The sequence below is a fragment of the Lysinibacillus sp. FN11 genome (genome assembly GCF_024628845.1).
Taxonomy (GTDB): domain Bacteria; phylum Bacillota; class Bacilli; order Bacillales_A; family Planococcaceae; genus Lysinibacillus; species Lysinibacillus capsici.
This window is the reverse complement of sequence record NZ_CP102383.1, coordinates 57,672-115,342: the sequence shown is the minus strand read 5'-3', so window position 1 is coordinate 115,342 and position 57,671 is coordinate 57,672. Positions and strand designations below refer to the sequence as shown.

The window sequence follows — 57,671 nt, the reverse complement described above, 5'->3', positions numbered from 1 at the left end:
TAAAAACCCCTTTCTAATAAATATTTATAATCCTACACGGCCCATGCCATTAATAATCTTATCTAATGTTTCATCTACGACTGTGATCATCCGTGCATTTGCGTTATAAGCCTGTTGGAACGTAATCATATTTGTCATCTCTTCATCTAATGACACCGAACTTACCGCATCACGATTATTAGAAAGTGTTAACAATAAGCTTTCAGACGTTTTGTTTAATCGATAAGCCTCTTCACCGTCAGTTCCCAACTTTCCTATCATGCCTTGATAGAAAGTGTTAAATGTCGCACCATCTAGGTGTTCTGTTGAGGGTGGAACTACTATAGTGTTTGCACCAACTGTAATCGTTAGCCCACCTGCGCCAATTGATTTGGATTGGAGATTTGCAAGTTCAATAGCCCATTTACCATTTCCTTCTTCACCTTTTACAGATGATGCTGCTAATAAGGACGAATTTTTTTTCAAAACTTCATTTACTTTAATATTCCCAGCTGTAAACTTTTCTGGCGTCCCGCCATCACCAGTGAAAAATGCAACTCCAGCATCTCCATTTAAATCAAAGCCACCTTTATGTACTTCATTAAATGTATTAGCAAAGGTGCTAGCTAGTTTATTTAGGTCGGCTAATGTTTCTAGATAGTATCCTTTTTCACTAATCAAAACACCACTTGCATCATATTCACCATAACCATATGAATTAATTAAAGATAGTAACTTTCCTTTTCCTGGTTCAAGGTCATTATGCTTAATCGTTTTAACTCCTGCACCAGCTACTGGTTTTGTTGGTGGATCATCTAAGTTGGAAATTTCAATTTGCTTAAATACGTTAGTCAAATCATTGCTATCAATAGGGCTAGATTTTTCACCAGTTGTATTCATTGCAACGTAGTTTTTGCCGTTAACAAGTACAATCGGGTCGCCTGTTGAATATGATTTAAAAGAGATTGTTATACTTCCTTCCGCTACATTACTAGCATTACCACCTGAAGGAACACGTTCAATCGAAATAGGGATGTAACTATTTAGTTCATCAATTAATACATCTCGTGCATCGTATAAATCATTTGGTACAAGTCCATTTGGTTCTACTTCTTGCACTTGTTTATTAATTGCAGCAATCTGTCGTAAAAGAGAATTAATTCGGTCTGTAGCAACATTGATTTCATTCCCTAAATTACCTTGAATCGTTTTTAACTGTGTATCCATATAATTAAAGGATTCTGCAAGGTGGGTAGCACGTTCGATAGCTACTCTTCGTGACGATGCATTCTCTGGATTCGTACTAACATCCTCTAGCCCTTTCCAGAATTGCTCTAACGCTGCATTCAAACCAAATTGGGATGGTTCATCAAGGATATCTTCCATTTGTGAAATAGCGTTTGAACGAGATTCCCAATACCCCAGCTTGTTTGTTTCTTGACGATACTGGCGATCAATAAACTCATCACGAATACGTTGGATAGATGTTGCTTCGACACCAGTCCCTAGATGGCCAGGATAGTAAGGTGAATTTAAACCAGCAGTTGGGAAACCTGGTGTAGCTTGCATATTAACTCGTTGACGAGAGTACCCTAGTGTGTTGGCGTTGGAAATATTGTGACCTGTTGTATATAAAGCAGTTTGCTGTGTGAAGAGGCCACGTTTACTTGCTTCTAAGCCCATAAATGTTGAGCGCATGTTTTTTCCTCCTTTGTTATGCTTGTGAATCGAAATATGATTTTTTAGCTATATTGTTTGTGCCACGGACCTCATTGCTGGAATAGTTCATTTGCTCTGCACGTGGTCTTACTGCATCTAATGTTAGGTTGACGATTTGTAAGGATTGGAAAACGAGTTTTTGATTTAAATCATTTTGTTTTCGTAGGTCATTGATAATTTGCATTAAACGTTCGCGAACTGCTGATAGTGTTGCTTTTTCAGCTTGTTGTTCAGCAGCCTCGATGACATCCGCGACAGTTGTTTTGTCAGATGAAGCAAGTCCCTTTGCTTCAAGGTAGTCCGTTACCTGTTTCTGACGCTGTTGCTCGAGCTTATCGATGGCTGCTACGTGCGCTTGCTCATCCTTGAGCAATTGGTCTAGCGCTTCGATATCGCCAGCTTTAATAATTTCTGTTTTTTTAAAGGCTAGTTCGAGTAAGCTTTTATGCATTCTCTCTAGCATTGTTAGTGTAGAACTAATTGCTTCTACAGACATATCGTTATACACCCTTTCTGCTATTCCCTAGAAACGATAATATTTCAGCATATCCTCTGCCACTTTACGCGCATCTACTTTGTATTCTCCAGAAGCAATATCCTTTTTCAACTGTTGAACATGATCTGCTCGCTCCGAACTGTATGTTGAAACACCTCGCATTTCTTGTGCAGCCTTTGAAATTTCAATTTTATCGGCGAAAGATGCCTTGTTTGTATTTGATTTCACATTACGTACTTGGTTTTTATAGGCGTTTACTGCATTAACTCCATAAGATGTAATTTTCATTTCAATACCCCCCATCTCTAAATCCTATCTTACTATTATTTCGGATTGTCTCACATAATGTTAAGTTTTCACATAGAAAAAAGTGTGCTAATTTTGTTTAAAATTAACACACTTGGAGTAATTAACGTTTACGCTCTGAGTGATAGGTTACTCTCTCACGTTCTTCGACACTTTGACGAAACTCTTTGGCAGCTTCAAATGTCCGTAAGTCTGCTTTTAATTCATCTTGACATTTCGAGCAGAGCTTTCCTGTCGTCGTGAGATGACCGCAGTTATCACATGGGTAGCCAAGGTTAGGGAACATTGCTGGCTGTAAACGGCCTTTACGGACCCATTTAAATAGTAAGTCTTTATCTGCTCCCGTGGCTTCTACAATACGTTCTACAGTTGCCGCACGGTTTTCACGTTTACGTAAGAAACGATAAACGATTTGATAAAGCTCCTCCTCTGATTGTGCACACTTATGACACACTTCTCGGACTCCTGTATAATTAAAAAACTCATTACATTTCGGACAATTACGAACCTCTGCCATTGGCCTTTCCTCCTCTTTCTAGCAAATTTATCTACGAATGCTGTCTCATTAACTATTATACATAATGTATTGGTATTTTCATCCTTCAATTAATGTGAAGTATTGGACATTTTTAGCACCCGCCTGCATTAAAACAGTTGTAGCATGCTCTAGAGTCGTCCCTGTGGTTTTTATATCGTCAAAAAGAAGATAATTTTTATGTTCGACTTGTGCATCCTCCTTTAAGCGAAAAAGTGGAGCTACATGTAGACGCTGCTCTCTATTTTTGGAGCTTTGTGTTTCTGTCGTTGTCTTTTCTAATAATTGCATAAAAGGAATATGCGCTGCCTTTAATAGTTCATCAGTATGCGAGAAAGTACGCTCCTGCTGCTTGAAAGGATGCATTGGAATGGGGAGAATAATCGCTTTTTCTCTATTGAGACGATCATAGAGCTCCTGACGAAATACCTTGGCAAGAGCCACATCTTGAAGAAACTTTAACTGGTGTAAGTAATCCTTCATCGCCTCATTATATTGATAAAGAGATGTAGCAGATTGAGAAGGTTCAAAACGAGCGGCACAACTTTCACATATAGTCGGCGAGAATTGCTTGGTTACAATCATTTTCCAGGAAATGGTTATTTTTAACGGCTGGGTACATATTAAACAATGAGATTCTATTTTATTCATTCAGAAAATCCCTTCTTATTATAAAATTGAATTTTTGCGCATGCCTCATCTATCTCTGCCGTGATGCCGTGATGAAAAAATAGGACGTCCCCATCAGGAAATTGAACATCTCGTCCAACTCGGCCTGCAATCTGAATGAGGGCATTGGCGGTAAAAATCAATGATTCTGCTCCAATAACAGCCACCTGTACATTGCTGATTGTAATGCCTCTTTCTAATATCGTAGTGGTTAATAAGCCGGGAACTTCTTTATTTCGTAGCTTTAACACCTTCTCCTTCCGCTCAGGGTCAGCTGCATGTACAGCTAATATGCCTTCATTTAACTCTTGAACAAGAGGTATTGCACGTTTCATTAAGTCAATTGTCGGGAAAAATAGTAAAAAGGGTTCCTTTTGGCATAAGCGCTCCTCCACCCACTTTTTTAACCTTTTAGGGACTTTACCTCGCATAAAGCATTTATTATAGCTCCATAAAGAACGAACTTGTGGAACTGGTAATGGATGATTATGATAGCGTTTTGGAATAAAAGAGTGGCTTTCTTGCTGGAAAGTATGGAGTAATGATGCTGATGGGGTTGCTGTCACAAATACCAGAGGAGCATTTTCCTTTTTAGCCTTTTCTACTGCTCTTTGTAGAGTTTCATCAAATGTATAAGGAAAAGCATCTGCCTCATCTACAATAATGACATCAAATGCCTTATCAAATCGGTAGAGCTGATGGGTTGTTGCTATAACAAGCTGTGCATAGCCATTTTGGTAAGGTACTCCACCGTATAAAGCATGAATAACTGTTTCAGGAAAAGCCCGTTGAAAGCGTGGATACAGTTCTAACACTACATCTGTCCGTGGTGTAGCAATACAAATACGAAGCCCTCTCTTTAATGCATCATACACAGATGGGAAAAGTAGCTCTGTTTTGCCTGCACCGCAAACTGCATGTATTAAATGCGAGCGTTTTGCTTTCACACTTGCCAAGGTTTCATTAGCAGCCCGTTGCTGGAGTTCGGTGTATTGCCCGGTCCATTTTAATGAATGCTTGTTAATTTTTATCGCCTTGGGACCTGTCCAAATCATCAATTGTGTACAGCTACTGACTCTCCCCATCTTAATACAGTGTCGGCAGTAGACACATTGTTGCTGACATTTTGAGCAATCGAATTTTGTGAATAAGTGTGGGTCTGTATTGTGACAACGATTGCATTTCATAACTGGCTTTATTTGAATTCCTTCTATTATATTGACGTATTTTCGCTGTATTGCTTTCTCAATATCTTCAGATGAAAATGGCGAATGTTCTTTTAACCAAATGCGACCTTCATGAAAATCACGTAATGCTGGGGGCAACAGCCAACCCCTATATCTCATTAAAACCTCCCCTTTCATAGAAAAAAGCCTCTACTTTTGCTGTAGAGACTTCTCCCAATTCGTTATTTTTTTGTCCATCCTAATCCCATCGATCCTTCACCTAAATGGGTACCAATAACAGGACCGAAATAGCTTAGTTTAAAGTTTACGTTCGGGTACGTTGCGGCTAATTGCTCTAGCCATTCTTGCGCTTCGGCAGGGCAATTCCCGTGAATGACAACAGCGTCCATCGCTGCATACTTTTTGGCATCCTCTGCTAGCAATTCTTCCGCACGCTTTAATGCCTTTTTACGTGTTCGGATTTTTTCGAAAGGTACAATTACCTTATCCACAAAATGTAAAACAGGTTTTACTTGCAATAAACCACCGATTAATGCTGCCGCAGAAGATAAACGCCCACCACGCTGTAAATGTGCTAAGTCGTCTACAATGAAGTAAGCACGAATAGACTGCTGCATGTCCGCTAATGCTGCAAGTATGTCTTTTGCTGAATGGCCCTCTTTCGCCATTTCCGCTGCCCTTAATACGTAAAAGCCTTGAACAGCACAGGATATTTCACTGTCAAAGGCATAAACATCAATGCCTTCCACCATTTCACCGGCCTGTACTGCACCTTGGTATGTTCCACTAATACCACTCGATAAATGGATGGAAATAATCTCATCGTAATCTTTTGCTAGCTCATCAAAAAGAGCGACAAATTCTCCGATTGGAGGCTGTGTTGTTTTGGGAAATTCTTTAGCTCCGCGCACCTTATCATAAAATTCAGATGCTGTGATATCTACTTCTTCTGCAAATAATTGACCTGAGATATTAACACTTAAAGGTATCATGTGAATGTTTAAGCGTGCACGTTCCTCAGCTGTAATATATGCAGTACTATCTGTTACGATTGCCGTCCTCATCCATGTCCACTCTCCTATAATTCTTAGTTTACAATCTATTTCTACTTGGTGCAATTGTTGTTCGTTGTTGTTACTGTCGCTTTTGCATATATTACGAAAACAAAAAGAAATGAATGTGAAATGAATGACGAACTTCGGATTCCCGTTCTCGCCCTTCTAGAGTTATGCTAGTAAGCTAGCTTCCATTTCACATTCATTGTCTATGTATAATAGGCATATCTTCACTCAATTGTTATGTTGAATGAAGATAGCTTCTGTTAATTTCCTGTACTTGACTGTGAGTCATCGCCAATATAAAAGACACTCGTCACTTTCCAATCATTGTCCTCTTTCACAAAGACTGTTACCTGACGTCCTGCACTTTCATGTTCGACATTTGTCTCAAGCTGAAGTGAGTGCATTTTCATGTTGGCAAATACTTGCGCCTCTTCTGATTCATACTTTGCAATTGTTACATTTTCTACTTCACGCTTAATATCAAATTGATCAAATACTTCTGATGCATATGTTTTTTCTTCATCGTATTTAAAACCCTTTGGATTTTTCGAGATTGTATTCATATAACGATCAATTTCTTCAGCATTTAATGCAGCAATATACTCATCAAAAGATGCTAAAATCGCCTTTTCATCTTCCGCTGGTACATTATCAGCCTTTTCTACGTTTCCACCCATCATTTCAAAGCCAACTGTACCATCCTCTATTACTTTATCTCGTTCTTCATCACTCATCTTTTCATCTTTATTACCACAGGCAGTTAACACTAATAAGATTAGAACTGCTAGAAAACTTTTCTTTAACATCAAAAAACCTCCCGCGCATATTGTAGCATATAAATGCTTTCGTAGGAATTTTGTTGTGCATTTTCAACATTTAAGTGCTACATCTTCCTTATGACGCATTAGGCTGTAAAATGTTGCATGAATTGCTAGTTACCATATTAATACTAATGAAAAGTAATGTTACAAAATTGTGAATGACCTATTCTTCATCAAGTAAGTTCAATACAAATTATTACCAAAAAACAATAAAAAACTGTTTTAAAAACTACTTCAAAAAAGTAGCTTTTAAAAACAGTTTTAGCAATTAGCGTACTTCAACCCAACCATTTTTAATGGCTGTTACAACTGCTTGTGTACGGTCATTCACATTCATTTTTTGTAGAATACTTGATACGTGGTTTTTAACTGTTTTTTCAGAGATAAACAGTGTCTCACCGATTGTACGGTTTGATTGACCATCTGTTAATAATTGTAATACTTCACATTCACGCTTAGTTAGCAAATGGAATGGACGACGAATTTCAGTTTGATGGAAGTTTCCTTTATTTTCATGTTCTGAAAGTCGTTTAAATTCTGCTACTAGGTTTTTCGTTACTTTTGGATGTAAATAAGAACCGCCGTTGGCAACAACTTTAATCGCCTCAACGATTTCATCTGCATCCATCTCTTTTAACATATAGCCAAGAGCACCTGATTTTAATGCATGTGTAACATATGTTTCATCATCATGTATAGACAGCATAATCACTTTTGCATCTGGAAATTCAGTAATTAACTCTGCCGTTGCTTCTACTCCGTTTTTGCCTGGCATGTTAATATCCATAAGTACTACGTCTGGTTCGTTTTCAGCGTATAACGTAACCACATCTGTACCATCATCACCTTCAGCTACTACATCAAACGTATCTTCAAAATCTAAAATGCGTTTTACTCCTTCGCGGAATAGCTGGTGATCGTCTACAATAATAATCTTTGTCATTTGTCCTTTACCCCCTAAATTTCTGCAACAATTACATCATTCAGTTTTTAACGGTATTTTAAATAACACCGTCGTACCTCGATTGATTTCACTACTAATGGTGATAGTACCATTTAATATTTCAATCCGTTCTTTCATTCCTAATATTCCAAAGGAATGATCTTTCACTACTTGTGGGTCAAAGCCTATGCCATCATCTTTTACAACAATGTTGACGGCATCTTTTAACCATTCAAGCTTTACCCAAATGTCTTTACACTTACCATGCTTCATGGCATTTGTTACACATTCTTGTACTAATCGGAAAATGGATACTTCATAATTTGAAGGTATACGTTTTTCTGTACTTCTCGATTGGAAATGAATTTCAACACCTGGATTATATTCAGTCACTGTCGATAAATACTTCTTTAATGTCGGAATAATTCCCAAATCATCAAGTGCCATTGGTCGTAGATCATAAATAATACGTCGCACCTCAGATAAAGCATTACGTACCGTTTTCTTTAAATCGGCAATTTCAGCCAAAGCCTTTTCAATACCTTTTTCACGATACGTTCTATCTATTAAATCCGTGCGCATAAGGACATTTGCAAGCATCTGAGCAGGTCCATCGTGAATTTCTCTTGATAAACGCTTACGTTCTTCCTCTTGAGCTGCAATAATACGTATCCCAAAATCCTGTTTCATTTTTGCTTGTTCAAGGGCTAAACCAACATTTCTTAAATCTGAAGTTAAGTAATTCAAAACGACATTTACCTGATTAACAATATGATCAGCACGTTCAATCGTATCGAGTAATCCTCTTAATCTTCTCTCTAGATCATCTCTTTTATCCCGTAGCTGTTTTTCTTGTGTTCTAATAACGGAGAGCTTTACTTGAAAATCATGTGCAGTTTCATATGCTTCTCTAACTTGTTCTTCGGTATAATTATCAAAAGCTTTACTCACTAGCACAAGTCGTTGCTTAGCAAGCTGCGTACTTTTTTCCAATGCATCGCCATCATCAATTACGATTGATATTTGTTTTCGAACAATTTCCAACTCTTTTTGCATATCTTCAAAGCTTCTGCGGCTTTGTTCACTTATAATAAAGATATCATCCTTTGAGCTCATGATTGTATCTAACATCCGATTAAAAATGTCATCAAGCGACTTTAAATCGAAGGTATCATTTGAAAACATAGTATACTCCCCAGTCTAATGTCTTATGATTACTTACTAATTTAATAGACTAAAATCACATATTCCATAGTCTACACCTATTATAGCATTACCATGCTAAAATTTAATGCTTTTTCTTCATGAAAATTATAGAATAGAACTCTAGTTAAAAGGAGATTGATACGAATGAGAGAAAACTATTTAACAGTAAAAGGATATGGTGAAAGCGAAATTGTCATTTCCAAATCTCGCTTTCTCACTTATATAGAACGTGCAGAAACGGAAGAGGATGCAATTTCTTTTATAGATGGTATAAAAAAATTGCATCATAATGCAACACATAACTGCTCCGCATATATTATTGGAGAGCATGATCATATTCAAAAGGCAAATGATGATGGGGAACCTAGTGGTACTGCAGGCGTCCCTATGTTAGAGGTCTTAAAAAAACAAGGATTAAAAGATACGGTCGTTGTTGTGACCCGCTATTTTGGAGGCATTAAGCTCGGTGGTGGTGGTCTTATTCGTGCTTATGGAAAAGCAACTACAGAGGGATTAATTGCTGCACAGATAGTTGAACGTAAATTGCATCATTTCATGAAAGTAGCTATTGATTATACATGGCTAGGAAAAGTCGAAAATGAAATAAGAAGTTCATCATATTCTTTAGAGGAAATACGTTATTTGGAGGGTGTTGAAATCATTGTTTCTGTGCTAAAAGAGGAAGAAGAACAGTTCCGAAGTTGGATAACAGAAATGACAAATGGACAGGCTACCATCACTTTCGAAGATGCTCAATTTGTAGAATTTATTGTCAATTAAATAGTTTTAATTGTCGAAACTAAATATGCATAGTATAATTTTTTTGTTAAGCTATTTTATTGTCCACACAATTACTTAGTTAAAATTGAATAAAATTTAGCTTTATCGCATTATTATTCCCAATAATTAGAGGAGAATATATTTATTATGAAAAAAAGATCTATTAGTCCGACTAAAAAGAGGTCTTCTAAAGCTTCATTAATTATAAAAGTTACACTACTCCTTGTTGCAAGCTTGGTGATTTGTGTAACGGCTTATGCTGTTTACCTTACAAAACAGGTAGAGCATGCTGCAGACTCAGCATATGAGGAGTTAGAAGGTCGAGAGGTTTCAACGCAACGTGTAGAGAAAGTAGAGCCTGTACAAGACAATGTCTCTATTTTATTTGTAGGTGTTGATGATAGTGACAATCGAGGGCAAGGTTCGGATCATTCACGCTCCGATGCACTCGTTTTAGCTACATTAAATAATAAAACCCATACAATTAAAATGCTAAGCATTCCTCGAGATTCATATGTTTATATTCCTAAAGTAGGTTATAAAGATAAAATTACTCACGCACATGCTATGGGTGGAACGCTTACTACTATTGAAACAGTAGAGGAACTATTTGATATTCCTATCAATTACTATGTACGTATGAATTTCAATGCCTTTATTGATGTAGTCGATGCTTTAGGTGGTATTGAAGCTGAAGTACCTTATGCTTTACATGAATTAGATGAGTTTGATAAGTTTACAATTAACTTACAGCCCGGCTTACAGCATTTAAATGGTAGTCAGGCCCTTGCCCTTGCAAGAACGCGTAAACAAGATAGTGATATTGAGCGTGGTAAACGTCAACAGGAAATTCTTACTTCGATTATTAAAAAAGTCGCTTCTGTTAAGTCTGTTACGAAATATGATGATGTCATTAAAGCTCTTGGTGATAATATGAAAACAGATATGACATTCACTGAAATGAAGTCCTTCTTATCTTATTTATCAAAAGGCGCACCACGTATCGATTCCTTAACATTAGATGGCACGGATGATACATCTACTGGTATTTATTATTACCAGTTAAATCAAGATTCTGTTGAAGAAACAAAGGAGATTTTCAAAAACCATCTTGGCCTAAATGAACAATCATCGAGCCTAACAAGTGGCAATACTGGAACAGATAGTGCTGCTAGCAGCGATGACAATTCAGTTACTGAATAGACCTTTCAGACCATAGACAAACAACTTGTCTATGGTCTTTTTATGTGGCTTTTCCATTGATTGACTACCCTTTTCATTTACCCCTCCTAGTAATCGATAAACAAGCTTATTTAAGTTTACCTTCTATTCCATTCCCTATATATAATCGGTTTAAAAGAGTTTCTCAGTGTCAAATGACTTTAATGGTAACCCTATTTAACAACAAAAAAGCAATCATACAAATTGTATGATTGCTTATATTTTATTTACTAAATATCCGTACAAAATTTAATAATGGTTTATAGTTTTTACCAGCCAATCCGATGACCTCTACAAAGATTTCAATAGCTGTTAGGATGACCGCTACAAGTAATATAGCTCCCCAAACCTTTGCCATAGAGAAAATGATAGCTGCTAATCCAAACATTACTGCAATTCCGTAAATAATTAGGACTGTTTGTCGATGTGTAAAGCCCATATCAAGTAATCGATGGTGTAGATGTGATTTATCTGGGTCAGACCATTTCTTTTTCATGCGAACACGACGAACAATCGCAAAAAATGTATCAGAAATCGGAACACCAAGGATAATAATTGGGATGATTAAAGCTACGAATGTAATATTTTTAAAACCAAGTAACGCTAACACAGAGATCATAAATCCTAGGAACAATGCCCCTGTATCACCCATAAAGATTTTTGCTGGGTGGAAATTATAAAATAAGAAACCAAGTGAAGCTACAGCTAAAATGGCTGCTAACGCTAAAACAAACACATTGCTCATGATAAATGCCATGACAGCTAATGTAATCAGTGCAATCGTAGAAACACCTGCAGCTAGACCATCAAGGCCGTCGATTAAATTAATGGCATTCGTAATACCGATAATCCAAATGATCGTTAATGGAATACTCAATAAACCAAAGTCTAATGTACCTAAGAACGGTAGATTAACCATTTCAATTTCAATACCACCTACAAAAACAACAATCAGTGCAGCAACTAGCTGACCAAGCATTTTTGCTTTCGCAGAAATCTCACGCATATCATCAATAACACCTGTGATTACAATTATACAAGCACCAATAATGATAGCTAATAAAGCCTCATTACTACCATGTTTTGTATGAACTAAAAATGAGTATAAAATCGTCACGCCAATAATAAAGGCAAGGAAAATGGCTAAACCGCCAAGTCTTGGCATAATTCGAGCATGTACTTTTCGATAGTTTGGTGCATCAACTGCACCTATTCTAAACGCTAAACGTTTCACTAATGGAGTTAACAAAATGGATGCAACAAACGCTGCTATTAAAGACACGTAAAGCATGTCTCTCCTCCTCAAATAAATAATCTACATTGAAATCCAAATTGATTATAGCATGAACAAGCATTGAAATATACTTTTTCTAAACATTTTCCACGATTTCACAAATATTTTGTACATTTTAGCATTAATAGATTCCTATATAGTCAATTGTAGTCACCATAAGTAAAATTTGATAGAATAATGGTGTGTCTAGCATTTAGACAACATTAAAGGAGCGTATATTTCATGTTCTCAATTTTCAAAAGTAATAAAGAGCAAACTAGTGCTCGTCAATTAAAACGCTACTACAAAATAGTAGATCAAATTAATAATCTTGAAGAAAAATATGTTAACAAGTCAGATGCCGAATTACGAGAAATGACTTTTATTTTCAAAGAGCAATTAGAACAAGGTGAGCCTCTTACATCGATTATCCCGGACGCATTTGCTGTTGTACGCGAAGCCTCAAAGCGTGTATTAGGAATGCGTCATTTTGATGTGCAGCTTATCGGTGGTCTAGTATTAACAGAAGGTAATATTGCTGAAATGCCAACAGGTGAAGGTAAAACTCTAGTTGCCTCCCTTCCCTCTTATGTGCGTGCATTAGAAGGTAAAGGTGTTCATGTCATCACGGTTAATGATTACCTAGCAAAGCGTGACTATGAGCTTGTTGGTCAAATCCATCGTTTCCTTGGCTTAACTGTGGGTTTAAATGTACCGATGATGGAACCTGGTGAAAAGAAAGAAGCCTATAACGCAGATATTACATACGGTGTGGGTACTGAGTTTGGCTTCGATTATCTACGTGACAATATGGCTTATAGCTTAGCAGATAAAGTACAACGTCCTTATCACTTCGCTATTATCGATGAAGTAGATAGTGTATTAATCGACGAAGCTAAAACACCTTTAATTATCGCAGGTAAAATGCCTTCTAATGATGAATTACACCGCATTGCTGCTATGTTAGCGAAACGCTTCAAGAAAGATGAAGATTATGACTTTGACGATGAAACAAAGGCTACTTCTCTAACGGATAAAGGTATTGAAAAGGTTGAGGCTGCCTTCAATATCGATAATTTATATGACTTAGAACACCAAACACTCTTCCATTACGTAATCCAAGCAGTACGTGCACATGTTATGTTTAAGCGCGATGTTGATTACATTGTCAAAGAAGACAAAATCGAGCTTGTTGATATGTTTACAGGTCGTATTTTAGAAGGTCGTTCACTTTCTGATGGCTTACATCAAGCGATTGAAGCGAAAGAAGGCGTAACGATTACAGATGAAAATAAATCAATGGCCCAGGTCACAATTCAAAACTATTTCCGTATGTATCCAAGGCTTTCTGGGATGACGGGTACAGCGAAAACACAGGAAAAAGAAATTCGTGAAGTGTACGGCATGGAAGTTGTGCAAATTCCAACAAACCGTCCGCGTCAGCGTATTGATCAGCCTGATCTTATTTTTAGCACACAGGAAGCAAAATATAAGTATGTTGCTGCTGAGGTTAAAAAACGTCATGAAAAAGGCCAGCCAATTCTAATTGGGACAACATCGATTTTACAGTCTGAAACTGTAGCTGACTATCTGAAAAAGGAAAAATTAACCTTCCAATTACTTAATGCAAAAACAGTTGAACAAGAAGTTGAGCTTATTTCACAGGCAGGTCAAAAGGGTCGTATTACGGTAGCGACAAACATGGCTGGTCGCGGTACAGATATCATGTTAGGTGATGGTGTATACGAGCTTGGTGGTTTATATGTAATTGGGACAGAAAAGCATGAGAGCCGTCGTGTAGACAATCAGCTACGTGGGCGTTCAGGCCGTCAAGGTGATGTAGGTGAAAGCCGCTTCATTCTCTCTATTGAAGATGATATGTTCCGCCGTTACGCAAAAGAAGAAGTAGAAAAATTCTCTGCAAAAATGATTGTAGATGATAAGGGTATTATTCAAAATAAAGAGGTTCAAGAGCTTATTGACCGAACACAACGTATCGTTGAAGGTTCCCAATATGGCATGCGAGAATATAACCTAAAATTAGACGATGTTATCAATGACCAACGTACCGTTCTTTATGGACTTCGTGACAAAATTTTAGGTGGAGAAGATTTATTAGATCAATTAAAGCAAATGTTATATGAAACAGTAGACTTTGCAGTTCGTGATGCTACACCTGATGATATTCCACCGTTTGAATGGGACTATGATGGTATAGAGGCAACTTTAAATAGTCTCTTCCTATCTCCTATTACAATTGATAGAGAAGTTGGAAAGGTTATACCTATTTTAGACTCCCTACAAGCCCCTGTAGATGAGTTAACTGCAAAAATGAATACGTTTGCTCAAAATGAACAAGTAATAGATGTCATCCCTCAGATCATGTTAAGCAACTTAGATAGTGGTTGGATTAAGCACTTAGAGTCTATGGCTCACTTAAAAGAAGGAATTGGACTTCGCCACTATCAACAAGAAGATCCTATGCGTATTTATCAACGAGAAGGCTTAGAATTATTCGCTAAAAACTTTCAAGAATTACGCCGTACGATCATTATAGAAATTATTGGATTTATGAAAACAATCGAAGCGCAACAGGAGGAGCAATAAATAATGGGCTTATTTTCATTCTTTAAAAAATCAGACAAAGTTGGTCAAGAAAATACTATTGACTCAAAGGACTTACTAGGAAACACTTCTTCACATGACAGTAATGAGGATATTATTGAAACAAAACTTTCTTTCCACCCAGATTGGGATGTACCTCAGGAGCAAAAATACATCTTTAACTTCCTTGCTAATGAGCTAGAACCATTAAAACCAAATCAATTATCTCTTTCTTCAATTAGTATTGATGAGGATCGCTCTGGAAAATGGCAAGTACGAGCATTTTTCCGTTCTTCGCTTTCTGAAGCCATTGAACTTGGTGAAATCGAACTTTTTATCATGGATAAAAACGATAAGCTTGTAGCTTCTAAAAAATTTGATTTTAAAGCACTTGGTACAATCCCTGCGAAAAGTGCTCGCCCATGGGTATTTGAATTTGAAAAGTCAGCTATTAAAATTGATGAGATACCAGAGGAAGGCTGGAAATTGGCTTTTAATCTAGTATCATTACGTGACCATCAACTAGAATTAGACCCTACCTGGGAAGAACAGTTACCAGCAGAACAAAAAGAGGAACTTGCCAAAATTGTTAAATCTTTACCTAAATTAGGGGAAACTGAAGTAAACTTTACAGGTTTGCAAGCTAAATTTATGAATAATGGCAGCTTAAATGTCTCTATATTTATTCGTAATGGTCATAATAAGGCTATAAACTTGGAACAACTACCTCTTGAGATTATTGATGCGAGAGGAAAACAAATAGCAAAAGGTTCATTTAAAATGGATCCTATCTTAACAGTTCAGCCTAATTCAACAAAGCCATGGACATTTATTTTCCCTGCCCAATTAGTAAATCCAAAAGGTGCTGACCTCTCTCGTTGGACAGCGCGTGTAACACAATAACCTAAAACCCCCTTTCTGTTTTAGAAGAAAGGGGGTTTTGTTAAAAGCGATTTTTGCCCAGACAAAAATCGCTACTTTTTATTTCACACTATCAAAACGTTTGTAGGCTACTAATTTAGAAGACCAGTAAGAGTACGTAACATCCGAAACTTCTACACCATCTGTACCCGCATGAATGAATTTATTATCACCGAGATAAATTCCCATATGAGAAATACCTTCTTTATACGTATTCTCAAAGAACACTAAATCGCCAGGTACTGGATTTTCTACATGAGTAGTATTACCGTAAAAATAGCCCTCACTGCTTGCTCTTCCTATTTTTAAACCACCTTGATTGAAGGCATAAAAAATAAAGCCACTGCAATCAAGCCCTACAGGTGTATTTCCACCATATAGATAGGGTGTACCAACCAATGTATTGGCAACTTCAACTGTTTTGTTATAAATTGCTTGTCCATTAGCTGTAGGATCTTTCGCTGTTACTTTTGATGGAGTGCCCGTTCCTGAAGTCACATTATTATGTATAGAATCACCATCGGGTATCACTGCAGCTGAAGAAAGCTTCAGTACTTGTCCAACAAAAATTGTGTCCTTTTCAAGCTTATTCCAATCCATTATATCCTTAATTGTCACATTATATAGCTTTGCAATTTTTGATAATGTGTCACCCTTTGCTACTGTATGAGAACTAGTTGCTGGTTTTCCAGATGTTGATGGAGTGGCGGGCTTTACTCCCTCATTCGTTGATTGTTTTGGAATCTCAAGCTTTTGAGCTACATAAATCGTATCTTTCGATAGATTATTCCACTTCATAATATCCCCAATCGTGACTTGATGATTTTGGGCGATTTTCGTTAAAGTATCTCCTTTTTGTACAGTATATGTTGCTGCTTCTGCTGTTTGTAATGCTAAAAATGAAGTTGCTAAAGTACTTAGAACAAGAATTCTCCATTTTTTTGTCTTTTGCATACCAAAGTGCCTCCGTTCGTGCTAGAATATTCCCTTGTGTGTCTATCATACTAGATAACTATTGCATGAAAAATCGGAAAAACTGACTATTTTTCAAACATTATAGGAAACTTATAGAATACGACGAAATCCGACTATATTGAAATATTGTTTTCATTGCAAGATTAGTGTTCCTATGATAACATACACTTCTGTATTTAAAATTTTTAGAAAGTTTTAGCTTTTCAATCTTAAAGGAGTTAATATACTTATGAAAAACATCTTGCATTTCATCAAAGGAAATTTAGCAGTAGGATTACTACTATTTGCCTTGTTCTTGGGTGCTGGTAATATTATTTTCCCACCATTATTGGGCCAACAAGCAGGTGAAAACGTCACTGTAGCCATGATTGGTTTCCTTATAACAGGTGTTGGTCTACCATTGTTAGCGATTGTTGCTGTTGCCAAAGCAGGAGGCGATTTACAACTGCTTGCTAACCGTGTTAGTCCTGCTTTTGGGGTGATTTTCACCTCCATCGTCTACTTAGCAATTGGACCGTTCTTTGCTGTACCACGTACTGGGTCTGTGTCCTTTGAAATAGGCATTGCGCCATTTCTTTCTGAAGGTATGAGAGATCATTGGGCGCCACTTTTTATCACATCTATTGTGTTTTTCACGTTAATTCTATATTTATCTATTAATCCTTCGAAGCTCGTTGATCGAGTAGGTAAAATTTTAACACCTGCCCTGCTTTTCGTTATTTTATTGCTTGCTGTTAAAAGTTTCATCTCTCCTATGGGTGAACCAGGAGAAGCCGTAGGAAACTATAAGGTGTCACCTTTAGCTGAAGGCTTTGTACAAGGTTACTTAACGATGGATGTTCTAAGTGCTCTTGTTTTTGGTATCGTCATTTTACAGGCCTTGCGTGATATGGGTATGAAAGATACGAGAAAACAAGTAAAAACAACGATTTTTGCGGGGGTCGTTGCTGCAATAGGTTTATCCTTTGTCTATATCTCTCTAGGGCATATTGGTAATACAAGTATCAATGCAATCGGTATTTCTGATAATGGCGGAAATATTATTGCAAAATCAGCTGAGGTGCTCTTTGGAAACCTTGGAAGTATTATTTTGTCTGCGACTATTTTACTGGCTTGTATATCCACAGCTGTTGGTTTATTAACTGCAAATGCACAATTTTTCCATAAGCTATTCCCTCAAATTTCATATAAAACGTTTTTAGTTGTCTTTACTATTTTTAGTACAGCTATTACAAATGTGGGACTTTCTACAATAATTAGTGCATCACTACCTGTTTTATTAATCATTTATCCTTTAGCTATGGTATTGATGGTCTTGTCACTAGCAGATCATTTCTTTAAAGGTGGACAAATTGTTTATATTTTAGCGCTCGTTCCAACTTTCCTTGTCAGTCTATATGATGGCTTAAAACAAATGAAAGTTGAAATTAAACCTTATGAAACTATTCTAAAAGCATTGCCAATGTATGAACAAAATTTAGGCTGGCTTTTACCAGCTATTGTTGGTGCATCAATTGGTTTTATTATTCATAAATTGATAAAAAAATAATTTACAAGAATCTACTTGCCCATAGCGACAAGTAGATTTTTTTTCTATCTCATATAAGTCCACCACTATAGCGATGGCTTCATGTATAATAAAAATCAGATACTCAATTGCATAATGTAACCATCCATTTAATACCTAATAATGATACATTCTATTTTGAGTTCTAGAAAAGAGGTGTCCAATGAAAAAGTTACTATGGTCATTCGTATTTGTTCTAGGCTTCTTCCTTCTCCCTTTTACAACTACTCACGCTGCTGAAAATGATCCACAGCTTATCAAGGAAATTAAGGAGATTGTGAAAGATACTTACGTTGGAACAATTAATGGAAACTTAGAGAAGGCTACATCCATCTCAGAAATCATGAGTATGCTTGATCCTTACTCAACCTACTTCACTAAGCAAGAATTTGAAAATTATATGAATAGCATCAACCTATCTACTATAGGTATAGGTGTGGTGATTGAAGAACACGAAGATGGAATTCATATTTTACAAGTAATCGAAGGCAGTGGCGCATTTGAGGCTGGTGTTCAGGCTGGAGATATCATTATTGGCGTTAACGGTGAATCCATTATCGGGCGTTCTACACAAGAGGCCTCTTCCCTTTTAATTGGTAATGAAGGAACTAAGGTGGAAGTTACATTAAAGAATAGTGACGGTTCAAAAACTACCAAAACTATTACACGTAAGAAATTCACATTACCGAATGTACAAACTGACCTACTATTTGGAAATGTGGGCTATATTTCGTTGGCTTCCTTTTCAGAGGATGGTGCACAGCTTGTTAAAAATGCGCTGATAGACTTAAAAAAACGTGGTGCAACATCGTTCATCTTAGATTTACAAAATAATGGTGGAGGTTATGTGACAACAGCTGAAGAACTAACAGGATTATTCCAATCTGCTAAAGTTGCGTATTTATTAGAAGAAGCACATAACTCTTATACCATCCCAGCAGTTCAACAAGACACAAAGTTTCCTAAAGATACCCGTATTCTTATAAACCGCTATAGTGCCAGCGCTTCTGAAATGCTTTCCGCATCACTGAAAGACCAGAAGGCTGCTATTTTATACGGAGAAACAACCTATGGGAAAGGTGCTATGCAAGGCTTTTACACATTACAGGATGGAAGCTATTTAAAGCTTACAGTTGGTAAATTTACGGGTCCTGCGGGTCATACTATTCATGAAGTCGGCGTTAAGCCAAATGTTCAAACTACAACAGCACCTATTTTCCAGGCACATTATGATGCATTGAAGGAGAAATATCCTAAATATAAACAACTTTCCACGGTAAAAAATATAGCAGATACACACAAATTTACAGTGAAAATTCCTACAGGGCTTACTTCACAAATCGCTAAGAGCAACATTCAACTGGCTGCTTTAGGAGCTAAGGAAATACCCGTAGCAGTTAAAATTGAAGGTCGTTCAATAACTGTTACACCTAAGAGTGCTTTATCACCGAATCAAGAATATATGCTACTTATTCACCCAAAGAGCAAAGATCAAAAAGGCTACTATCAGCATATAAAAATAAGCAATTAAAAAAACTGTCATCGATAATAAGTATCGATGACAGTTTTTTATATCACTTCTTTGGTTTTCCAAAAATATAATTGTACAATATCATTTGCAAGTTGTGCAGGTAACCTTTTTTCTTCTAATAAATTCGTAATGATGAGTCTTTCTATTGAGCCTACTAAACTATCTATCATGATTTTTATATCCACACTATACATTTGTAGATCTTTGTCACAATCATGCAGATAAATAAGGTGGATCAATTGCTGTGTCATTTGGTTTTTCACCAATTGTGCTTGCTTGGATTCAATAAAACCTATTTTTGTTAATTCAGGATTTTCAATTATGTATACGAACAAGTTCAATAACTTTTGCTCTAATAGCGTGATAAAACCCTGTAATCCATATTCAATAATGTCAGTTGACTTACTATTCATTACTGCCAAGAATCCGCTTTGAAATTGCGCATTCAAATCGTTATAAAGGGCATCCTTGCTTTTAAAATAGAGATAAAAAGTAGGCTGAGTTACATTGGCAGCCTTTACAATGTCACTAATTTTTGTGTGATGATAACCTTTATCAGAAAATAGCTCTATCGCTTTTTCAAGTAATAGTTGTTTACTTTGTTCGCCATTTGAATTAAATTTTCTGCCTCTTGCCATACTTTCCACCTTATCTTAGTTTAGAGTAGTCATATTCCCTTTTGCCTTGCTTATATAGACACACTATTCTAAATCAAAAGTAACTACAAATTCACAAAACGTACATAATTTTATCTTGATTATATACAATTTTATTATAATACACCCTGTTTTTTTTTACTATAAACTACTATTAATATGATATTTAAACTGAAAAATGAAAAAGTGGATATCTAAGAATCACTTCAAAGAATACCCACTAATAAATTATATTAAAATAATAATTATATATTTTAAGTCCTAATCATTATGCCTATGCGCAAATTAAGACATATACTAATTAACATAAAGCAAATCTTTTATTTTGAAAAGTCCTTTTTTTTTGAAAAAAATTTTTAATTTAAATTTTTTCCATGAAAAAGTCAGTGACTGCAATAGTTTTATCTCACTAACGTGCTTTAAAAAATATTTTTTCTGAAAATCAAACCATTTTACTTTTCAAAAAAAGTGTTATAATCGCCAAGAATTTAAAATTTTCATTTTTGGAGGCATATAATGGTATTACGTGACTTTTTCATTTACTTATCCGAGAACAAATTATTAAACAGCGCTGCACAAAAATATGGTTTAAAAATGGGTGCGCAAAGTGTTGTTGCTGGCACAAGTTTACCAGAAGTTGTGCAATCGATTAAGGAATTAAACAAGGCCAATATTTCTTGTACAGTCGATAATCTAGGCGAGTTCGTCTACGAAAAATCAGAGGCAATTGCTGCCAAAAATAATATTTTAGCTGTTGTACAAGCTATTCATGATGAACAGCTTGATGCACACATCTCTCTTAAACCTTCACAATTAGGTTTAGATATTGATTACGCATTTTGTTATGAAAACTTAGAAGAAATCGTAGCTCTTGCACACCAATATAATATTTTCGTGAATTTCGATATGGAAAACTACGAGCGTTTACATAGCTCTTTTGAATTATTAGAGGAATTACACAAAGAGTATGATAACGTAGGGACAGTCATTCAAGCTTACTTCTTCGAATCAGAGGAAAATATTGAGAAATATAAAAACTTCCGCTTACGTATTGTAAAGGGTGCTTATAAAGAACCTGAAAATGTGGCTTATCAATCTAAAGCTGATATCGACCATAATTACTTAAAACTAATTGAATATCATTTGCTACATGGTAAATTTACTTCGATTGCGACGCACGACCATAATGTGATCAACCATGTAAAACAATTTGTGAAACAACACAATATTCCAAATGAAAAATTTGAATTCCAAATGTTATATGGTTTCCGTAAAGAAATGCAGCTAGACCTTGCTCGTGAAGGGTATAATTTCTGCACATATCTACCATTCGGTAATGATTGGTACGGTTACTTTATGCGTCGTTTAGCTGAGCGTCCACAAAATGTAGCACTTGTGACAAAACAAGTGTTTAACAAAAAAACGAACATGGCAATTGGTTTAGGAGCAGCAGCATTTGCGCTTGGTCGCCTTTCGAAAAAAGGAAAATAATTATACAAGCTTGAAGCTATCCATCAGTTTCGTGTTTTTATCCTTCAGTTAGATCATTCTATCCTTCACTTTCGGGAACCTATCCAAAAAAGCGAAAACATGGTTAATCAATGTTTTCGCTTTTTTTATTAAGCTTATAGTTTTTAACTCGATACTGTAAACTTTGTCGACGAATCCCCAAGGCAGCGGCTGTTTTGGAGATATTTCCTTGATGAAAATCCAATGCCTTTGAAATATAGTACTCCTCTACCTCTTTCATATAGACATCTAATGGTCGAATATCCTGTTGATTTTTAATGACAAACAAGTCGCTCGTAGAAACCTCTTTTTCCGTCTCCTCACAAGAGCTTTGGATTTTCCATTTGAAATGCACTGGCAGCATATGTGATTCAACTATCGTCTCATTGGTGATCAATGAGGTTATTTCATCCAGCAGAACTTCTAATTCCTTTAAATTTCCTGGCCAATCATATTTTAAAAAGATATCTCGCACTTCTTCTGAAAGTCCATGAATAGATGAGCCAAAGCTATCACGATGTCTTTTGAAATAATCATCGATAAAAGGCATAATATCTTCTTTTCTTTCTCGTAAAGGAGGTACATAAATCGTAATACCTGAAAAAAGTCTGTAAAGTTTTTTGGATAGCTCGTGCTTTTGAATCAAATCAATGGGATCTTTGCCAACACTAGCAATTAAGACATGCTGATGATTAGGATGATTATTAAAAAGTTCAACAATCTTTTCTTGTGCTTCTAGAGATAAATATTCAATGCGCTCAGCAAAGAAGGTTATTTTCTCCTTTTCCACAATATATTTTTCAAATTGCTTTAATACCGTTTTCTCATCTCGACGGCAAATTAAAGCAATAAACATATCATTTTGCACCTTTAGATCATGATGTATTCCCTCTGCAACCATGTCAATCCCAGTACCTGATTCCCCTATTAACACAACAGGCATTCTACTTAGCGCCACAATTTTTGCTTTTTCAATGACATCCTTCATGACTGGTGATACAGCCGTGATGATGTCAAATGTCAATGGAGCGCCATACCTTCTCAATGGCTGATACATCATGTATTCAAGCTGTGTAATATCTCGGGCAAATTCCACAGCGCCTATTAAAGAGCCTTCATAGTGCAACGGATAAATATTGCTTATGTAGGTCACTTCTTGATTTTTTTTATTCCAATACGTTTTTTTTATATTGTGCACTGGCGTTTCAGAGCTGAGGACCTTATAAATATCGCTTTTTTCAATTTCAAAATCAATAATCTCTAAGGCTCGCCTCTCCTCAAATTCATCCTCATTAACGCCTTCTAATTCTCTCATTTTTTTATTGTATATAAGCAATTTGCCCTCTGTGTCTACCACACAAATTCCCATATCGCCTTTTTCAATGACGTATTTATAAATACTTAGTAGTACATTGTTATCCATTTTGTCCTCCTGTATTCCATTAAGCTTATTCTAACACCAATATGAAAAGCAGATGCAAAAATTAAAAAAGTTTTAAAATTTAAGTTGATTAATGCCAAATTATATTGCATTATATAATTAACACAATCTTAATAGGTGCATAATCATTTGGCACTACTTATACCTGGGAGGAAACTGACATGATTCCATACAAACACGAACCATTCACAGATTTTTCACAAGAGGCAAACTACAATGCTTATGTAGAGGCTTTAAATAAAGTTGAAGGTTACTTAGGTCAAGACTACCCACTAATTATTGGTGGTGAGCGCATTACAACAGAAGATAAAATCGTTTCGTACAATCCTGCAAAGAAAACAGAAGTCATTGGTCGCGTTTCGAAAGCAAGCAAAGATTTAGCTGAAAAAGCGATGCAAGCGGCAGATGAAACATTCAAAACATGGAAAAAAGTTGATCCAGCCATTCGTGCGGACGTTCTCTTCAAAGCGGCAGCAATCGTTCGTCGTCGTAAACATGAATTCTCAGCTCTATTAACAAAAGAAGCTGGGAAACCATGGGCAGAGGCTGATGCAGATACAGCGGAAGCAATCGACTTCATGGAATACTATGGTCGCCAAATGCTACGCATTAAAGACGGTCAGCCAGTTGAAAGCCGTCCAGGTGAATACAACCGTTATGACTACATTCCACTAGGAATCGGTATTGTCATTTCTCCTTGGAACTTCCCATTTGCAATCATGGCTGGTACAACAGTAGCTGCTTTAGTAACAGGGAATACAGTGTTATTAAAACCAGCTTCCACAACGCCAGTTGTAGCCTATAAATTTATTGAAGTATTAGAAGAAGCTGGTCTTCCAGCAGGTGCGGTGAACTTCGTACCAGGTTCTGGTGCTGAAGTAGGTGACTACTTAGTGGATCATCCAAAAACACGCTTCATCAGCTTCACAGGTTCACGTGATGTTGGCTTACGTATCAACCAACGTGCATCTGTATTAAACGAAGGCCAAATTTGGATTAAACGTGTCATCGCTGAAATGGGCGGTAAAGATACAATCGTAGTGGATAAAGAAGCAGATTTAGAATTAGCTGCACAATCGATCGTGAAATCAGCATTTGGTTTCTCAGGTCAAAAATGTTCAGCATGTTCTCGTGCTGTCATCGTAGAAGATGTGTATGAGCAAGTGGTAAATCGCGTGGAAGAGTTAACAAACGCTTTAACAGTGGGTGACCCAACTGATTACAGCAACTTCATGGCAACAGTAATTGACCAAGCAGCATTCAATAAAATTACAGAGTACATCGAAATCGGTAAAGGCGAAGGCCGTTTAGTAGCTGGTGGTACAGCAGACGATTCAGTCGGCTACTTCGTACAACCAACTGTATTCGCGGACGTAGATCCTTCTGCTCGTATTATGAAGGAAGAAATCTTCGGACCAGTGGTAGCCATTGCAAAAGCAAAAGATTTCGACCATGCGATTGAAATTGCAAACGATACAGAATACGGTTTAACAGGCGCTGTTATCACAACAAATCGTATGAACCTAGAAAAAGCACGTGAAGAATTCCATGTAGGAAACCTTTACTTCAACCGTGGCTGTACAGGTGCAATCGTAGGTTACCAACCATTTGGTGGCTTCAACATGTCAGGTACAGATTCAAAAGCAGGTGGCCCAGACTACCTACAGCTGCATATGCAAGCAAAAACAACTTCAGAAATGCTTTAATTATTACTTCAATAAAATGCCGTACATTGTTTCTTAGTAAGCAATGTACGGCATTATTTTTTTGGATAACACAAATGACATATATAATAGAAGAAACTCATGTGAATTTCGGTTCACTTTCCTTGCCCTATTTAAAACTAACTTTCACACCAAATTATAAAAGCATACTTATTGCCTATAAAACGCTGGTATATTTTATGGCATTTCTAACATTTGACCCTTATCTTGATTGTGTAACTTTGTTAAAATGATATCAGTTTAGGAGGGTAAAACTATGAAAAAACTATCAATTTTTATGTTGCTTATGATGCTTGTTAGTCTAGTCATTTGGCAGCCTCAATCTGTCTATGCAGACGAGCTATCAGGACATATGCATGAAAGTGGTCTACGCTATTTAATTCAGAAAGATGCATTACTAAAGGATGCAAATGGAAGCTATCGTCCAAATGCTACGGTTACACGCGGTGAATTCGCCACATACATAGCAAAAGCATTAAATTTGGACACAAAGAACGAGATAACGTTTACAGATGTGTCAGACACATATTTATTTGCAAATGAAATTAAGCTTGCCGCAACTGCTGGAATTATTACTGGTTATACGGATGGCTCATTTAAGCCAGATGACCGTATTTCAAGAGAGCATATGGCAGTGATGCTAATCAGAGCAGTTGATTATTTAAAAATACCAAAAGGTACTTCTTCTATTACCTTCAAAGACAATACAACTATTTTTAAAGATTTCCGTGAGGATGTTGCAATCGGTGCACAATTAGGACTTATTAAAGGAAGCTCCAATGGCATGTTTTTACCAAGAGACAATGCCACAATTGGTGAGGCATCGACATTTATTCTACGATTAATACTTCTTGCTGATCAGCTTGACGCTGGTAAAAATGAAAACAATGGTAACTCCGAAAATAACGGTAATACTAATAATAATGGGAACAACAATAATACTGGTAATAACGGTAATACTACCGCATATATCGTCAAAGAAGTTTCCAATGGTAACTTGGTAGACAAACAAACCTTTACTAGCTTTGAAGCAGCTGAAAAGGCGATGACGACTAGTTCCTTAGTGGTTACTCAAAATGATAAAATTATTAAAATGACTTCAGGTTATGTTGTAACGAATAATTATGTTGCTCTAAATTCTGAAACGATTAAGGATCAAATCGCAGTTGCTGGTAATACAGAAATGGAGTATCTAGGTAGTGATGCCACACAAGTAAAAGTACGCTTAGCTGGTCATACTGGCTATTTAAAGCAGGCTGACGTTACCTTAATTCCTTCTGCTTTAGTGAAAGGCCGTTCTTACTACACAAATGAGTACGGTGAAATAAAACATACCTTATATGATTATAAAACTAATAAATATTCTGCTAGTTACGTGTATGGCAAGGCACCTAGCTTTATGAAGCAGGGTGAGAAATACTTTAGCTGGGATGGCATCAACTTTACCAATGCTGATGGCTCTTCAAAGGGAGAAGCCTATAACTACTATCAATTCTTACCAGCTCGTGCAACAACTCAATATACAGCAGATGAGCTAGATCAATATATTGTGGGAAAATTAGCAGAGGTTGAAAGCTCAGGTGCTTCGATTTATAAAAATGCCACAACTAAAAGTAAACTACTTGGTTTAGGCTCTGTATTAAAAGAAGTGGAAGCAAATTCTCATATCAATGCTATGCTTATTTTATCCCTAGCACAGCATGAGAGTGCCTATGGTATGAGTGATCACGCTCAAAATCTAAACAATCTATTTGGTTTATATGTCTATGATACAAATCCACTAAACAAGAAGTTTGAGAGCGTGGAAGCCAATATTAATGAGCTAGTTGAAAAATTCCTTCAGCCAAATTATATTACGCCAGGTGGACGTTATACGAATGGCGCAGTTGTCGGTTCTAAGGCTATCGGCTTCAACGTAAAATACGCTTCAGATCCATTCTGGGGCGCAAAAATTGCAGGACATTACTATCGTGCAGAAAAAGCTTTAGGCTTTAAAGATGCAAATAATCCTTATAAAATCGCTCTCACAACAACTGCTGGACTAAATGTTCGTGCAGATGCATCAACAAGTCAAAGTCCACTCTTCACATTTAGTAAAAGTAATATGCCTGTCATCGTTACAGATACAAGCTCAAATGGTTGGTATCAAATTGTTTCAGATAAACTATACACTGAACCTGGATATATAAGTAAGGATTATATTAAATTCATCAATACCGTAAAATAACGTAAATGGCTGTCTCTTATAAATGAGACAGCCATTTACTGTTGTTGAAAAAAGATAAAATCTCTGCAAAAAAGGCCTTTTCATAAGGCAGGAGGTTGATTTACGTTCGGCCAGCATCCTTTCCAGGGACGTCCGATGAGCCGCTTCACTCACTTACGTTCGCTCCAGGGTCTAAATCTATGACGCTCAATCCCCTAGGAGTGACGCTGGCTCCACTCCAATCACATGTAAAAAAGTGTCTTTTCCTTATCTTTCATACTAGCTAGCCGTAGCGATCAAATCAGCCCATTATTTATATGATTGGAGAAAATTTTATAGCCATTTCTATCAATTAGTTTGTCTTTCTCTTATGTGGGTATATAGAGAATAAGAAAACGATCCCAAAGGCTAGTACACCTTTGGAATCGTCTCTTAATCAATTATTGTTTTTTATAGTATTGCAAAATACCATTATAAATAGATTCTGCAAATAATTTAACGTATTGATCATTTGTCATTTTACTGTTATCCTCTGCATTCGTTAAGAAACCAAGTTCTACTAGAATAGACGGGATCACCATATTACGAATTACGTAGTATTGCTCTTGCTTGACACCACGATTTTTCATATTTAAATTGTTAACAATTTGATTATTAACATATGTCGCTAAATCAACGTCTTCCTGATACATATCTCCTGTAGATATTGCATAATATGTTTCAGTACCAGATGCTGACGTATTAGCAGCAGAGTTGACATGGACACTTACAAAAATTTCACCATAGTTTGCTTGAGTAAAGTCTACGCGATCTTGTAATGATGGATACGTATCACCAGTACGTGTCATATAAACTTTTGCACCAGCATTCTCTAGTAATTGTTTCACTTGTGTGCTGACTTTTAATGTAATGTTCTTTTCAGAAGCAGAGCCCTTTACTGTACCTGGATCTTTACCACCATGACCTGGGTCTAGGATGATAATACGATTTTGTAAAGGTTTAGCTGTTTGATTTAATAGCTTCAAATAAGACTTGTGGACATAGCCTGATTGGCCATTATATGTGATTTCTGCCCAGTAACCATTGATGTTATTAACTTGGACATACTCTCCTTTATTCAGCTTAAATAACACGGCTGATGTAGAGTTACTTTGACTGCGAACATTTAAATTAGCAACCGTTACTCTACCTAGCACATCACCAGAAACTGGTGGTGTTGGATCTGGATTTGGGTTTGGATTTGGCTTTTCTTCTTCCACAATATCCGTAGTGCTATTCGCTACAATATAACCTGGTAAACCATTTACTTGTGTTAAGTAGTAGCCACCAATTGTTTTGTAAACAGGAAGTTTTTCGTTCGCTTTAATCGATGAAATGACTTTTGCTGAAGATGTAGGCTTCACATATAAATTGACAGCATTTTTTGTCGTTACTTCTTTTTCGACTGTTCCTAACGCATTGCCATCTGCATCTACAAATTCTGCATATTGCTTATAGATATAGGCATATGCGCCTTTATAAGTAACCTTTAGCCAATTACTTTCAACAGCGTAGACTGATAATTTACCGCCTGTATTGACTTTGCCTACAATGTTCGTGCTTGAAGTAGAATCTTTTGTCTTACGGATGTTTAACCCATCTGTAGTGACCTTCACTAAGCCAATGACTTGTGATGTATCTGGAACTTGTACACCTTTTACTGGAAGCTCTAATCGATATTTTTCACTGTTTGCACGTGCAACGAATAATGAGAATTGAGAACGTGTTACAGTGCTATTAGGTAAATACGTATTACCTGTTCCGTTTGTAATGCCATTATAATAGATGGTATTGATGTATTTCACATATTCATGTGTGATTCCTACATCAGTAAAAGGAGAGTCGATCCCCTCATACTCACTAGTATCTAAATTAAAAGCCTTTGTTAATACATAACTCATTTCTCCACGAGTTAGAGGCTTATTTGGTAAGAATTGACCTTTTATATTTTTGTCGAAAAATCCTAGCTGTACAGCACGTTCTATATAACCTGACATTTCAGTGCCAACTGTAACATCTGAAAAGCTAGATTTATTTACAACTAATGGTTTATTACCAGAGGCAACAACAACCATTTTAGCTGCTTGTCCTCTTGTTACACTATTATTTGGGCCAAAGACTCTCTTACCATTCACAAAGTAACCTTGAATTACCCCCAAATTTACTAAATAATTGATTTCTTCATAGGCTGGGTGATTTTTAGTAACATCTTCAAATGTTATATTTGAATTGTTAGCTGCACTGACACTTGCACTATGTATCGTAAACATAGAAGCCGAAATGAATAAGACGCACAAGATAAGACTAATTTTTTTGATGTTCAATGTCTTATTTCCTCCCTTCTTGTTCTCTTAACGTGTCCATTTTAACAAAATTAGCTAAATAAAGCATCATACAATAGAACTGTTAAAATTTAATTTTCCAATTCACATCCTTTCCTACAAAATTATCATAAAAATAGAAGAGTCTGCTATTGCAAACCCTTCTTCCATTATACGCTATTCAAAAGATCATTTCTTGCAATCTATGACACCATTAAAGTGTTAACTTTATGAACTTATTGTTGGATTCTTTCAATAAAAACTTTTAATTGTTCGATTTTTAGTAATTCATCAGAACCGAAGCTACCGTCTCCGTCACCATTTGTAATGCCATTTGACGCTAGAGTAGAAACATATTCATTAGCCCAGCTCTTTTGAGGCACATCACTAAATGCTACACTTCCACCATTATTTTCAAGACCAAATGCTAGCACTAATACTTTAGCAATTTGTGCACGCGTAATTGGTGAAGACGGGTTGAATTTACCATTTGCATCGCCTTCAAAGATACCTAATTTTGCTACAGCTGCAATAGCACCTGCATGAGCATATGTAGGTTTTACATCTACGAAACTAGTAGTAGTATCAGATGTATCTAAGTTTAAAGCTTTTGCAATTTGTACTGCTACCTCTGCACGAGAAGCATATACGGAAAAGTCAATAGCTGCTTGCTTTACTTCAGCTTGTTGTTGAGCATCGAATGTTGCCACACGTTTAGCACCTACATAACGATCGCCCCAATAATATGGGTCATTAACATTTGAGTAGCTTACACCTTGACCAGTTTGAGAGTGGATCATTTTACCATCACCTATGTATATCCCCACATGTGAAATACCACTACCACTTGTATTGAAAAATACTAAATCGCCAACTTGAAGATCACTCTTGGCAACTACCGTACCTTGTTGATATTGAGACCCTGACGTACGGTTTAATTGAATACCTAAGTCTGAAAATACTTTAGAAGTAAAGCCAGAGCAATCAAAACCGCTAGTTGTAGTACCGCCGTATTTATATGGAACACCTAAATATTTAGAAGCTGTATCAGTTAAATCTGCTTTAGACGCTGCTTCAGCAGTATTAATATTAGTAGTTGAAAATAACATAAATGATGCAAAAATCGGTAATAACCATTTCTTATTCATACTTTTGTTATACCCCTCTCAAAACTTTTTTGCCTATACATAGACTATCACAAAAGAGGCGAATGTTATTTTTCAATTGTGTAACGGTTTTAGACAGCAAAAAAACGCTGTAATACCAACGTTTGGTGGTATTTCCAGCGTTAAAAAGGGGATTTTTTTATCGTAATTTGGAACTTTCGTAACATTTCTGTAATATTAGCGATTCTTTGTTACACAACAACTTATTGACTAGAGAACATTTGGACCCAATAGTAATTTCCTTTGCTATCCTGTGCTATTCCAACACCTGTATTCGTATAGTGCTCTTTTAAAATATTATCTCGATGGCTAGGTGAAGCCATCCATGCCTTAACAGCAATTTCAGGTGTTTTAATATTTCTAGCAATATTCTCTCCAAAACTTGTATAGTTGTAATCAAATAATGTCGCTAAATCCCAAGGTGCCCCATAAAATGGGGAAACGTGTTCAAAATAATGGCGATTTACCATGTCCTGTGCTTTGATAATGGCAATTTGTGTCAGCTCCGAATCATAAGCAACAGGTTCTAGCTTATTCTTCTGTCTTTCAACATTTATTAATTCAATTACCTTTTTAGACCACTCAGAAGAAAGGTTAACAGTTGGGATATAATCCTTTGCTAAATAGTCATAGGCTACTTCCAATGCCTTAATTTTTTGCTGAAAAGCCATGCTTCGCTCAACAAATACAGCAAACTGTGCACGTGTTACCAATTGGTCAGGAGCAAAATGTTTAGCATCCACCCCACCAATAATGCCGATATCTGCTAAGGATTCGATATAATCTTTTGCCCAATGCGTACGTGTAATATCCGCAAATTGACTGTTATTTTTGCTATCTACCCTAATTTCATACGCAAGAGCTAGCATTTTTGCCACCTGCATACGCTTTAAAGGCTCTTCTGGATGAAAGGCATCACTCTTCTGAATGATTCCCAGTTTAACAAGCTGGCAAATTTCCTTATAATATGGATGTGTTGTAGGAACATCCTTGAATTTTAAAGGGTTCTCAATGTCCAGGTTTGTTTGAAGAGAACGAGCAATGGCAGCAGCAGCCTCTGCCCTTGTAATAGCTTGCTCTGGCTTAAAAGTGTTGTCGTTATATGTAGTCATAAATTGTTTTGTGAGCATATGTTGAATTGAGGCATTTGCCCAGTATGAATTTGTCACATCTACTGCCTTAGTAGATGCTGCTTCTGCTTGACTAAAACTAGTTAAACTTCCTACGGTTGCAGCTATTGAAAGTACCATTATACTCAATAATTTTTTCAACAGGGCGACCTCCTCACGTTGGCAAAATAAAAACGTATTAAATAGTACCTCCCAATCAAAGCGACCATTTATACTATAAGATACGAATTTCAAATGATATAGTTTCACTTTTTTGGAAATTAATATTAAGATCCATTTTTTCTTACTTATAAAAGGAGTTTTCCCGTATTATTCATTGGGAAAACTCCTTTTTCATCATACTATTGAATCATTTTAAGATAGTCTTCTAGAATGCGGTAATTATACACTAAGCCTTGTTGCTCAATCGACAAATTACTATAATCTTTTTGAGCTGCTAGCACTTTTTTCTCAAATGATGAGCTGTCTGGATCAATATTTCCGATCGCTTGAACAACTTTAAGAACGGCAGCCACATCTTTTTCAGCCTGCTTTAAGACATCCTCATTAATGACCTGTCCTTTAATTTTAGAGTCCAATGTCTTATAGGCAGCAACGGCATTCGCCACATCTTCAATATATGTGGACGAGCTTGGAGACAGTCCCGCTATGATCTCCACAACTTTCTTCACATCAGCTAAACTTTTCTCTGCTTCGAGTAAAAGAGAATAATTGGAGATACGCTGTTTATCTGTCGTATTCAAACTATCATACTCTTTACGCGCCGCTTCCACCATACCAAAGTAATATTTATCCTTTGGATTCAATTTAGCAATATTATTATAAACCTTTATAACATTATCTAGTGAAAGCAATAGCTGGTCGTTATAAACATAGCGTCGTTGATCAGCATTGAGCTTATCATAGGCTTTTAAAATCTTTTGGTATTGGCTATTCATATCTTTTGCCGTTAGTAATCGGTCTATATCTTCTACAATACTCATTACAGGCTTTATTAGCTTTTCCTGATCTTGTAGCACTTTATAATTTTGAACAGCTCGTTGCTGATCCTTTGGTAAAGCATTGTAAGCAGCACGGATTTCTTGGATACGTTTCACATATTGCTTTGGATCAACGGATGGTAAGTCATTAATCATTTGCATGACATTACCAGCCCCTAAAATACTAGACTCCGCTGCTTGCAATAAGTAGTAGTTTGTCACATATTGCTTCATATCGCCAGGTAGTGCATCGTAAAGTGAGCGTGCTCGCGATGTATCTTGAAGGAATGTGTTACTTGAAGATTTTAGTTTACTAATCAATTCCATCACACTCGAGACAGGCTCAAATTTCAAGAGAATATTAATATTATCGATGTATTTTTTTTGATCCTTCGATAGTTTATCATACGCTTTACGTGCTGAGTTTACCTTACTAACAAAGCTTGTTGATTCTGGATCTAATTCATTAATTTGAACCATCACACTTAAAATTGGTTTCACTGCTTTTTCACGTGTTGTTAAATCTTTAATATTCGTCACTAATTTCTTTTGGTCAGATGACAGCTTATCGTATGCTACACGCGCATTCATCAGCTTCGTTAAATAGTCAGCATCTTGCACTTCTGTTAATTTAATTAGCTCGACGACACTCTGTGCTAATCCCTGTTCATTTTCTGCTGCTACCAGTGCATCATAGTTTACGATCGCTTGCTGCTTCTCTGCTGGCAAGGCATCATAAAGCTCACGCGCTGTTTTCATATCTTGATAGAAAGTTTTACTTGTTGGTTTTAACGACGCAATGAGACCAATTAAGGAAGCAACATCCTCTACAGCAGTGAGATTAGCATAGTTTGTTACTCGCTTTTGGGAGACTTGATCAAGTGCATTATATGCTTTACGTGCATCAAGAACCTTTTTTGTATAATCCTTATTTGTTGGATTTAAAGCATCAATCATTTGGATAACCTTGATTACCGCCTTGTTAGCCTTTTCATAGGAGCTTAACATTTTGGCTTGCTCCACTAGCTTCTGCGCGTTCTTATCCATTGCTTTATATTCTAATGTAAGCTCGGCTACCTTTTTGACAAATGTGTCAGGGCCTTCATTTGCTAAGGCTATAATACGGTCATCAAATGCTTTGGCCGTATTGATATAGCCTTGTGCTTTTGTTAGGTCCTCACTATTTACTACCTTTGCCTTAAGAGATTCACCCAATTTATTAAACGCTTCATCTGCTTTTACCACATCATCTTTATACGTTTTTTTAGAAGGACTTAATGCACTAATTTGCACCATTACGTCAATTGCAGGAATTACATCTTTTAAATCTTTATAATTTTGGACAAATATTTTATTTTTATCATCTAGCTTCGCATAAGCCGTATAAGCTGATTTTGCTTTAGAAATATAGCTTTTAGAGGAAGGATCCAATTTTTCAAATTGAGAGATAACATTCACAACCGATTTATAGGATTTCTCTAAATCTGTTAACACTTTAATATTTGTCACACGCTTTTTAGCTGTTGATGATAACGCATTATAGTGAGCTCGTGCATCCAATATTTTTTCAATAGCTATATTGCTATTTAACAGATCAATTTCCGTTGTAACAGCCTGTACCGCTTCTTCCTCTTTAACTAAAGCATCTATTTTGTTTTGCAGCTGTGTTTTCAAATTAGTAAGAGCTGTTTCATGCCCTTGCAAAGTCGTATCTAATTTCTCCACTGTCTCTTTCAACTTGGTAAGCTGTGTACCGTAGTCAGTTGTCGGCTTTAATGTATTAATCGTTTTCGATGCTTCTGCGTATGTTTGAAACAGTATTAACTTTGTTGCTCCCTGCACTAACTTTTTATCATTTTCACTTAGCTTGTTAAAGGCAGTCCAAGCTGAAAGCGTCTTACTTTCAAAGGTTTTTGCAGTTGGATCAAGGCTATCAATTAGCTTATCTACCTTTAAGGCAGCACCTAAATTTTTCTCCCACGCTGTGAGCTCTGCTAGATTATTGACGATTTTCTTAACATTGGACGCATTGATATTTGTGCCTGAAGGATTATTATAGGCTTCGCGTGCAGCTTTAATAGCAGCTACTTTATTAGCTTCTTCTACAACATTAATGGCTTTAATCTTTCCTTCAATATCCTCTGCATATGCAATATTTGCCAACGCCAGATCTAGGTCTCCTATGTTTTTAACAAAACCTTTACCTTCCGTTAAGAGATCGTATTCCGCTTTTATGTCTTTGACTGTTGTACGATATACATCTTCTTTGGATACACGCAACCCTGAAATGCTTTTCGAAATATTTGCTGCTTTAAGATATTGTGCAATACTTTCATATTCCGTTTTTAATAATTGTTTGGAGGCTGCATCCAGACTATTGTAGGCTTTCTCAACAGCCGTCACAGCACTAATAAAGCTTGAGGCTGAAGTGAAATCTGCAGGCTGCTTACCTTTTAACTGTACAATGCTGGAAGTCACTTTATCTAAAGCAGATAAACCTGACAAGGCATCCTTATACTTCTTAAAAGGTGTGATTTTATCATCATTTGGATTATAAGCTTCGACCACTTTCTTTTGCTCTGCTGTCAGCGCATTATAATTCGTGGTAAAACTATTCATTCCAGGAGAAATAGCTGAATAATCCGTAGATTTCTCCAATAACTCAACTAACTGATCTAATTCTGTAATGACCGGTTCTACTTTTGCTACGTCCACTTTCAGCTTACTTAACTTGTCAACATCCATTCCCTTGCCTTTAAAATAGACATTGCGTGCTGCTTCATCATAGCCATATTGCAACACTGTGCCACGAACTGTTGAGGCAATATCCTTCGCCCCATTATTAAGTGCAGCAAGAACAACTTGGTTGAATTGGTCTTGCACATATTGATAAGATGTCGCTGTTGATTCATCTCCTAAAAATGTTTCATATTGGCTTTGTACATTTTTCACATCTTTAATAAATGTTTTGCTGGTATATGAAATAGTACCCATCTTATCGCTAATTTCCTTAAGCTTCTTTAACAGTAGTCGTTGCTTAACTACATAGTCATATTTCGCTTGTATAAAAGCTTTTTCATCGGCATTAAAATCAGCTGAATTTTGTACAATCGTTATATCACCATCTGCAATAACCATTTCATTATCTGATGAATTCTCTGATAGCTTGCCAAATTGTGCAATAAGTTGTTCCCTTGCTATAGTTGCTGCAACCTCATTTGCATAAGCTACCTTTTCTGATTGTATTGAGATGTGCGACTGTCCTTCGTTGTCCTGTGCGTGTGCGTTCGCTATAGCCGTAGGTGCCAATAAAAGACCCGTTATAACCCCTGCTGTCAATTTTCGATTCAATCGAACCACCCTTTCATCGTTTATGTATAGGAAAATGATTGTATTCATTTTCATTTAGAATTTATGACTTTAGTATCGGTGTAAATTGCTCGATTTCAAGCCATTCTAATATATTTACAAAATGAGACATATCAAAAGTAATTTTTCTAAATTACTAGCTAGAAAAACAGGAAGTTATTTCAATTATACTATACAATGGTGTTATATAAGGTTTTCACCAATTGACATATAATAAGAGATTATGTTTTTCCAATGAATTTATTGGAAAAAAACAGCTATTTTCATATGTCATAATATCTTTACAAGGTGTATACTACAACTTTGATATCCTATTTTGGAAGAAAGGACGCTGTTTTATGTTTTACCATTATAAGTTCTGGCATAGCTTAAAAAATCCTACCTACTTTACTAGCATCGTAGAGGAAGGCGAGGTCATCGGATATAAAAAAAGAGTACTAACGGTGTTCATTCTTTTCATCCTGTTGTTTGTTGCTCGCGAATATTGGGGAATGGGGACAGAAAATTTAACATCCTTATTCGCAAAGGATTTACAAAATGAATACTATGTAGCACGTATACTTTCGATGCTTGGTGCCGTTTTATGGGCAATCGTCTATTTTTGCTTCCATTATTATGGTGTTACCTATCTTTTACATCTATTAACGGACATTCCTTATACTTGGATAAAAAGAGTACAGCTTTATGTTGTAGCCTTTCTATTAATTGAAAAAGCAATCCTCTTTGCTGTTTTCTATGCTGTAGGCTATACAACCATGTTTTCTTTCTTCTCCTTAGCTCCTGCTGCCTTACAGGTGATTGAAACAGATTTCGTGTTATTTACCCTCAATCAATTGACGGTAACAACGGTTTTAATCATTATTGTACAGTATCTCTTCCTATCAAAATGGGAGGAAGAAGCTAGTAGAAAAATGTTAGTAGTCAAATTGATTGGTGTACAGCTATTTATGGCCATATTTGTTGGTTTGATTAGTGTACTACCAATTAAAGATTGGATTGCTAGGGGGTTAGGATGATGGCATTTATCAAAAAAAGACCATGGACAACTACGACCATCGTGTTAGCAATGCTAGTAATCGGCATAAATGCTTATTTTGTCTTTAAAGATAATAGCAACGTGACACGATCCTACTTTATCGATGAATTTCAAAAAGCTTATATCGGCACGAATACAGAGCGTGTTCATAAAGAAACCATTGTAGCACCTGCTGAGACATACACGATTACTGCTGATGCAACTAGCTTATCCGCTGTGAATGTAAAGCGTGGCCAAGAAGTGATGATGAATGATGTACTTGCTACCTATAAAACGGATGAGGTGGATGAGGAGTTAACAAAGCTTGAATCTGAACGCACAGCCTATGAAACAGAATTACAAGATTTACAGGATGCACTTGAACACATTGAGGATGAATATGGTGACGATTCTAATCCAAAAAGCTCCATTAATACGGATCAAATCAATGAAAAGCTATCCGTAACGCTAAAATTAGAGCTTGCTCAACAAAATTCAGCATCTACAGCGGTTGCCCTGTTAAATCGACATATTGCTGAAACAAATCGTCAAATTGCGTTACTTGAAGCCCAAATTACACAAATTCAATCTCGTCAGGGTATTGTCAGCCCTATTGATGGTGTGGTGTCAGCGATTAAGGAAGAAGCTGGTGCGCTAACTTTTGAAATCTATTCGAATGAAAAAGCAATGTATGCCTATTTATCAGAAAAGGAATGGCAAAAGGTGGAGGAAGGGCAAACTGTAGATTTCAAGGTGAAACATGTCAAGGATGATCTATCTGGCATTGTATTAGAAAAACAAACGATTGCTACTGACGATCAGACAGTTTGGGCAAATGAGTTAGCTAAAACGGCTGCCTTGCCACAACCAACTAATTATGAAGTGACCTTACAGCAAGATGCCCCACTCGAGGACATCCCATTTTCGACAACTGGCAAAGCCTCTATTATTGTCAACGAAGCATTCGATTCCTATAAAGTCGATAAATCGTGGCTAGCCACAGCTAAAAAAGGGAACAAAAAGTTATATATCATCAATCAGGACGGTAAAATTCAGCTAATTGATGTCAATGTGCAATTTAAAACGGCTAAGTCAGCTATTTTTATGGATTATCTTGATGAAGGTACGCCAATGCTCTCTAATGAGAAACGTAATCTCGAAGCCTATACCTTCAGAACATTACCTGTTGAGAAAATCCAATGGAGCCATTTTAAAGAGCTAACTTGGAAGCAATATGTGAAATATATCGTTTTCTAACCTAAATCTGCCTAGTCCTTTTATGGACAAGGCGGATTTTTTGTTAGAAAAGAAGATGACACTAAAAAAACATTTAGCAAAGCAAGCGATGGGTTGATTTCCGTTCCGCCAGCGTCCTTTCCAGGGGCGTCCGATGAGCCGCTTCACTCACTTCCGTTCGCTCCAGGGTCTCCTCTGTGACGCTAAATCCCCTAGGAGTGACGCTGGCTCCACTACAATCAACCATTCTAAAAATATGTCTTTTCCTTTTCTTTCATACTAACAATAGTGAAAAATGTGAAGAAGTGATGAGTGACAGCACTCCTCAATATTATGATTAGTGAAAACCTTTCTAAAAAGTTAACATTTTGTGGGTAGAGTGCTTTGCGCTAGCTCACAGGTAAGCAAGCAACGGATATCCACTACACCTTTCACATAAATTCTGTTAATTGTTTTGTTTTTCAAGACAACATAAAGAATCCTCTGTAGCTGTTACAGAGGATTTGTCTTCTTTATTTTAATGATAAGCATCTATTTAAGAAGCTTGCAAATTGCGCACGTGTAATTTGTGCATCTGGTCTAAATGTGTTATCTGGGAAGCCGCCAGTTAAATCATTTGCGACAAGTGCTTGGATATGGCTGTATGCCCAATGTGTTGATTTTACATCTGAGAAGCTTACTTTGCTTGTACCTGTTAACTTATAGGCCCTTGTTAAAATGGCAGACATTTCTGCACGGGAAAGCTGTCCGTTTGGATTAAACTTTCCTGCCTCTTGCCCTTTGATAATGCCAGCCTGCTCAACTGCGGCAATGGCACTGTATGCATAATGGCTCTTACTCACATCTTTAAAGCTAGAATCCTTCGTTGTAGTTAGATTTAAAGCTCTAGCGATGATTGTAGCAGCCTCTGCACGTGTAATGGATGCCTCAGGTTTGAACGTTCCATTTGAGTATCCTTTAATAAGTGATTGATCGTATAGACTTTGGATTTCGGAAAATGCCCAATGCCCTTTTGTTACATCTGTGTAAACTAATTCCTCATGATTATCTTTATAAACCGCTTGTAATTGATCGAAATACAGCTGACCTTTCTTCTGAAGAGAAGCTGTTGGCTGAGCAACATACAAACGCTCGAATTTCAATGGCTGTGGTAAGTCACTCGGAATATTCGCCGTCACGTACTTCCAACCACTCCAGTCTAAACCACCCTGGCTTGTGAAATCAATTGTATGCTTCGCTCCAGCACCATCAATCACAACGCCTCTTAGCCAATGCTTACCAGCATCGCCAAATACCCAAAGACCGATATTTTTAGGCTGCCCTGAAATAGCAATTGGTGTTTTCGCAACCATATAGGCAGCTTTTGTGCCTGTGCCACTAGTTGTGAAATCATAGTTTAATTGTAAGCTAGCAGTCCCCTGTCTAGCATACTCTTTAGAGCTTGCTAATGAAGCATTGGCTTTCGCTGTTTCTGTTATCCAAGAAGAAGTATTATCAAAGCTATCTAGTACAATTGGTTTCTCTGCTAGATCTACTACTTTCACAGCTGTAGACGTACGAATTCCTTCATACTCGCCAATAATTTTCCCTTCACCCTTTTGTGTTGCTGTGAAGGTTGCACCGTCCATTTTGCCGATATTTCCTTCAACTGTCCAGTTCATATTTGCTGGGTTGATGGTCATTGGATTCAAGTATTGATCATAGGCACTTGCAACTTGCATATCTACAGAAGATCCTTTCATTACCTGACCAACACTAACACTACTTAACGTAATTGATTTTACTTTCCCTGGTGGCGCTGTATTCACTACCTGTAAAATGGCAGATACACGACGTTCACTACCCTCTGACGGTCTATTCACTAGGTTGGCGAAATAACCTCCTGGATTACGCGCCACCATTGCTGTAGAGCCGCCTCCATCTAGGTTAATAGCCGAAGAAGCACCCACTGAAATTAAATGAGCAGCTAAATCTGATAAATTAACACCATTACTATGACCACTTATGCGTCCATCAATCGTTACAAGAGATACCTTTGTACCTGTAGCATCTATAGCTACTGCTGTACGTGGACTACGTGTAGAAGCAAACCCTGAATTCGTTGGCATAGAAATATCCACTTTGCCGTTACGCACAAGCATTGGTCCAGCAGCTAAGATGAACTGTGCATCCATCCATTTTTGATCGATCGATAAGCTGACATCCACGCTTGTACCTGCTGTAATGCTACTTAATTCAGCGGCTAACTCTTTATTTTGTACAGAGATAACAAAGCCATCTGCTGGTACAGAAGAGTTACCTTCTGCTCCATAGGCTGTTACATGAGATACTGTACCAGAGAACTGATCACCAAAATGCAAGGTGCTTGTATCTTGACTAGCACCTGACACAACGAGTTCTACACCCCATGTATTTGTCCCTGTAGATCTTTTTTCAGGTGTATATAAAACGTTTTTATTTGTTCCTCGTTCACTATTAATAAGATCAATAGGATAGCTTTTGCCATTCACTTGGAAAGTTAGATTCGTAGAATAATAGTCTGCAATCGCTTTCCCTGATTTCGATAAACCAAATGCAACTGGCTTTTGTGTTGGGCTATCATATGTATCTCCCAAAATACCATAGTTCACAATTTCATTATTTTCTGCTAACAAGTTCGCAGGCATACCATTTCCTAAAAAGTAAGAGGCATTGACAGCCCCTACAACACGATGCCCATCATATGTGTTTTGCTTGGCCATCGCTGATGTTGTTTTTAATGAATTAATAGGATTTGGCATACCAATTTCTAGTTTTGTATATGTATTATTTAAATTGACATCTAAAACATTTACAAACTGACGTATCGAACCTGACGTATAGTTTTGCTGTGTATGTGTTACCTGTGGTGAAACTTCTGTTTTAACTTCACTGACTTTATTGCCTAAACCAGCAGCTTGTCCATGTATGGGGCTAACTGTTAGTGTAAGCATGAATAGGACTACAATAATCGTTATTAGTTTTCTTGCCATTTTTCACTCCGAATTAATTCAAAGTATGGCACGTACCATGTCACATGGCCCGTGCCAGTGACTTTTTTATTTTGTTTCTACATAGATTGCTACTGGAAGGTTCACACCACCAGCATGCATTAACTCTAATTCAATCGTATCTTTTGAACCCTTCATTTTGAAATCTGGTAATTCAACATACTCTGCCCCAACTCTTAAAGAAGGCACTAAATACACATTGCCATTCACCTTAATCGCTCCGCTGTATAATCCTCCTCGACCAGCCAACTTCAGCTTAATCGTTTTTGTAGAGCCTGTTGGATTGACAACAGGAATGGACACTTTATAGTTCATACCGAAGTGACCTGGGTTTCCTACAGCACCATTGATTTGAGAAAATGAATTTTCAGCCGTTTGTAAATGGTCTGTACGTCCATTAGAAATGTTATAGCCAACCTCAGGAGAATCTACTGTATAGGCAGGTAGCTCTGCTAGAATTGTCGCACTTGGCCACGCACCTCTTGGATGCTTCGCATACTCATCCACCGCAACCTGCTCCGATTGGATCGTTGTTAAATCTGAATTATCTTTCGAAAGCACTGTACGAATCGTATACTCTGGCTTTCCACCATTGACTGCTTGAATATCTAAATCATGTAAAAAACCGATAATATAATCATAATGTAAATCGTATGTTTCAATGACCTTTGTTTCCCCTGGTGCAATGACAATACCACTACTTTCCGATTTTTGAAGCTTATTATTTAAAACAGCGTCCGCAATCGTCAAGCCAAGGTCATGACCTACCCAGCTATTACCCGTTTTTTGGCTAATACCCTTCGAATCAGTCACTTTAATGCTCTCTGTCGTAGACTTATTTTGAACGGTAATCCCAAGATTGACATCCGTACCTAATGTGTTGTAATGCCAGCCAAAGATACGATGCTTATTCGTTGCCGCAGTTGGTTTGACATCATATTGGGCGAGCGTCGCATTATTCATTGGTACAAGCTTACGTGTTAACGTTTCAGGATTATCACTAATAAATAAATCACGATCCCCCTCTAAACGAGCAGAAGGAACAGCCTCGGGTGATGACGTCGTGCCATATGATTTATCTAGGAAGGGGCTTGTAAACATATAACGGTAAACATAAATATACATTTCTTTTTTCTCTGTGATATAACGTAAATTTCCGCCTAGTGCATCCACAAGAAACTTAGCAGGAATGTACATTTTGCCTTTTTGTATAAATGGCTTTTCGATCATTGTCACTGCTTCGTTATTAACCAAAGCCTGATTGCTGTTATCATTGAAAATAAAGCTCATCCCACCAATTAACAATTCAAAGGAACCATCAGGCTGCCAAGTACCAGATGAATCATCTAAATAATCATAAATATAGCTAGCAGGTAAATAAGTTCTTCCATCCTTTGAAACAATCGGATCTTTCATGACAATACGTTTGTTATTGATATGTAAGATATATGGGTCTTCCTGCGGTGGTGCTGTTGTTTCATCTGATAATGTAATATCTACTGATTGGGTAGCCTCATCCCAATTAACAACTCCATCAAAGTTTTCGCTGACGAAACGTAATGGCATGTAGGTACGATCTTTATACATAAATGGCGCAACATCCATTGCAACCTCTTCTCCGTCTATTAAAGCAGTCATTGAATCAATCGTTAAATCAACCATCTTACCATTACGAATCGCCGATGCCGTCAACGTTTCCTTATCCCAATCCACACTTGCACCAACCGCTTCATATAATGCACGCATTGGTAATAACAAGAAGTCTGACTTATTTAAAATAGGGTCATTGACTTGAATCGTCTCTCCATTAATCGTAATCGAAACATTGTTTTTTATCTGAATTCCATTGTTACTAGTCGCTGATGCAGACGCTTGTCCTGGCAAAATCGTAGCCAACGCAACTGCTGATACAATACATGTAGTCCTTAGTTTTTTAAACATCTTAATCTCCTTTTTCCTCTTACAATAGTCTTTATCATCTTAACACGAAAAACCCCTAAAATGTGGGATTTATATCGAAAAGAGTAGAATTCGGTACTAGAGTGCTAGCCTTTCTCCTTCGAAAGCTTCATATAATGAAAGGAGTTTTTCCAATTCGCACGAACATTTTCTATAAAACTCTTTTGGCTTTATGGAAGAATAGTTTCTATTCATGCTAGTACTTCAAATCATCCTATTAAGTAGACATGTTATTGTATGAAAAAGTTACAAAGTTTTCTAAGAATTCACGTAAAAGGAGGACTTCATGTGACAGGTACTATCTCATTCATTTATACTGAATGACAGTAGATTGGAGGATTTATAAATTGGATATGAATATTATCTTATATATTTTAGAGGGAATACATAATAATGAAGAGCCGAGATTTTATGATTTTGATATAGATAAAGAGACATTTGGTGGAATAGTCGAAGAAATACAGAACAAAGGGCTTATTTCGGGAGCAAAAATTTCTCGTGTGGGGTTAGAAAATAAAGTAGCCGTAGTTTCTCTTCAATATGCTAAAATGGAAATAAAAGGAATAAACTACATAATAGCGTCCACTTAATTTAAGGGACGCTATTTCTATTTTTATACGAGACCCTAAACTACACTTAAAATAATATCAATAACCCTTTCTTGCTCTTCGATAGTCATCTTAGTATCTGACGGTAAACATATTCCATTAGCAAATAATTCCTCACTAACAATTTCATCTTCGCTATGAGGATAGAATTCACATTCAACAAATAACGGTTGCATATGTAATGGCTTCCATACAGGGCGTGCCTCAATATTTGCTTCAGCAAGTAAATCAATTAATTCATTAGGAGTTATTTTAACTTTCTCAGCATCCAATGTCATTGTTGACAGCCAGCGATTGGAAAAAGTACCCTCTAGTTCTGGCATCATCTTAATGCCTTTAATACTAGAAAAAGCCCTTTCATAGCGGTTAAATATTTCACGCTTTTGTGCAATACGTTCATCTAGCACTTCAAGCTGACCACGACCAATTCCAGCCACAATATTACTCATTCTGTAGTTATAGCCAACAACACTATGCTGATAATGCTTTGCTGCATCACGTGCCTGGGTTGCTAAAAACCGTGATTGCAAGATTAGTTGTTCATCTTCTGATACAAGCATTCCACCACCAGAAGTGGTAATAATTTTATTGCCATTAAATGAGTATATGCCCAATTTACCAAATGTTCCACTATGCTTTCCTTTATATAAAGATCCTAATGATTCTGCTGCATCTTCTATAATAGGAACATCATAATCGTTACATAATGCCATTAACTCATCCATACGCGCACTTTGGCCATATAAATTTACGATAATTACCGCTTTAGGCAAAATATCATTTTCTTTTGCTTCACTTAATGCTCGTCCTAGTGCCTGTGGCGACATATTCCATGTTGTTTCTTCTGAATCAATAAAAATAGGTTTAGCCCCTAAGTAAAGAATTGGATTTGCGCTTGCAATAAATGTTAAAGTTGAGCAAAATACAGAATCTCCTGCTTTTACACCTAATAAATCTAGAGCAAGATGAATAGCACCCGTACCGGAGCTTGTTGCAGAAGCAGCCTTTGCTTTGACATATGTAGCTATTTCTTTCTCAAAACCATCTACATTTGCTCCAAGTGGTGCAATCCAATTGGTATTAAATGCCTCTTGAATATACTTTTGCTCTGTCCCCCCCATATGAGGAGACGATAATAGAATCCGATTATTCACCTAAAATCCTTCTTTCTTTTATTATCTTCGTAGGTACTCCTACTGCTGTTACTTTATCAGGTATATCGTTAATAACCGTACTTCCTGCACCAACTATAGTCCATTTACCGATTTGCAGTGTTGGATTAACAGACGAACGAGCTCCTATCTGTGTACCTTCATGTACTGAAACCCCACCTGTTAAAACAGCACTTGGAGAAATGTGTGCAAAATCTTGTACAATACAATCATGTTCAATTATGCAACTTGTATTTAAAATAACATGATTTCCTACTACACTATCTGCATTAATTACTACATTAGGCATAACTACTGTACCATTAGCAATGGTACAGGATGGACTAACTATCGCACTTGGATGAACTACAGTACCGTAACATTCCAGTGTTAACTGCAATCGATCTACAATTTTTTTTCTAATCTCATTATTCCCGATTGAAATAACCACTTTTGTTTCCTGATCAAGTATAGTTTCAATTGCAGCAATCGGTCCTTTAGTATAAGAACCTTCTTTAAAAATGGTAGGATATTTATCATCTAGCTTCGCAATTACTTGATGACCATTTGCTCGGATGCAGTCCTCTATAACCTTGCTATGGCCACTATCACCTATTAATATATATTTCACGCTTTACATGCCTCCCATTTATTTAGAGCCTGTAAATTTCTCCATTGTAGCTTGTCCTTCTTGTGAAATACCTTCGCTAACAAATACCTTTTTCACGGTCAAAAATAAGATTTTCATATCTAACCAGAAAGATTGATTTTCTACATACCATACATCATACTCAAACTTCTGCTCCCATGAAATTGCATTGCGACCATTTACTTGAGCCCATCCTGTAATTCCTGGACGAACTTTGTGTCTTTGCGCTTGTGTTTCATTGTATAATGGTAAATATTCTACTAAAAGTGGACGTGGACCAACAAAGCTCATATCTCCTTTTAAAACATTCCATAATTGTGGCAACTCATCTAAGCTTAGTTTTCTTAGCAATTTACCCAAAGAAGTTAAACGTTCTTCATCTGAAAGTAGCAATCCATTTGCATCTTTCTCATCGGTCATTGACCGGAATTTATACACATAAAATACACTACCATTCAAACCTGGTCTTGGTTGTTTAAATATTATTGGAGAGCCTATTCTTCCTTTTATAATTATTATGATTAAAACTATTAATGGAGATAACAAAAATAACATTAACAAAGAAATCAAAAAATCAAATAATCGCTTCATTTCTCCACCTTCCCCTTATTTAAAATTTCACCTTCAAATTATTACGTATAAATCTCAATGCGAGAAATAAATAGAATGTAAAAAGAGTGCCTGGAAATGAAAAAATTTGATTGTTAGCTGGAATATAAATTATTAAAATCATTACTATAATAAAAAGAACCATAGAAAGTTGCTGTTCTGCTAAGGATTCTTTCCAAAAAACCCCTAATAAAAAACCTATTAGAATCATTAAAAAAGGGACTCCCCAAAAAGAAATATCTGATGCAAACCATGTATAAGCTGTGTGCCAGTTAATAAATCGATCCCATCCATAAATTTCTATTTTTGTAGGGTAGGAGTTTTCAATAAAATAACTGGTTCCAAACATACTTTCCATAAAGCTACTTAAAAAAGAGGAACTTCCTATAAATAATGTACTTGTGAATGGTTCTTCAAGGGCCAGAGAAAGTCCGTAATATCCTTGAGTTAAATAACTACTTAAGGTTACTATAAACCCTTTCAAAATATCTGGAGTATATTTATAAATGGGAGAATTAGTATCAATCTTAATATTAGTATCATTAAAATAAACAATGTCTCCTACTCTTGATTCAATACTATTTGCAAAATATCCAAATATTCCAATGATAAAAAAGAAAATCAACATTATTGAAATGATATTTTTTATTTTTAATAAACTGAAACTATTCCTTTTAAATATACTAGTTTTGTATATTATATAAATGATTAGTATAATCATTAAATCAAACAGTCCTTTATTTGTCCCAATTAAAACCCAAGATAACATATTAATAGTAACTCCTATTAATATAGTTACTTTGTGAATAATCGACAAATATTTCCATCTAAAAACTGCCATTGCTAATATATAATAGTATACAGCCGTCAATAATATATCTATTATCGTTAATGAAAATGCTGCACTATTAGATTCATAAAATCTTAATTTATTGTAATAAAGTTCAGCTGGATTATGTATACCCAATAATAAACTGTTATAAAATTCTATAGGATTAAATAAATTAATATTAGTCCTTATATAAAAAGTTAACGGCAATGTAATAAAAAAAACTATTAAAAATAAATTAAATATCTTCATATTATCAACATTTTGATTATATTTTTTTACCTTATACACTTTTATCGCTAAAAAATAACCAACTAATAAACCAATGTTACAAACAATAATAAAAAGGGTTAATTTCGCTTTGTTTGGAAATTCCCATGGCCAGGGACCGAATAACGCTAATATATAAATACATCCTAAATATAATTGACAAAATACAATAGGAATATATAACGTAACTGAGTAGTCACTTTTTCTCATTGGAGAATTTTCTAAAAATTGCATATTTTATGTTATTCCTTTCCGTATTTTTCGAGAAATATAAAGATTTATTATACTTATTTTTGAAAAATAAATCAAAACTGTATATTGTAGTAAATACATGATGATCCAAACAATAAAGAAGTATTGAATATTTTTATCTTTATTATAGAAGAAATTTAATTCCACTAAAATTACAAATAGCATTATCAAATTTATGACCATTATTTTGAATATATCCCAATAAAATTGTTTATTTAATTTTAGTAAGGACTTTCTTTTAAGGACCCTTAAATAAATAACCATCGATACGAAATTGGCAATAGTCGTCGTTCCACTTAGAGCTATAAAACCTAAATTAAAAATGTAGACCGCAACAAGACTAAGTGCAATATTTATTACAACTAGAACTATATTATTTATCAAAGGAGATTTTGTATCACTTTCGATAAAGAACACTTTATTTATTAATTCTCTAATTCCCAATGGTAGTAAACTAATAATATATAGGATTAAACATTTAGATGTCATACCCAGAGATTCTTTACCAAATTCGCCACGATTATATAAAATATTAATAATGTCTTCTGAAAAGACTATAAATATAACAATTATAGGTGTAAGTACTATAACATTTATTATGATTAACTCACTAATAGTTTTTTTGAATTTATTAATATTTTTGTTATAAATAATTGCAATCTTAGGGTTGATGAATGTAATAAAAGTAACTATTAACAATCCATATACAAAATATAACAGTCTAGATGAATAATTTAAAATTGCAATCGCACCTTCTCCTTGAGAACTTGCGATTGATTTATCTACTATTCCATTAATTTGTGCAATAATTAACCCTAAAAATATAGGAGTAAACATCCTCCCTAATTTCCTTAATGAATCATCGCGGTAATTTAAAACAAGATTATACTTAAATTCATTTTTAAATGTAAGTATACATATAAATATAGCTACAAATATATATCCAAAGGTATTACCAATTCCAATTGGTGTTAAAAATTCCTCATCCGAAAAAAGAATACCACCTATCCATGCAATATTTAAAAAAATGCCAATAAAAGATGTTGCCACAAATTTCCCTCTGAAATTTAGATATTGTTGTAATATCATATAAACAGATATTGGGTAAATTCCTATAAACATTATTTGTGTCAAGTGAACTGTTTTTTGTAATTTCTCAGGATTAAAACCATAAGCATAAACTTTTAAAATATTTTCAGCAAAAAGTATAAAAATGATGAATAAAAATGTTGTCACTATTAAAGTGACATTTAATAAATTACTTGTGAAATAATCAATCTTTTTTTTTTCATTTACCATTTTTGAAATTATAGGAATGTAAGGTGTTGTAATACCTGAAATAAATAATGAGAATAACGTAACTGGTAATAAAGTTGATATTATATATATATCTACCACATCACTGGTACCAAATTTATATGCCAATACTAATTCTCTTAATAATCCTAGGAAATTAGAAATAATTGTTCCCACCATAATTAAAATAAAAGTTAAACTCATTTTTTTCATTTTTTTATTAATATCCTCATTATTAATATGACATTAATTAGTTTTACTATTCATAGAAAACTTACCTATAGTTCTAGTGTAAAAAAAATCCTTATAATTAGTTTTAGGATATTTCCTAAAGCCCAATTAAAAGGAGATTCGTACTACTTTGTTAAATCAACCAAGTAACGTTCATTGATTTATTTGTACAAAAGCTTGACATAGATGTTTTGGCATCCTTAAAATTGTTTGGTACTGATAACTTACTTGAGGTGTTTTCAAACTAATAATTTGACATAAACTTATTTATTTACTGCACTAGATATTCCACTTTTTATTTTTTCACGTTCTTTATAAGAATCATGATTTTTATGAGCAAGTAAATAATTAACTTCACCTATCATATTTAACACATCTTTTTTATTAGAAATTTCATTTAAAACTTTCAGAACGATTACTTTATCTATATTATTGATAATAAACGACTCTGTTTCCTTTTTTAAATATTTTATTGAAGATATTTCTGAAGGTCCTATCCCTAAAATAGGTTTGGAACATGCTAAATACTCTGGTATTTTTGTACTAATAGATAATCTTGTTTTAAAGATCATATTAGTATCAAAACTTTCTACATGTAGAAGCACATCGTATTCCATCATTTTACTAATTATATGCTCTTCATTTACTCCTCCTTTAAAATTAGAATAAGGAGGAAGATGTATTTCTTCTAAAATTTCTTTAGCTGGTTTTTCAACGCAATAAATATCTAATTCAAAATGCTTACCTTCTTTTTCAATTTCCCTTATACACTGACTTAGCACTGAAATCGTTCTCCATCTATTAAGATGTATTCCTCCGAAATAAGCAATCTTTATTTTACTTTTTTCAACACCCTGGTTAATTTCCCTGTTTAATCTTACCTCATTGTATTTTTCTGTATCTACAGAATTCATAACTGAAATACATTGCTTATTAAATTTTTTTTGATATTCTGTTTTCATATCATCGCCTATAACAAATATTTTATCTACTGATTTATTAAATTTCTTCAAATATTCATTTAGCCTTATGGAATTTAACCACTCTATCGTTTTAGTTTTAGAAGGTATAGTCAAATAATCGTCTGTAAAGTATAAAACTATTGGAATTTTGAAATATGAAGCTATAAATTTAGTAATTTTATACGAAAACAAACTTCCTCCTCCAACAAAAAAAATTACCTCTGGTTTAAATTCGTTTAACCATTCTAGTAAATTTTTATTCTTCCAGCGATTAATACCCCATACAATATCTCTTATTAAAGTTAATATTGGATTTTTTCTAACATAGGTGTGAACTGTTGATTGAGTTTTTTGTATATGATTAAAGTTTGTTTCATCTATTTTTTTTCCGATATTCTTCTTTTTATTCATTAATACTTGTTCATCAGTTATATGAAAATAATTGTTACATACATTAAAGTTTGGCTTTTCATTTTGAAAATATAATTGAGCCAATTTACTTTTTGGCCACCCCTCAAAAAAGGAAGAATACGTCTTACCATTATTTAGAGTAGTACTGAAAGCATTATGACTTATAAAAAGAACTCTTTGAAAATCTTGTTCCAATAATATCACCTTATTTTTTCCATACATTACGATTAATGTAATCTGTGTATGATAGAATAATTCTCAAAACTTTTTCAGAAACATTGGGGATCGAATAGTCCCTGACAATACGTAAGGTAGTTTTTTCTTGAGATTCTAGTACTTTCAGGCATTGCATGACTCTTTCTAAACTTAAACCGACCATACTTACCGAAGCCTCTTCCATTGCTTCTGGCCTTTCATGGGCTTCACGGATATTAAGTGCATTAAAACCTAATATTGAAGACTCCTCACTTATAGTACCACTATCACTTAATACTGCTTTGGAATTTATTTGTAAATTATTGTATTCATTAAAGCCCAACGGATTTAAAGTTTTAATTAGCGGGTTAAATACAATGTTTTTTTGCTCAATCATATTACGTGTTCTCGGGTGTGTACTAACAATTATTGGATATCTATATTTCTCTGCTATCGAATTTAATATTTCAACTAAATTATTAAAGTTTCTTTCATTATTAATGTTTTCTTCACGATGAGCAGACACTAAGAAATACTCCCCTTTTATTAAATCTAACTTAGCTAATATGTTAGATTCCTCAATATTTTTTTTTCGAGAATTCAAAACTTCAAACATTGGGCTACCAGTTTTAATAATACGATCTGCTGGTAAGCCTTCATTAAGTAAATATTCACGTGCAATATCACTATACGTCAAATTAATATCTGCAATGTGATCAACAATTTTACGATTTGTCTCCTCAGGAACACGTTGATCAAAGCAACGATTTCCAGCTTCCATATGAAATATAGGAATTTTGCGTCGCTTTGCTGCAATAGCACATAAACAACTATTAGTATCTCCTAATACTAAAAATGCATCTGGTTGAACTTCTTCTAAAATAGGATCAATTTTAATAAGAATATTTCCTACAGTTTCAATAGCAGTTCCTGTTGCTGCATTTAGAAAATAGTCAGGTTTTTTCAATTTAAAGTCATTAAAAAATACTTCATTTAATTCAAAATCATAATTTTGGCCAGTGTGAACTAATATGTGGTCAATTGCTTCTGATTGTTCTAATTTATTGATTACAGCAGATAATCGTATAATTTCTGGCCTTGTTCCTACTACAGTCATTACTTTTAATTTTTTCAAAGCTTTAAACCTCCAAGAAATTTGTGTCTGGGCGTTTAGGGTCGTATATTTCATTTACCCACATTACAGTTACCATATCGGTTTCACCTAGATTTTCTATATTGTGTGTATAACCTACAGGGATATCAATTACTTCTAACCTTTCTCCGCTCACAAAATACTCAATTATTTCATTTGTATCAATTTTCCGGAGACGAATCACTCCTGTGCCACTCACAACTAAGAATTTTTCATTTTTAGTATGGTGCCAATGATTCCCTTTGGTGATATTTGGTTTTGAAATATTAATTGACACTTGTCCTCTTTCAGTTGTCTTTAAAAATTCAGTAAATGAACCTCTATCATCTAAATTCATTTTTAATGGATAACTAAAATTATCTTTTGGCAAATAACTTAAATAGGTGCTATATAGTATCTTTATGAATTCATCCTCCATATTTGGAATAAAAAGAGTTTCTCTACTCTTTTTAAATGAATAAATTAAATCCACTATACTACCTAATGTCTTTTTATAAACTGGATGAATTTCACAATATTCTTCTGCTATGGTTGGTTGTCCTTCTAATGCATTAATAAATTCTTGTACAACATCGTCAATGTAAACTAGATTCAATTCAATACTTGGGTCATCTACACGTATTTCTAAATTATTACTAATATTAAAACAGAAAGTTGCTATAGCGCTATTATAATTTGGTCTACACCACTTTCCAAAGACATTTGGTAATCTATAAATAAACACCTTGCTCTTTAAAGTTTCAGCATGGAAAAATAATTCTTTTTCACTTTCTTTTTTGCTAATTCCATAAGGATTGTCTAATTTTGCTTGAATAGATGAAGTGAATAGAACTGGACAAGAATTATTAGCTTCTTTTAATAAATTCAATAAAGTAGCAGTAAAACCTACGTTTCCGTTGGTATATTCTTCTATTAACAAAGGTCTATTTATTCCTGCAAGATGAAAAACGAATTGCGCTTCACGCGTATAATTCACCAACTCATTAATAGTTGTATCTCTCGTAACCTCAAAAATATTTTTGTAACCTCTATTATTCAATTCAGCAATCAAATTCTTTCCTATAAACCCATTCGCTCCAGTTACTAAGATTTTCATTTTTATCGCTCAACTTTCTTATCTATTTCGATTCCAACTATCCAGTTCATTTCTAATATATTCTAATTTCATTAACTTTTTCTTAACTTCATCAATACTTAAACGATATGTATTATGAGAATTATATTCCTCTGCTGTTGATAGCTTTTTATTTCCGTTCTCAAAATATTTATCATAATTCAAATCACGTGTATCAGCAGGAACTCTATAAAAACCACCCATATCTTCACTTACAACATATTCTTCTTTTGTTAATAATGTTTCATATAGCTTTTCACCATGGCGAGTACCAATAATTTTAATTTCATTTTTAACATTAAAAAGCTCTAGTAACGCATGTGCTAAATCTATAATCGTTGATGCTGGTGATTTCTGAACCATAATATCTCCAGCTTCACCATTTTGAAAAGCAAAAATTACAAGTTCAACAGCTTCCTCTAAACTCATTAAATATCTTGTCATCTCTGGATCAGTAATAGTCAATGGTTCACCACTTTTTATCTGTTCAATAAATAAAGGTATTACTGAACCTCTAGATGCCATAACATTACCATAGCGAGTACCACATATTAATGTATTATTATGATCTACTGTTCTCGATTTGGAAATAAATACCTTTTCCATCATTGCTTTTGATATTCCCATTGCATTAATTGGATATGCAGCTTTATCTGTGGATAAACAAATCACTTTTTTCACACCTGCTTCGATAGCAGCTGTCAACAAATTTTCGGTACCAATTATATTTGTTTTTACAGCTTCTAGAGGAAAAAATTCACATGAAGGAACTTGCTTTAAAGCTGCAGCATGGAAGACATAATCTACATCATACATAGAATTTTTCAAACTTGATAGATCACGAACATCTCCTAAAAAGAATTTCAACTTACTATTCTTATATTTTTTACGTATATCGTCTTGCTTCTTTTCATCACGTGAAAAAATACGTATTTCTTTAATATCTGTTTCTAAAAATTTTTCCATAACGGCATTACCAAATGAACCGGTTCCACCTGTAATCAATAAAGTTTTATTGTTAAACATATAAATTCCTCTCTACATTAGTTAAAATGTTTCATTATTATTTTATATGAGTGCTTTGATGTATAGTTTTTTTCCAGGAACAATCTAGAATTATTCCCCATTCTTGTTACTATTTCTTTATCACATAACAACTCTATTTTTTCAGTAAAACTTTTGACATTGTTACTACAACACCAATAACCAAAATTTCCCTCTTCTATAATTTTACCCACGTCAGTACTTGTATCAGTTGCTGCTAGAATTGGCATTGAGGCTTGCATATATGAGAGGATCCTTGAAGGGAAATTAGGGATAGAAAATCTATAATCTAAAAAGATTAGACCTACATCACACGAACTAGCTAATAATTCATATTCTGTTTTTGGCAACTGAGATATCAACTTTATATTAGTTAATTTATTTTTATTTAAAAAGTCTCTTAATTTTTGATATTCTGTCCCTGAACCAACTATAACAAAATAAACTTTTTCATTATTTTTATTAGAATTAATACAATCAATCAAAAAATCTATACCTTGAGGCTTCCCTAAATTTCCTCCATATATAAAAACTGTTTTATTTGTAGGAATTTCGTATTTTTTCCTAATTCTATTCTTATCATTTTTTATAGGTTGAGATGGCGTAATGGTATTTGGACAAATTTCTATTACTTTATTCTCAATTATACCTTTATTATTTTTAGTTAAGAACTCAACATTGGCTTGTGACATACACCCTATATAATCTGATATTTTGTATAAATTTATTTCCTTGTATCTAAAATAACTATATATTAATTTTTTAATACCTTTTTTAGTAATAATTCCAAGATCTACAGCGTTCTGCGGGAAAATATCCTTTAATAGTAAGTAGGAAACGGCATTATCTCTTCTCTTTACAAAATCAACAGCCTTCCTAAGTGTAATGGGAGGTGTAGAATATATTACTAAATCAAATTTTACATTAGAAAAGTACTGTTTTATACCTTTAACAAATTGATTTTCTAATAACAGAGTCGAAATACCTTTTTCTACCATATTAGTTTTTTGTACATTGCCTATTTGCAACTTTAGAATTTGATAATTATCTTTTTTTATTATATTGGTAGCTACATTTTTCCTTTTCTCTATAGGAGAAATAATATACACATTATGGTTATTGTCCACAAACTCTTTCATTAAATCTGTGTATATACCTTTTTCCCTCAAATCTGAAAAATCTAAAAGAGTTAAAAAGAGTACATTCATCTACATCTTCCTTTATTTAATTAAACATGAAGTTACTTTATTTTCACTTTTAGAATTAGCCACTTGTAACAAAATTGTTTTTAATAAGACTTCATCTTCAATTTCAAATTTTTGATACAACTTTTCTAAAACACTGGCTTCAATAGTATTTGATTTCCCTATATGAATTTTAGGATATACATGTTCAATTTGTATTTCGTCGGGACTTAATAATTCTTCAAACATCTTTTCGCCAGGTCGTAATCCTGTAAATTCAATTTTAATTTCATCTTCTGTATATCCAGATAATTGAATCAAGTTGCGAGCTAACTCAATAATTTTAACAGGCTCCCCCATATCGAGCACAAAAATCTCTCCATTACCACCAAGTGTTCCTGCCTGCAATACTAAACGGGAAGCTTCCGGAATTGTCATAAAATAGCGTGTCATATCAGGATGTGTTACAGTTACTGGACCACCAGCAACAATTTGCCTTTTAAACAATGGTATAACTGATCCTCGTGATCCCAAAACATTACCGAATCTTACTGCAGCAAATTTAGTTGTGCTATTCTTTGCTAAATTTTGTACAATCATTTCAGCTACCCGCTTAGTCGCACCCATTACATTTGGTGGATTGACTGCCTTATCTGTAGATACCATCACAAAGTTTTTAACACCATATTCATGTGAAGCCTCAGCAATATTCTTTGTCCCAAATATATTATTTTTTACTGCCTCACGAGGATTGTATTCCATTAATGGTACATGCTTATGAGCTGCTGCATGGTAAATAACATCTGGCTGATATTGACTTACAACTTCAAAAATTCTAGCTCGATCCTGAATATCCGCAATAATTGGAATCAATTCTGTTCCAACACTTCTTTGCTGTAGTTCCATATGAATAGTATATATGGAGTTTTCACCATGACCTAACAGAATTAGTTTCTGGGGTTGAAAGTTCATCACTTGACGACATATTTCAGAACCAATTGAACCACCTGCACCTGTGACTAATATCACTTTATCTGTCAATTTTTTAGAAATAGCAATCATATCAAGTTTTACTTCATCACGGCCAAGTAAATCCTCTATCTGTACCTCTTTCATTTCATTAACAGCTACTTTACCTGTCATCACATCTTCAATACTTGGCATAACTTTTACCGGTAGATTTGTTTTTGAACAATCCTTATAGATACTTTTTATGCCAATACGGCCAAGTGATGGAATCGCAATAATAATTTCATCTATCCCGTACTTATTAACAAGTCTCAGAATATCTTTTGTTGTGCCAGCTACTGTTAGATTCATCACTTTTAACTGCTGTTTACTAACATCATCATCGACAAAAACAATTGGTAGCCGATCTGGGTGTGGTGCATGAAGTAAATTTTTTGCAAGCATTGTACCTCCTTGCCCTGCACCAACAATCAGCACACGTTTTAGATTAGCAGTATTTCTAAAGGACTCTCGATCATTTAAAACACGTAATAAAAAGCGAGAACCACCAATCATAATGATATGAAGCATCCATGTAATAGCCATCACTCGAAAATAGACATCGTTCTTAATGAGATACTGCATAGCACTAGCTGTTGCAACTGATATTGTTACAGCATAGGCAATTGTTAACAACTCTCGAACAGATGCAACACTCCATATACGGTCATAAAGATGGAAAAAATACGCAGCAATATGATGACTAACTAATAACGTTACAGCACTTATTAAAATAACTTTATCCGAATAGCCATTAATAGTGGGATGTAATAGCCAATAACTCATGTAAATTGCTGATAGCACGATACAAGAGTCAATGATAAAAAATAGCATGTAACGCATTCGATAATTCATATAAAACTTCCTCCACGTATGTCTATTTCACAACAGTACTGTTTCGCCAATATTGTCTAAAGAACACTATGCTTAGCCCTAGTATCATACCAATAACTAATCCGATTGCTAAATTCAACATTTTATTTGGAGAAGTTGCTTCCTCAGCCAAAGTAGGCTCTGCAATCACTCTAATAAACGGATCTGGCTTAAAACTGTCTAATCCTGTTTTTACAGATTGATAATTAGCCAATGTTTTACGATATTCTTCTGATTTTGTTTGAATTTGTGCCTGTA

General features: G+C 35.2%; 44 protein-coding genes (1 of these 44 only partly in view). 12 read left to right on the top strand and 32 right to left on the bottom strand.

The genetic code is table 11. The features are described 5' to 3' along the window. Positions 1-24: 24 nt before the first annotated feature. From flgK to NP781_RS00445, 10 genes are all read right to left on the bottom strand, one after another. Entirely contained in the window at positions 25-1,677 is a 1,653-nt protein-coding gene (flgK, locus tag NP781_RS00490; RefSeq protein WP_257521167.1) for a flagellar hook-associated protein FlgK, read from the bottom strand. 16 nt (positions 1,678-1,693) lie between these two features. Further along, positions 1,694-2,194: a flagellar protein FlgN gene (locus NP781_RS00485; protein WP_257521166.1), complete on the bottom strand. Its 501-nt coding sequence runs from the start codon at positions 2,192-2,194 to the stop codon at positions 1,694-1,696. Positions 2,195-2,221: 27 nt separating this feature from the next. Then, positions 2,222-2,482, bottom strand: coding sequence for a flagellar biosynthesis anti-sigma factor FlgM (gene flgM / locus NP781_RS00480; RefSeq protein WP_054549755.1), 261 nt, complete (start codon positions 2,480-2,482; stop codon positions 2,222-2,224). A gap of 121 nt (positions 2,483-2,603) precedes the next feature. Beyond that, positions 2,604-3,017: a TIGR03826 family flagellar region protein gene (locus tag NP781_RS00475; protein WP_004227580.1), complete on the bottom strand. Its 414-nt coding sequence runs from the start codon at positions 3,015-3,017 to the stop codon at positions 2,604-2,606. 78 nt (positions 3,018-3,095) lie between these two features. Continuing rightward, positions 3,096-3,686, bottom strand: a complete 591-nt coding sequence (locus tag NP781_RS00470; protein ID WP_257521165.1) for a ComF family protein — start codon at positions 3,684-3,686, stop codon at positions 3,096-3,098. After that, entirely contained in the window at positions 3,683-5,068 is a 1,386-nt protein-coding gene (locus NP781_RS00465) for an ATP-dependent helicase ComFA (protein ID WP_257521164.1), read from the bottom strand. Before NP781_RS00465 ends, NP781_RS00470 begins: the two co-directional genes overlap by 4 nt. Before the next feature lie 44 nt (positions 5,069-5,112). Then, on the bottom strand, positions 5,113-5,955 hold the full coding sequence (locus NP781_RS00460) for a DegV family protein (protein ID WP_257521163.1): 843 nt from the start codon (positions 5,953-5,955) through the stop codon (positions 5,113-5,115). A gap of 257 nt (positions 5,956-6,212) precedes the next feature. Next, positions 6,213-6,758: a DUF3225 domain-containing protein gene (locus NP781_RS00455; RefSeq protein WP_004227588.1), complete on the bottom strand. Its 546-nt coding sequence runs from the start codon at positions 6,756-6,758 to the stop codon at positions 6,213-6,215. A gap of 283 nt (positions 6,759-7,041) precedes the next feature. After that, the gene (locus NP781_RS00450; RefSeq protein ID WP_004227590.1) at positions 7,042-7,716 is read right to left on the bottom strand and encodes a response regulator transcription factor; all 675 of its coding nucleotides are present in this window, start codon (positions 7,714-7,716) and stop codon (positions 7,042-7,044) included. 36 nt (positions 7,717-7,752) lie between these two features. Next, the gene (locus NP781_RS00445) at positions 7,753-8,901 is read right to left on the bottom strand and encodes a sensor histidine kinase (protein WP_221679434.1); all 1,149 of its coding nucleotides are present in this window, start codon (positions 8,899-8,901) and stop codon (positions 7,753-7,755) included. Between the two features lie 165 nt (positions 8,902-9,066). On the opposite strand from NP781_RS00445, the gene NP781_RS00440 reads away from it, so the two are divergent. Together NP781_RS00440 and NP781_RS00435 are read left to right on the top strand one after the other, a co-directional pair. Then, a complete protein-coding gene (locus NP781_RS00440; RefSeq protein ID WP_004227595.1) occupies positions 9,067-9,702 on the top strand; it encodes a YigZ family protein in 636 nt (211 codons plus the stop codon). 147 nt (positions 9,703-9,849) lie between these two features. Then, positions 9,850-10,905 carry an LCP family protein gene (locus NP781_RS00435; RefSeq protein WP_257521162.1) on the top strand — a complete coding sequence of 352 codons (1,056 nt, stop codon included), beginning with the start codon at positions 9,850-9,852 and terminating at the stop codon, positions 10,903-10,905. 241 nt (positions 10,906-11,146) lie between these two features. Here NP781_RS00435 and NP781_RS00430 read toward each other — a convergent pair whose 3' ends face one another. Next, complete coding sequence (locus NP781_RS00430) at positions 11,147-12,214, bottom strand: glycosyltransferase family 4 protein (RefSeq protein ID WP_004230902.1); 1,068 nt, start codon at positions 12,212-12,214, stop codon at positions 11,147-11,149. A gap of 225 nt (positions 12,215-12,439) precedes the next feature. Between NP781_RS00430 and secA2 the strand changes: the two genes are divergently transcribed. Beyond that, entirely contained in the window at positions 12,440-14,803 is a 2,364-nt protein-coding gene (secA2, locus tag NP781_RS00425; protein ID WP_257521161.1) for an accessory Sec system translocase SecA2, read from the top strand. A gap of 3 nt (positions 14,804-14,806) precedes the next feature. After that, positions 14,807-15,703 (top strand): accessory Sec system S-layer assembly protein, encoded by an 897-nt coding sequence (locus tag NP781_RS00420; protein ID WP_257521160.1) that lies wholly within the window; start codon positions 14,807-14,809, stop codon positions 15,701-15,703. Between the two features lie 78 nt (positions 15,704-15,781). On the opposite strand, the gene NP781_RS00415 is transcribed toward NP781_RS00420, so the two are convergent. Continuing rightward, complete coding sequence (locus tag NP781_RS00415) at positions 15,782-16,675, bottom strand: C40 family peptidase (RefSeq protein ID WP_257521159.1); 894 nt, start codon at positions 16,673-16,675, stop codon at positions 15,782-15,784. Between the two features lie 250 nt (positions 16,676-16,925). Between NP781_RS00415 and brnQ the strand changes: the two genes are divergently transcribed. Continuing rightward, a complete protein-coding gene (gene brnQ, locus NP781_RS00410) occupies positions 16,926-18,245 on the top strand; it encodes a branched-chain amino acid transport system II carrier protein (protein ID WP_257521158.1) in 1,320 nt (439 codons plus the stop codon). A 181-nt stretch (positions 18,246-18,426) separates the two neighbouring features. Continuing rightward, on the top strand, positions 18,427-19,794 hold the full coding sequence (locus tag NP781_RS00405) for a S41 family peptidase (RefSeq protein ID WP_257521157.1): 1,368 nt from the start codon (positions 18,427-18,429) through the stop codon (positions 19,792-19,794). Between the two features lie 38 nt (positions 19,795-19,832). Here NP781_RS00405 and NP781_RS00400 read toward each other — a convergent pair whose 3' ends face one another. Continuing rightward, positions 19,833-20,432 (bottom strand): TetR/AcrR family transcriptional regulator, encoded by a 600-nt coding sequence (locus tag NP781_RS00400; RefSeq protein ID WP_257521156.1) that lies wholly within the window; start codon positions 20,430-20,432, stop codon positions 19,833-19,835. A gap of 534 nt (positions 20,433-20,966) precedes the next feature. On the opposite strand from NP781_RS00400, the gene NP781_RS00395 reads away from it, so the two are divergent. After that, complete coding sequence (locus NP781_RS00395) at positions 20,967-21,941, top strand: proline dehydrogenase family protein (RefSeq protein ID WP_221679418.1); 975 nt, start codon at positions 20,967-20,969, stop codon at positions 21,939-21,941. A 103-nt stretch (positions 21,942-22,044) separates the two neighbouring features. Here NP781_RS00395 and NP781_RS00390 read toward each other — a convergent pair whose 3' ends face one another. Continuing rightward, the gene (locus NP781_RS00390) at positions 22,045-23,382 is read right to left on the bottom strand and encodes an AAA-type ATPase lid domain-containing protein (RefSeq protein ID WP_221679417.1); all 1,338 of its coding nucleotides are present in this window, start codon (positions 23,380-23,382) and stop codon (positions 22,045-22,047) included. Positions 23,383-23,561: 179 nt separating this feature from the next. Here NP781_RS00390 and pruA point away from each other — a divergent pair, with 179 nt between their 5' ends. Beyond that, a complete protein-coding gene (gene pruA, locus NP781_RS00385; protein WP_257521155.1) occupies positions 23,562-25,106 on the top strand; it encodes an L-glutamate gamma-semialdehyde dehydrogenase in 1,545 nt (514 codons plus the stop codon). Between the two features lie 274 nt (positions 25,107-25,380). After that, a complete protein-coding gene (locus NP781_RS00380) occupies positions 25,381-27,351 on the top strand; it encodes an S-layer homology domain-containing protein (RefSeq protein WP_257521154.1) in 1,971 nt (656 codons plus the stop codon). A gap of 419 nt (positions 27,352-27,770) precedes the next feature. Here NP781_RS00380 and NP781_RS00375 read toward each other — a convergent pair whose 3' ends face one another. The 4 genes from NP781_RS00375 to NP781_RS00360 form a co-directional block, all read right to left on the bottom strand. Continuing rightward, positions 27,771-29,693 carry an N-acetylmuramoyl-L-alanine amidase gene (locus tag NP781_RS00375; protein ID WP_257521153.1) on the bottom strand — a complete coding sequence of 641 codons (1,923 nt, stop codon included), beginning with the start codon at positions 29,691-29,693 and terminating at the stop codon, positions 27,771-27,773. A 233-nt stretch (positions 29,694-29,926) separates the two neighbouring features. Then, positions 29,927-30,838, bottom strand: coding sequence for a C40 family peptidase (locus NP781_RS00370; RefSeq protein WP_257521152.1), 912 nt, complete (start codon positions 30,836-30,838; stop codon positions 29,927-29,929). A 221-nt stretch (positions 30,839-31,059) separates the two neighbouring features. Then, entirely contained in the window at positions 31,060-32,127 is a 1,068-nt protein-coding gene (locus NP781_RS00365) for a CAP and S-layer homology domain-containing protein (RefSeq protein ID WP_257521151.1), read from the bottom strand. Positions 32,128-32,327: 200 nt separating this feature from the next. After that, on the bottom strand, positions 32,328-36,317 hold the full coding sequence (locus NP781_RS00360) for a rhoptry family protein (protein WP_373880534.1): 3,990 nt from the start codon (positions 36,315-36,317) through the stop codon (positions 32,328-32,330). Positions 36,318-36,673: 356 nt separating this feature from the next. On the opposite strand from NP781_RS00360, the gene NP781_RS00355 reads away from it, so the two are divergent. Continuing rightward, positions 36,674-37,351 carry a hypothetical protein gene (locus NP781_RS00355; RefSeq protein WP_257521149.1) on the top strand — a complete coding sequence of 226 codons (678 nt, stop codon included), beginning with the start codon at positions 36,674-36,676 and terminating at the stop codon, positions 37,349-37,351. Beyond that, positions 37,351-38,607, top strand: coding sequence for an efflux RND transporter periplasmic adaptor subunit (locus NP781_RS00350; RefSeq protein WP_257521148.1), 1,257 nt, complete (start codon positions 37,351-37,353; stop codon positions 38,605-38,607). Before NP781_RS00355 ends, NP781_RS00350 begins: the two co-directional genes overlap by 1 nt. 491 nt (positions 38,608-39,098) lie before the next feature. Here the strand turns inward: NP781_RS00350 and NP781_RS00345 are convergent, their stop codons facing one another. Both NP781_RS00345 and NP781_RS00340 read right to left on the bottom strand, forming a co-directional pair. Further along, positions 39,099-41,597 carry an S-layer homology domain-containing protein gene (locus tag NP781_RS00345; RefSeq protein WP_257521147.1) on the bottom strand — a complete coding sequence of 833 codons (2,499 nt, stop codon included), beginning with the start codon at positions 41,595-41,597 and terminating at the stop codon, positions 39,099-39,101. A gap of 66 nt (positions 41,598-41,663) precedes the next feature. Then, positions 41,664-43,556: a copper amine oxidase N-terminal domain-containing protein gene (locus NP781_RS00340; protein ID WP_257521146.1), complete on the bottom strand. Its 1,893-nt coding sequence runs from the start codon at positions 43,554-43,556 to the stop codon at positions 41,664-41,666. Between the two features lie 365 nt (positions 43,557-43,921). On the opposite strand from NP781_RS00340, the gene NP781_RS00335 reads away from it, so the two are divergent. Next, a complete protein-coding gene (locus NP781_RS00335; protein ID WP_373880533.1) occupies positions 43,922-44,164 on the top strand; it encodes a YjcQ family protein in 243 nt (80 codons plus the stop codon). A 35-nt stretch (positions 44,165-44,199) separates the two neighbouring features. Here the strand turns inward: NP781_RS00335 and NP781_RS00330 are convergent, their stop codons facing one another. The 12 genes from NP781_RS00330 to NP781_RS00275 all read right to left on the bottom strand — a co-directional run. Next, on the bottom strand, positions 44,200-45,303 hold the full coding sequence (locus tag NP781_RS00330) for an aminotransferase class I/II-fold pyridoxal phosphate-dependent enzyme (RefSeq protein WP_306832461.1): 1,104 nt from the start codon (positions 45,301-45,303) through the stop codon (positions 44,200-44,202). A 25-nt stretch (positions 45,304-45,328) separates the two neighbouring features. Next, positions 45,329-45,964: an acetyltransferase gene (locus NP781_RS00325; RefSeq protein ID WP_257521144.1), complete on the bottom strand. Its 636-nt coding sequence runs from the start codon at positions 45,962-45,964 to the stop codon at positions 45,329-45,331. A gap of 18 nt (positions 45,965-45,982) precedes the next feature. After that, positions 45,983-46,573, bottom strand: a complete 591-nt coding sequence (locus tag NP781_RS00320; RefSeq protein ID WP_257521143.1) for a sugar transferase — start codon at positions 46,571-46,573, stop codon at positions 45,983-45,985. A gap of 19 nt (positions 46,574-46,592) precedes the next feature. Further along, positions 46,593-47,924 carry a hypothetical protein gene (locus NP781_RS00315; protein WP_257521142.1) on the bottom strand — a complete coding sequence of 444 codons (1,332 nt, stop codon included), beginning with the start codon at positions 47,922-47,924 and terminating at the stop codon, positions 46,593-46,595. 3 nt (positions 47,925-47,927) lie between these two features. Next, positions 47,928-49,451, bottom strand: a complete 1,524-nt coding sequence (gene murJ / locus NP781_RS00310) for a murein biosynthesis integral membrane protein MurJ (protein ID WP_257521141.1) — start codon at positions 49,449-49,451, stop codon at positions 47,928-47,930. Positions 49,452-49,732: 281 nt separating this feature from the next. Next, a complete protein-coding gene (locus NP781_RS00305; protein ID WP_257521140.1) occupies positions 49,733-51,037 on the bottom strand; it encodes a glycosyltransferase family protein in 1,305 nt (434 codons plus the stop codon). Positions 51,038-51,047: 10 nt separating this feature from the next. Further along, a complete protein-coding gene (gene wecB / locus NP781_RS00300) occupies positions 51,048-52,172 on the bottom strand; it encodes a non-hydrolyzing UDP-N-acetylglucosamine 2-epimerase (protein WP_257521139.1) in 1,125 nt (374 codons plus the stop codon). A 4-nt stretch (positions 52,173-52,176) separates the two neighbouring features. Continuing rightward, entirely contained in the window at positions 52,177-53,286 is a 1,110-nt protein-coding gene (locus NP781_RS00295; protein WP_257521138.1) for a polysaccharide biosynthesis C-terminal domain-containing protein, read from the bottom strand. Between the two features lie 18 nt (positions 53,287-53,304). Beyond that, complete coding sequence (locus tag NP781_RS00290) at positions 53,305-54,330, bottom strand: polysaccharide biosynthesis protein (protein ID WP_257521137.1); 1,026 nt, start codon at positions 54,328-54,330, stop codon at positions 53,305-53,307. Positions 54,331-54,347: 17 nt separating this feature from the next. Beyond that, complete coding sequence (locus NP781_RS00285; protein WP_257521136.1) at positions 54,348-55,556, bottom strand: glycosyltransferase family 4 protein; 1,209 nt, start codon at positions 55,554-55,556, stop codon at positions 54,348-54,350. 12 nt (positions 55,557-55,568) lie between these two features. After that, entirely contained in the window at positions 55,569-57,395 is a 1,827-nt protein-coding gene (locus NP781_RS00280; protein ID WP_257521135.1) for a polysaccharide biosynthesis protein, read from the bottom strand. Positions 57,396-57,417: 22 nt separating this feature from the next. Then, a protein-coding gene (locus NP781_RS00275; RefSeq protein ID WP_257521134.1) for a Wzz/FepE/Etk N-terminal domain-containing protein crosses the window boundary here: on the bottom strand, positions 57,418-57,671 show its end. Its footprint extends 673 nt past the window's final position; the window shows 254 of its 927 coding nt (coding positions 674-927); the start codon falls outside the window, past its right edge; its stop codon occupies positions 57,418-57,420.

Bases quoted from the DNA above. Each gene is read 5' to 3' on its own strand.
- flgK (WP_257521167.1), bottom strand. From the start codon at position 1,677: ATGCGCTCAACATTTATGGGCTTAGAAGCAAGTAAACGTGGCCTCTTC.
- NP781_RS00485 (WP_257521166.1), bottom strand. From the start codon at position 2,194: ATGTCTGTAGAAGCAATTAGTTCTACACTAACAATGCTAGAGAGAATG.
- flgM (WP_054549755.1), bottom strand. From the start codon at position 2,482: ATGAAAATTACATCTTATGGAGTTAATGCAGTAAACGCCTATAAAAAC.
- NP781_RS00475 (WP_004227580.1), bottom strand. From the start codon at position 3,017: ATGGCAGAGGTTCGTAATTGTCCGAAATGTAATGAGTTTTTTAATTAT.
- NP781_RS00470 (WP_257521165.1), bottom strand. From the start codon at position 3,686: ATGAATAAAATAGAATCTCATTGTTTAATATGTACCCAGCCGTTAAAA.
- NP781_RS00465 (WP_257521164.1), bottom strand. From the start codon at position 5,068: ATGAAAGGGGAGGTTTTAATGAGATATAGGGGTTGGCTGTTGCCCCCA.
- NP781_RS00460 (WP_257521163.1), bottom strand. From the start codon at position 5,955: ATGAGGACGGCAATCGTAACAGATAGTACTGCATATATTACAGCTGAG.
- NP781_RS00455 (WP_004227588.1), bottom strand. From the start codon at position 6,758: ATGTTAAAGAAAAGTTTTCTAGCAGTTCTAATCTTATTAGTGTTAACT.
- NP781_RS00450 (WP_004227590.1), bottom strand. From the start codon at position 7,716: ATGACAAAGATTATTATTGTAGACGATCACCAGCTATTCCGCGAAGGA.
- NP781_RS00445 (WP_221679434.1), bottom strand. From the start codon at position 8,901: ATGTTTTCAAATGATACCTTCGATTTAAAGTCGCTTGATGACATTTTT.
- NP781_RS00440 (WP_004227595.1), top strand. From the start codon at position 9,067: ATGAGAGAAAACTATTTAACAGTAAAAGGATATGGTGAAAGCGAAATT.
- NP781_RS00435 (WP_257521162.1), top strand. From the start codon at position 9,850: ATGAAAAAAAGATCTATTAGTCCGACTAAAAAGAGGTCTTCTAAAGCT.
- NP781_RS00430 (WP_004230902.1), bottom strand. From the start codon at position 12,214: ATGCTTTACGTGTCTTTAATAGCAGCGTTTGTTGCATCCATTTTGTTA.
- secA2 (WP_257521161.1), top strand. From the start codon at position 12,440: ATGTTCTCAATTTTCAAAAGTAATAAAGAGCAAACTAGTGCTCGTCAA.
- NP781_RS00420 (WP_257521160.1), top strand. From the start codon at position 14,807: ATGGGCTTATTTTCATTCTTTAAAAAATCAGACAAAGTTGGTCAAGAA.
- NP781_RS00415 (WP_257521159.1), bottom strand. From the start codon at position 16,675: ATGCAAAAGACAAAAAAATGGAGAATTCTTGTTCTAAGTACTTTAGCA.
- brnQ (WP_257521158.1), top strand. From the start codon at position 16,926: ATGAAAAACATCTTGCATTTCATCAAAGGAAATTTAGCAGTAGGATTA.
- NP781_RS00405 (WP_257521157.1), top strand. From the start codon at position 18,427: ATGAAAAAGTTACTATGGTCATTCGTATTTGTTCTAGGCTTCTTCCTT.
- NP781_RS00400 (WP_257521156.1), bottom strand. From the start codon at position 20,432: ATGGCAAGAGGCAGAAAATTTAATTCAAATGGCGAACAAAGTAAACAA.
- NP781_RS00395 (WP_221679418.1), top strand. From the start codon at position 20,967: ATGGTATTACGTGACTTTTTCATTTACTTATCCGAGAACAAATTATTA.
- NP781_RS00390 (WP_221679417.1), bottom strand. From the start codon at position 23,382: ATGGATAACAATGTACTACTAAGTATTTATAAATACGTCATTGAAAAA.
- pruA (WP_257521155.1), top strand. From the start codon at position 23,562: ATGATTCCATACAAACACGAACCATTCACAGATTTTTCACAAGAGGCA.
- NP781_RS00380 (WP_257521154.1), top strand. From the start codon at position 25,381: ATGAAAAAACTATCAATTTTTATGTTGCTTATGATGCTTGTTAGTCTA.
- NP781_RS00370 (WP_257521152.1), bottom strand. From the start codon at position 30,838: ATGAATAAGAAATGGTTATTACCGATTTTTGCATCATTTATGTTATTT.
- NP781_RS00355 (WP_257521149.1), top strand. From the start codon at position 36,674: ATGTTTTACCATTATAAGTTCTGGCATAGCTTAAAAAATCCTACCTAC.
- NP781_RS00350 (WP_257521148.1), top strand. From the start codon at position 37,351: ATGGCATTTATCAAAAAAAGACCATGGACAACTACGACCATCGTGTTA.
- NP781_RS00345 (WP_257521147.1), bottom strand. From the start codon at position 41,597: ATGGCAAGAAAACTAATAACGATTATTGTAGTCCTATTCATGCTTACA.
- NP781_RS00340 (WP_257521146.1), bottom strand. From the start codon at position 43,556: ATGTTTAAAAAACTAAGGACTACATGTATTGTATCAGCAGTTGCGTTG.
- NP781_RS00330 (WP_306832461.1), bottom strand. From the start codon at position 45,303: ATGGGGGGGACAGAGCAAAAGTATATTCAAGAGGCATTTAATACCAAT.
- NP781_RS00320 (WP_257521143.1), bottom strand. From the start codon at position 46,573: ATGAAGCGATTATTTGATTTTTTGATTTCTTTGTTAATGTTATTTTTG.
- NP781_RS00315 (WP_257521142.1), bottom strand. From the start codon at position 47,924: ATGCAATTTTTAGAAAATTCTCCAATGAGAAAAAGTGACTACTCAGTT.
- murJ (WP_257521141.1), bottom strand. From the start codon at position 49,451: ATGAAAAAAATGAGTTTAACTTTTATTTTAATTATGGTGGGAACAATT.
- NP781_RS00295 (WP_257521138.1), bottom strand. From the start codon at position 53,286: ATGAAAATCTTAGTAACTGGAGCGAATGGGTTTATAGGAAAGAATTTG.
- NP781_RS00290 (WP_257521137.1), bottom strand. From the start codon at position 54,330: ATGTTTAACAATAAAACTTTATTGATTACAGGTGGAACCGGTTCATTT.
- NP781_RS00285 (WP_257521136.1), bottom strand. From the start codon at position 55,556: ATGAATGTACTCTTTTTAACTCTTTTAGATTTTTCAGATTTGAGGGAA.
- NP781_RS00280 (WP_257521135.1), bottom strand. From the start codon at position 57,395: ATGAATTATCGAATGCGTTACATGCTATTTTTTATCATTGACTCTTGT.